The organism is Methanocellales archaeon (assembly GCA_028715985.1).
In the GTDB taxonomy this organism is placed as follows: domain Archaea; phylum Halobacteriota; class UBA148; order UBA148; family UBA148; genus UBA148.
Genome location: JAQUQR010000003.1, coordinates 1 through 57,671, shown reverse-complemented (window position 1 = coordinate 57,671; position 57,671 = coordinate 1). Strand labels below are relative to the sequence as shown.

At 43.4% G+C, this 57,671-nt stretch carries 51 protein-coding genes and 1 tRNA gene (1 of these 52 running past the window's edge); 27 read left to right on the top strand and 25 right to left on the bottom strand.

Annotated features, from left to right (window positions below; genetic code table 11):
- Positions 1-80 carry the 5' portion of a hypothetical protein gene (locus PHI74_04145; GenBank protein MDD5485202.1) on the bottom strand. Its footprint begins 1,057 nt before the window's first position, so only the first 80 of its 1,137 coding nucleotides appear in the window; it begins with the start codon at positions 78-80; the stop codon falls past the left edge of the window.
- Positions 81-555: 475 nt separating this feature from the next.
- On the opposite strand from PHI74_04145, the gene PHI74_04140 reads away from it, so the two are divergent.
- The 3 genes from PHI74_04140 to PHI74_04130 all read left to right on the top strand — a co-directional run bounded on the left by PHI74_04140 (position 556) and on the right by PHI74_04130 (position 2,889).
- The gene (locus PHI74_04140; GenBank protein MDD5485201.1) at positions 556-1,521 is read left to right on the top strand and encodes a hypothetical protein; all 966 of its coding nucleotides are present in this window, start codon (positions 556-558) and stop codon (positions 1,519-1,521) included.
- 212 nt (positions 1,522-1,733) lie between these two features.
- Positions 1,734-2,240: a hypothetical protein gene (locus tag PHI74_04135; protein ID MDD5485200.1), complete on the top strand. Its 507-nt coding sequence runs from the start codon at positions 1,734-1,736 to the stop codon at positions 2,238-2,240.
- A 43-nt stretch (positions 2,241-2,283) separates the two neighbouring features.
- Entirely contained in the window at positions 2,284-2,889 is a 606-nt protein-coding gene (locus PHI74_04130) for a rhomboid family intramembrane serine protease (GenBank protein ID MDD5485199.1), read from the top strand.
- 47 nt (positions 2,890-2,936) lie between these two features.
- On the opposite strand, the gene gltA is transcribed toward PHI74_04130, so the two are convergent.
- Both gltA and PHI74_04120 read right to left on the bottom strand, forming a co-directional pair.
- On the bottom strand, positions 2,937-4,310 hold the full coding sequence (gene gltA, locus PHI74_04125) for an NADPH-dependent glutamate synthase (protein MDD5485198.1): 1,374 nt from the start codon (positions 4,308-4,310) through the stop codon (positions 2,937-2,939).
- 6 nt (positions 4,311-4,316) lie between these two features.
- Positions 4,317-5,192, bottom strand: coding sequence for a sulfide/dihydroorotate dehydrogenase-like FAD/NAD-binding protein (locus PHI74_04120; GenBank protein MDD5485197.1), 876 nt, complete (start codon positions 5,190-5,192; stop codon positions 4,317-4,319).
- Between the two features lie 62 nt (positions 5,193-5,254).
- Here PHI74_04120 and PHI74_04115 point away from each other — a divergent pair, with 62 nt between their 5' ends.
- A complete protein-coding gene (locus tag PHI74_04115; protein MDD5485196.1) occupies positions 5,255-5,899 on the top strand; it encodes a DUF116 domain-containing protein in 645 nt (214 codons plus the stop codon).
- Here PHI74_04115 and PHI74_04110 read toward each other — a convergent pair.
- Entirely contained in the window at positions 5,877-6,845 is a 969-nt protein-coding gene (locus PHI74_04110) for an MBL fold metallo-hydrolase (GenBank protein MDD5485195.1), read from the bottom strand. The two genes, PHI74_04115 and PHI74_04110, sit on opposite strands and share 23 nt — an antisense overlap.
- A 74-nt stretch (positions 6,846-6,919) precedes the next feature.
- Here PHI74_04110 and PHI74_04105 point away from each other — a divergent pair.
- Together PHI74_04105 and PHI74_04100 are read left to right on the top strand one after the other, a co-directional pair.
- A tRNA-Glu gene (locus PHI74_04105) sits at positions 6,920-7,017 on the top strand.
- A gap of 189 nt (positions 7,018-7,206) precedes the next feature.
- On the top strand, positions 7,207-8,295 hold the full coding sequence (locus PHI74_04100) for a hypothetical protein (GenBank protein MDD5485194.1): 1,089 nt from the start codon (positions 7,207-7,209) through the stop codon (positions 8,293-8,295).
- A gap of 238 nt (positions 8,296-8,533) precedes the next feature.
- Here PHI74_04100 and PHI74_04095 read toward each other — a convergent pair whose 3' ends face one another.
- Complete coding sequence (locus PHI74_04095) at positions 8,534-11,689, bottom strand: N-6 DNA methylase (GenBank protein ID MDD5485193.1); 3,156 nt, start codon at positions 11,687-11,689, stop codon at positions 8,534-8,536.
- 151 nt (positions 11,690-11,840) lie between these two features.
- On the opposite strand from PHI74_04095, the gene PHI74_04090 reads away from it, so the two are divergent.
- Positions 11,841-13,463, top strand: a complete 1,623-nt coding sequence (locus tag PHI74_04090; protein MDD5485192.1) for a hypothetical protein — start codon at positions 11,841-11,843, stop codon at positions 13,461-13,463.
- Here the strand turns inward: PHI74_04090 and PHI74_04085 are convergent.
- Genes PHI74_04085 through hypC form a run of 5 tightly spaced genes read right to left on the bottom strand, consistent with a single transcriptional unit; the run spans position 13,449 to position 16,265 of the window.
- On the bottom strand, positions 13,449-13,907 hold the full coding sequence (locus PHI74_04085; protein ID MDD5485191.1) for a hydrogenase maturation protease: 459 nt from the start codon (positions 13,905-13,907) through the stop codon (positions 13,449-13,451). The two genes, PHI74_04090 and PHI74_04085, sit on opposite strands and share 15 nt — an antisense overlap.
- Positions 13,908-14,942, bottom strand: coding sequence for a hydrogenase expression/formation protein HypE (hypE, locus tag PHI74_04080; GenBank protein MDD5485190.1), 1,035 nt, complete (start codon positions 14,940-14,942; stop codon positions 13,908-13,910).
- The gene (gene hypB / locus PHI74_04075) at positions 14,929-15,591 is read right to left on the bottom strand and encodes a hydrogenase nickel incorporation protein HypB (GenBank protein ID MDD5485189.1); all 663 of its coding nucleotides are present in this window, start codon (positions 15,589-15,591) and stop codon (positions 14,929-14,931) included. The genes hypE and hypB overlap by 14 nt, the downstream gene beginning before the upstream one ends.
- Positions 15,592-15,593: 2 nt before the next feature.
- On the bottom strand, positions 15,594-15,971 hold the full coding sequence (hypA, locus tag PHI74_04070) for a hydrogenase maturation nickel metallochaperone HypA (GenBank protein ID MDD5485188.1): 378 nt from the start codon (positions 15,969-15,971) through the stop codon (positions 15,594-15,596).
- 12 nt (positions 15,972-15,983) lie between these two features.
- A complete protein-coding gene (gene hypC, locus PHI74_04065) occupies positions 15,984-16,265 on the bottom strand; it encodes a HypC/HybG/HupF family hydrogenase formation chaperone (GenBank protein ID MDD5485187.1) in 282 nt (93 codons plus the stop codon).
- A 75-nt stretch (positions 16,266-16,340) separates the two neighbouring features.
- On the opposite strand from hypC, the gene hypF reads away from it, so the two are divergent.
- The 11 genes from hypF (at position 16,341) to PHI74_04010 (ending at position 30,569) form a co-directional block, all read left to right on the top strand.
- Positions 16,341-18,650 carry a carbamoyltransferase HypF gene (hypF, locus tag PHI74_04060; GenBank protein ID MDD5485186.1) on the top strand — a complete coding sequence of 770 codons (2,310 nt, stop codon included), beginning with the start codon at positions 16,341-16,343 and terminating at the stop codon, positions 18,648-18,650.
- 230 nt (positions 18,651-18,880) lie between these two features.
- Positions 18,881-19,204, top strand: coding sequence for a hypothetical protein (locus tag PHI74_04055; protein ID MDD5485185.1), 324 nt, complete (start codon positions 18,881-18,883; stop codon positions 19,202-19,204).
- 866 nt (positions 19,205-20,070) lie between these two features.
- Complete coding sequence (locus tag PHI74_04050; GenBank protein MDD5485184.1) at positions 20,071-22,050, top strand: transglutaminase-like domain-containing protein; 1,980 nt, start codon at positions 20,071-20,073, stop codon at positions 22,048-22,050.
- A gap of 327 nt (positions 22,051-22,377) precedes the next feature.
- Entirely contained in the window at positions 22,378-23,286 is a 909-nt protein-coding gene (gene moaA, locus PHI74_04045; GenBank protein MDD5485183.1) for a GTP 3',8-cyclase MoaA, read from the top strand.
- A 9-nt stretch (positions 23,287-23,295) separates the two neighbouring features.
- A complete protein-coding gene (locus PHI74_04040; GenBank protein ID MDD5485182.1) occupies positions 23,296-23,649 on the top strand; it encodes a molybdenum cofactor biosynthesis protein MoaE in 354 nt (117 codons plus the stop codon).
- Positions 23,649-24,149: a molybdenum cofactor biosynthesis protein MoaB gene (locus PHI74_04035; protein MDD5485181.1), complete on the top strand. Its 501-nt coding sequence runs from the start codon at positions 23,649-23,651 to the stop codon at positions 24,147-24,149. The genes PHI74_04040 and PHI74_04035 overlap by 1 nt, the downstream gene beginning before the upstream one ends.
- Positions 24,146-25,354 carry a molybdopterin-binding protein gene (locus PHI74_04030; GenBank protein MDD5485180.1) on the top strand — a complete coding sequence of 403 codons (1,209 nt, stop codon included), beginning with the start codon at positions 24,146-24,148 and terminating at the stop codon, positions 25,352-25,354. The genes PHI74_04035 and PHI74_04030 overlap by 4 nt, the downstream gene beginning before the upstream one ends.
- 14 nt (positions 25,355-25,368) lie before the next feature.
- The gene (mobB, locus tag PHI74_04025) at positions 25,369-26,061 is read left to right on the top strand and encodes a molybdopterin-guanine dinucleotide biosynthesis protein B (protein MDD5485179.1); all 693 of its coding nucleotides are present in this window, start codon (positions 25,369-25,371) and stop codon (positions 26,059-26,061) included.
- A 373-nt stretch (positions 26,062-26,434) separates the two neighbouring features.
- Positions 26,435-28,621 (top strand): tungstate ABC transporter substrate-binding protein WtpA, encoded by a 2,187-nt coding sequence (wtpA, locus tag PHI74_04020; GenBank protein MDD5485178.1) that lies wholly within the window; start codon positions 26,435-26,437, stop codon positions 28,619-28,621.
- Positions 28,622-28,813: 192 nt separating this feature from the next.
- Positions 28,814-29,500, top strand: coding sequence for an ABC transporter permease (locus PHI74_04015; GenBank protein ID MDD5485177.1), 687 nt, complete (start codon positions 28,814-28,816; stop codon positions 29,498-29,500).
- 7 nt (positions 29,501-29,507) lie between these two features.
- Positions 29,508-30,569 (top strand): ABC transporter ATP-binding protein, encoded by a 1,062-nt coding sequence (locus PHI74_04010; protein MDD5485176.1) that lies wholly within the window; start codon positions 29,508-29,510, stop codon positions 30,567-30,569.
- Between the two features lie 36 nt (positions 30,570-30,605).
- Here PHI74_04010 and PHI74_04005 read toward each other — a convergent pair whose 3' ends face one another.
- Positions 30,606-31,715, bottom strand: a complete 1,110-nt coding sequence (locus PHI74_04005; protein ID MDD5485175.1) for a putative sulfate/molybdate transporter — start codon at positions 31,713-31,715, stop codon at positions 30,606-30,608.
- Positions 31,716-31,817: 102 nt separating this feature from the next.
- On the opposite strand from PHI74_04005, the gene PHI74_04000 reads away from it, so the two are divergent.
- Complete coding sequence (locus tag PHI74_04000) at positions 31,818-32,051, top strand: hypothetical protein (protein ID MDD5485174.1); 234 nt, start codon at positions 31,818-31,820, stop codon at positions 32,049-32,051.
- A 48-nt stretch (positions 32,052-32,099) separates the two neighbouring features.
- Complete coding sequence (locus PHI74_03995) at positions 32,100-32,456, top strand: hypothetical protein (protein ID MDD5485173.1); 357 nt, start codon at positions 32,100-32,102, stop codon at positions 32,454-32,456.
- Between the two features lie 28 nt (positions 32,457-32,484).
- On the opposite strand, the gene PHI74_03990 is transcribed toward PHI74_03995, so the two are convergent.
- The gene (locus PHI74_03990; protein ID MDD5485172.1) at positions 32,485-33,294 is read right to left on the bottom strand and encodes a uridylate kinase; all 810 of its coding nucleotides are present in this window, start codon (positions 33,292-33,294) and stop codon (positions 32,485-32,487) included.
- A 215-nt stretch (positions 33,295-33,509) separates the two neighbouring features.
- Here PHI74_03990 and PHI74_03985 point away from each other — a divergent pair, with 215 nt between their 5' ends.
- The 6 genes from PHI74_03985 to PHI74_03960 all read left to right on the top strand — a co-directional run bounded on the left by PHI74_03985 (position 33,510) and on the right by PHI74_03960 (position 39,858).
- A complete protein-coding gene (locus tag PHI74_03985) occupies positions 33,510-34,322 on the top strand; it encodes an ABC transporter permease (protein ID MDD5485171.1) in 813 nt (270 codons plus the stop codon).
- Positions 34,319-35,374, top strand: a complete 1,056-nt coding sequence (wtpC, locus tag PHI74_03980; GenBank protein ID MDD5485170.1) for a tungstate ABC transporter ATP-binding protein WtpC — start codon at positions 34,319-34,321, stop codon at positions 35,372-35,374. The genes PHI74_03985 and wtpC (PHI74_03980) overlap by 4 nt, the downstream gene beginning before the upstream one ends.
- Before the next feature lie 199 nt (positions 35,375-35,573).
- Entirely contained in the window at positions 35,574-37,628 is a 2,055-nt protein-coding gene (gene wtpA, locus PHI74_03975; GenBank protein ID MDD5485169.1) for a tungstate ABC transporter substrate-binding protein WtpA, read from the top strand.
- A 29-nt stretch (positions 37,629-37,657) separates the two neighbouring features.
- Complete coding sequence (locus PHI74_03970; protein ID MDD5485168.1) at positions 37,658-38,458, top strand: ABC transporter permease; 801 nt, start codon at positions 37,658-37,660, stop codon at positions 38,456-38,458.
- Positions 38,459-38,482: 24 nt separating this feature from the next.
- Complete coding sequence (gene wtpC, locus PHI74_03965) at positions 38,483-39,541, top strand: tungstate ABC transporter ATP-binding protein WtpC (protein ID MDD5485167.1); 1,059 nt, start codon at positions 38,483-38,485, stop codon at positions 39,539-39,541.
- A complete protein-coding gene (locus tag PHI74_03960; protein MDD5485166.1) occupies positions 39,538-39,858 on the top strand; it encodes a LysR family transcriptional regulator in 321 nt (106 codons plus the stop codon). The genes wtpC (PHI74_03965) and PHI74_03960 overlap by 4 nt, the downstream gene beginning before the upstream one ends.
- Positions 39,859-40,048: 190 nt before the next feature.
- Here the strand turns inward: PHI74_03960 and PHI74_03955 are convergent, their stop codons facing one another.
- The 11 genes from PHI74_03955 to PHI74_03905 all read right to left on the bottom strand — a co-directional run bounded on the left by PHI74_03955 (position 40,049) and on the right by PHI74_03905 (position 54,994).
- Entirely contained in the window at positions 40,049-40,795 is a 747-nt protein-coding gene (locus tag PHI74_03955) for a hypothetical protein (protein MDD5485165.1), read from the bottom strand.
- 177 nt (positions 40,796-40,972) lie between these two features.
- Positions 40,973-41,098: a hypothetical protein gene (locus PHI74_03950; GenBank protein MDD5485164.1), complete on the bottom strand. Its 126-nt coding sequence runs from the start codon at positions 41,096-41,098 to the stop codon at positions 40,973-40,975.
- A gap of 113 nt (positions 41,099-41,211) precedes the next feature.
- Positions 41,212-41,808 carry a molybdenum cofactor guanylyltransferase gene (locus PHI74_03945; GenBank protein MDD5485163.1) on the bottom strand — a complete coding sequence of 199 codons (597 nt, stop codon included), beginning with the start codon at positions 41,806-41,808 and terminating at the stop codon, positions 41,212-41,214.
- Positions 41,809-41,908: 100 nt separating this feature from the next.
- Entirely contained in the window at positions 41,909-42,907 is a 999-nt protein-coding gene (locus PHI74_03940; protein MDD5485162.1) for a hypothetical protein, read from the bottom strand.
- Between the two features lie 77 nt (positions 42,908-42,984).
- Entirely contained in the window at positions 42,985-43,524 is a 540-nt protein-coding gene (locus PHI74_03935; GenBank protein ID MDD5485161.1) for a 4Fe-4S dicluster domain-containing protein, read from the bottom strand.
- 12 nt (positions 43,525-43,536) lie between these two features.
- A complete protein-coding gene (locus PHI74_03930) occupies positions 43,537-46,269 on the bottom strand; it encodes a formate dehydrogenase subunit alpha (GenBank protein ID MDD5485160.1) in 2,733 nt (910 codons plus the stop codon).
- A gap of 80 nt (positions 46,270-46,349) precedes the next feature.
- On the bottom strand, positions 46,350-46,934 hold the full coding sequence (locus PHI74_03925; GenBank protein ID MDD5485159.1) for a molecular chaperone TorD family protein: 585 nt from the start codon (positions 46,932-46,934) through the stop codon (positions 46,350-46,352).
- A 56-nt stretch (positions 46,935-46,990) separates the two neighbouring features.
- Entirely contained in the window at positions 46,991-49,054 is a 2,064-nt protein-coding gene (locus tag PHI74_03920; protein MDD5485158.1) for a 4Fe-4S binding protein, read from the bottom strand.
- Positions 49,055-49,142: 88 nt separating this feature from the next.
- Positions 49,143-49,871 carry a hypothetical protein gene (locus tag PHI74_03915; GenBank protein MDD5485157.1) on the bottom strand — a complete coding sequence of 243 codons (729 nt, stop codon included), beginning with the start codon at positions 49,869-49,871 and terminating at the stop codon, positions 49,143-49,145.
- A gap of 176 nt (positions 49,872-50,047) precedes the next feature.
- Entirely contained in the window at positions 50,048-53,377 is a 3,330-nt protein-coding gene (locus PHI74_03910) for a DNA polymerase II large subunit (protein MDD5485156.1), read from the bottom strand.
- Positions 53,378-53,593: 216 nt separating this feature from the next.
- Complete coding sequence (locus tag PHI74_03905) at positions 53,594-54,994, bottom strand: DNA-directed DNA polymerase II small subunit (GenBank protein ID MDD5485155.1); 1,401 nt, start codon at positions 54,992-54,994, stop codon at positions 53,594-53,596.
- Positions 54,995-55,065: 71 nt separating this feature from the next.
- Between PHI74_03905 and PHI74_03900 the strand changes: the two genes are divergently transcribed.
- The gene (locus tag PHI74_03900) at positions 55,066-55,635 is read left to right on the top strand and encodes a signal peptidase I (protein MDD5485154.1); all 570 of its coding nucleotides are present in this window, start codon (positions 55,066-55,068) and stop codon (positions 55,633-55,635) included.
- On the opposite strand, the gene PHI74_03895 is transcribed toward PHI74_03900, so the two are convergent.
- Positions 55,594-56,829: an ORC1-type DNA replication protein gene (locus PHI74_03895; protein ID MDD5485153.1), complete on the bottom strand. Its 1,236-nt coding sequence runs from the start codon at positions 56,827-56,829 to the stop codon at positions 55,594-55,596. The genes PHI74_03900 and PHI74_03895 overlap by 42 nt on opposite strands.
- A gap of 402 nt (positions 56,830-57,231) precedes the next feature.
- Positions 57,232-57,498 carry a UPF0147 family protein gene (locus PHI74_03890; GenBank protein ID MDD5485152.1) on the bottom strand — a complete coding sequence of 89 codons (267 nt, stop codon included), beginning with the start codon at positions 57,496-57,498 and terminating at the stop codon, positions 57,232-57,234.
- Positions 57,499-57,671 lie beyond the last annotated feature (173 nt).

The following is a 57,671-nucleotide window of genomic DNA, read 5'->3' as shown; positions in this document are numbered from 1 at the left end:
ATACTAAAGGCTTTAAACATTGATCCTAGAACAGCTAAAAACCAAAGAACTCGTAACAAAAACTGTAATAATTCGTTCATGGTTTTCTCCTCATCTATAAGGTAGGTCTACCTTTAGTTTACTCTTATTTTAGTTTCATCTAATCTTTCTTAAGTATAGTGTATATAGTGCTAAGACATTATTTCTAGTTAAACAAAGATAATTCTGCTCATTTTCTTACTTTTGATGTAAGTTTCTTAATTTACATTCAAAGATGTACCATAGCGAAATTTAAAGTGAATTAATTGATTTTGAAATGAGTTCAAAAAGAAATTGTAAAAATAAGGATAAGAAAGCCTGATAGACCAAGCGATAAAATTGGAAAAATAAGATAAGACCAAAGAACGAAATTTATATACAGTTAACTAAAAAGACGCCTTTAAGTTTTTAAAGGTATTAATGATATCAGATGCTAAAGCAGAAGATTGGAGTTTATTATCGATATTATAGATATCAGCAGAAAGCCCAGAAGATAAATAATAGTGAGATTGATGATAAATTGGTGAGGACAAAATAATGGATGTCGATTGCTCTGGATGCGGATATTGCTGCTTCTCCCCGATTAATGAAATTGTAGTAAGCCATATAAGGGATACTAAAACAAGAGAGCTCCTGAATAACGAATTAATGAGGTGCAGAGACATCGGCGTAATTACGAAAGATATCGTAAGGTCGGGATTGGTCGTTTCTAAACAAGAAATTCAGGAATTGCTAAAAGCTGGTCTTTCACACGCCTTAGCACCTTATCGTACATTTGTGCCACCAAGTGCCCATCTGGATATATTTCTGGAAAAAATGGATCTTACACACCTTAGAGACCTCTTTGAACACCAGAAAGTTTTGGTATCAATATTTAGATTTCGGCATATCGTAATGCTCTACGAGACTGATGATGGGTTCAATATACCGGTTTTCGCCTGCGTATTTTTTGAGCCGAAGGAGAAGAAATGCGAAATTTTTGGTAAAAGCTATAGACCCACGCAATGTAAGGCTTTTCCATTTAGCGCGATATGCACTTCCCAGACAGAGAGTGAAAGGAAGCCCGCTATAACGCGCCCCATGTGCGACCCTTGGAGACTTAAGGGAGAATTAACTTCCCAACAAAAAAAGGAGGCAACACAATTTGAAAACATAAGAATGAATTTTATAAACTGTAGCTACATTCCAATTACAGAAAAGGATATGGAAACGATTGGGGCCTCACTCAATAATTTGCACTTTGTAATGGATCACTGGAGGGACTTAACAATCTTAACTAATAAAGTATTTTTGAGATCTTACGGACCAGAATATGTTAATCCAAATTTAAACGAAGAGGAATCCAGATTTAGTGAATATATACATCAAAAAATAGCCTCTGGCCTCGAATGGTGGGAAAACCTTAAGCTTGAAAAAAGGGAAGTATTTGAAATTTCAGCAAGGATGGAAGAGATCTTCTTCAGCAGGATTCTGAATAAAAAAATCAATAGGACTTTTTTCTAAAAAAAGTGGTAGAAAGAGAGCTTTCAAGATGAAAAACGGCTATTTTTCAAGTTCTTATTTACTAAAAAAGACATATAGATGGATTATCTGGTCAAAATAATGGATAGTAGCGTATGGACTTGAGGGAAATGGTAAAAACGTTGAAATCCAAATAAATAACTAACTAAAACCAAAAGAAAATAAAACATTTTATCAGATTAGTTAGAAAAGATATGGCAAATAAAAAAGGTGGCCTAAAAATGGAAAACGATTGCAATTGCCCAATATTGGATAAACGGGATTGGGACCTTAAGAAACATGATTGGGATCAAAGAGCCTTCTATAGAACAAAGCATTTCTTGTTTCTTCACATGCCGATTGGCATTAGTAAAGCAATCAAAAAGGGCATGGATAGAATCGAAGAAAATGGATATAGGGTCAAACCACCCTACATGATGCTCGATGATGAAACCGGATTCTTTTCTGCAAACATGTTGATTGCCATAGAAGAAATTCCAGAAAATGATCCTGATGTGGAAGTGTGGGGCCCTACAGCTCTTTATTCAAAATATTATCACGGCCCATTCAAGGGTTTGAAAAAAGAGATAACCGAACTCATAGATTTTGTTGAAAATAAGGAGCGAAAGAAGCCAGTCAGGATCTACTCCTGGGTCACGAATTGTCCGAAATGCTGGGAAAAACAAGGCGGACCCACAACAATAATGTTTGCCAGAGTTTAATATAGGATAAACTAAAAAGCAGGAAGTTAGAGAGGTATGATTAGTGAGAGTTCTTGGTTATGATACGAGTGTGATAGAGAAATTAATAATAGCCAACGCAGTGATGTTCATCATCACATTGATAAATCCGGATTTGATAATAAATAATCTGGGTCTTCAGCCTTCTTTAGCCTTTGAAAGGCCCTGGACATTGGTTACCTCCATGTTCCTGCATGGTGGCCTTTGGCACTTATTTGCCAACATGTTTACGCTGTTTTTCTTCGGCAATTACCTCCAAGGTCTAATAGGTGGAAGAGATTTGCTAAAACTATATTTCGTTGGCGGCATACTCGGCAATATTCTCGTTGTTTTTTTGGCAGCCCCAGATTCGATCGCAGTTGGCGCCTCTGGTGCAATATTCGCGCTAGGAGGTACGCTATCCGTGTTAAGACCTAATCTAAGGGTGTTCATTATCCCCCTTCCCATCCCAATACCACTCTGGATTGCAGTGATTGGCGGTTTCTTAGTACTGTCATTAATGCCCTCTATTTCATGGCAAGCACATTTGGGTGGGCTGGTTGCAGGACTTGTGTTTGGCTATTATTTCAAGAAAAATGGCGTTGGACGGGAGGGCGTATACAGATTCTACAACTATGGGCATAGATACTGAAAAATGTCCTTATCCTTAATATTTTTAGTTTAAGAAAGAGACCCATGCTATTTTTTGGATACGTACTCATGAATCGCTCTGGCAGCTAGCTTGCCTGCCCCCATGGATTCGATCACAGTGGCAGCACCAGAAACGATGTCACCACCGGCAAATACCCCCTCTTTGGACGTCATGCCATTCTCATCGACCACCAAGGTGCCCCTCTCAGTAACTTGTAGACCTTCTGTCGTTCTTGATATCAGGGGATTGGGACTTTGTCCGATGGCTATTATCACGGTATCGACGTCAATCGTAAACTCAGAATTTTTTATTAGGATGGGCTTTCTTCGACCAGATTCGTCCGGCTCTCCCAGCTCCATCCTAACGCATTCGATTTTTTTCACCCAACCCTTCTCGTCGCCCAAGATTTTCGTCGGGAGGGTTAAAAACTTGAATTTGATTCCCTCTTCCCTGGCGTGCTCTATTTCCTCCTGCCTTGCAGTCATTTCCTTTTCCGTTCTCCTGTATAAGATGAACACTTCATCGGCCCCCAAGCGCAGAGCTGCTCTGGCAGAGTCCATGGCTACATTGCCCCCTCCAACCACTGCCACTTTTTTGCCTTCCCTGATGGGCGTGTCGTACTCCGGAAACAAATATGCACCCATCAAATTAATTCTCGTCAAAAACTCGTTTGCAGAGTAGACCCCACATAGGTCCTCACCGGGTATGTCCATCCAGCGCGGTAAGCCGGCACCACTTCCTATGAACACCGCATCGAATTCTTCCAGAAGCTCATCTACGCTGATGGTTTTTCCTATGACAACATCTGTTTTAATGGAAACTCCAAATTTTTTTATGTAATCGATCTCTGCTCTCACTATTTCCTTCGGCAACCTGAACTCAGGGATACCGTAAATGAGCACTCCACCGGGAGCATGAAGAGCTTCAAAAAGAGTTACATCATGCCCAAGCTTTGCTAGATCCGCAGAAACGGTTATTCCCGCTGGACCGGAGCCCACAACTGCCACTTTTTTGCCCGTAGGCTTGGGCTTGTTTGAAATTCCAAATCCCTTTTGGCGCTCGTAATCAGCAACGAACCTTTCAAGTTTACCGATGGCAACTGGCTCTCCTTTCCTGCCCAACAAGCAGAATTTTTCACATTGGTTCTCGTGAGGACAAACGCGTCCACAAATCGCAGGCAGGTGGTTCTTTTTCCTCACTATCTTAATGGCCTCATCAAAATTGCCCTCTTTGATGCACCGGATAAAATCAGGTATGTCAACCCCCACAGGACAACCTTTTATGCAGCCTGGCTCAGAGCACTGCAAGCATCTTTTGGCTTCGGAAACGGCTTGATCTGCGCTGTAACCCAGGGCCACTTCCCCAAAATTTTGAATTCTCTTTAGGGGGTCTTGCTCCGGCATCGGTATTCTAAGCGTCATCTTTACTTAACCCATCCCTGCCCTCTCCAAGGACAACTTTTCTTCTGTCAGGTATCTTTGCAGTCTGGTCATCAAATGATCGAAATCAATCCTATGGGCATCAAATTCCGGCCCATCCACACAGGTAAACTTAGTCTCGCCATCTACCCTCACTCTACAAGAGCCACACATTCCCGTTCCATCCACCATAATCGGATTTAGACTCGCCATCGTCCTTATGTTGTGTGGTCTCGTAACATTGGCCACTGCCTTCATCATTATGACCGGTCCGACGGTTATCACCAGATCGATATTTTTTCGCTCATCGATCAGCTTTTTCAGAATGTCTGTAACGAAACCATGATGTCCTTTGGAGCCGTCATCCGTCGTTATGTAAAGTTCATCGCTTGTTTTCTGCAGTTCTTCTTCTAATATCAACAATTCTTTGGTTCTGGCTCCGATGATGGAGATGACCTCATTTCCGGCTTCTCCTAATGCCTTGGCCTTAAGGGGGAGAGAAGCCGCGCCAACCCCACCGCCGATACAGACAACTCTCCCGTATTTTTCGATCTTTGTGGGATTTCCCAAGGGACCCATAAAATCCGAGATGCGGTCACCCTCTTTTAGAAGCCCTAATAGTTTGGTGGTCTTTCCAACTTCTTGAAATATGATGGTGATCGTCCCTTTTTGAGCATCAAAATCAGCAATGGTCAATGGTATTCTCTCTCCTTTTTCACCTATTCGCAAGATTATAAATTGTCCTGGCTTAGCTTTCCTGGCAACCAGTGGAGCGAATACCTCAAATAATTTGATGGTTGGAGCTAGCTCTTTTTTTGTAACGATCGTATTTATTTTATTTTGGATATTGACCTCCCCCTCCTGTTCGTGCAAAGACCTATCCAAGCAGTGGTATTATTAAGTTATGTTTGCTTATAACGATATGCATGTTAGATTCCCTTTACTCGGTGATTGGACGAATCATCGTCTATTTCCTCTTAATAACCGTAGTAACGACAGTATTCATCGCGATATTTGTGATATATTCATTCAGGACTGGTACTTTCCCTTTCCCAAATGTGGTGCTATCAGGCATATTGGCTTTGGAGGGGTCTGTCAAGGCACTCTTCCGATTGTTCAAGGTGGATGACTCTATAGTGGATGATGTCGTCATTCGAGTGAGAAACAAGGTCTCATTGAAAAGGTTTGAGAGTCTTCCCTTTGAAAAGAAGGCGATATTCCTGCCCCAGTGTCTTCGCTCAGTGGACTGCCCGGCGAAGCTCTCACCCGAGGGCATCCAATGCATCAACTGCGGTCGGTGTAACATCGGGGGGGCGAAAAAGAAATTAGAGTCCATGGGTTACATAGTTTTCGTCGTCCCGGGATCAAGCTTCATCAAGCGAATGATGTTAAAATATAAACCAGAGGCGATCTTGGGTGTTGGTTGCATTTCAGAAGTGAAAGATGGACAGGACTTATGTCATAGATTTGGGGTACCGGCCATTGGCATTCAATTGGAAACGGATGGGTGTATTTCCACTGCTTTAGATTGGGATATTCTTTATAAAACGGCAAAAGTAGATAAAATCGTTAGTGAATCATCACATTCGTGATTGCATCTATTGAAATAGCTGTAAATCCATTCTCGTTAAGGTATTGGGCGAGTTTTGACGGCCTGCTTCCAAGAGGATGATAGAGGATCGTAACCTCGGGTTTACAATCGCGCACCATCTTTATCAGGCCATTGAAATCGAGATGATCGCTTATCTTGATTCGCTGATGCGAACAACTTCGCCCGGTTAATACAAATTTATCCAGATGATCTGGTAAGCGATGCAAATCCCGTGGTGGAACGATGCTCATCTTGCCATTTTCTTCCAAGCTTACCAGCGACCCCATGTGTTCCATCAATTCCCTGGTCAATTCCAAGGATTTACTGTCCATGCCGATCTCGTCCTTGTACCCCAGGCTACGAAGTAGTTTGACCGCCCTTTGGGCCTTACCAAATGAATAGGCACCGAATGCAACGTTCTCTCTAATGGCATCCTTGAAGGCATCTATATCGTCCTTAAACCTGCATTGTGGATCATAAGGGTCCCCGTAGGTCGCTTCCGTAACGAGAACATCGCATCTTGGAAGATGGGATGCATCCTTGACGTCTCCAGTTACCAGAATGGTGGTCCCGACCTCGTTTTCCCAAGAAAAGGCTGTGGCACCTATGGTGTGTCCTGTCGGATGCGTTCGAATCCTAACACCATCCATATCCACACAATCACCCACGTTAAAGGTCGTCCCAACAAATCTTCTTCCATATAGGATCTCAAGCGCTTTCGCGGTTTTTTCAGATGCTACAGAGCTTGGGGAGAGCATCGCAGAGCCACCGTGATGATCCGAATGCGCATGGGTTATCAAAAGGGCTTGGGAATCTTCGTGAGGCGTGGTATCGATTCCAAATGCATGTAGCTTTTCTGACCTGAATGAGATCAACAGATGTGGGGTATATCCTTTAGAGCTCCTACTGCGTATTGGCAATACACCCAGATCGACCAGCTTCTTCAAAAGGCACCCATCCCCTATGAATGGAAGTTACAGCTTAAGATATATATAGGTGTTAGTTCTACTTGAAAGTTAACGCTCCGGTAGTGTAGTCCGGCCAAATTCAGCCAGAACTGAAGGTCATTCATGCAGGACTCTCACTCCTGCGACTGGGGTTCAAATCCCCACCGGAGCATATAGATGATCGGAAGATGTTCGTAAGCCGATAAGACTTGGTCACTCTTGGCCAGATGAGATTTGGAGGGGTGTTTCGTATGATGATTTTGTCACTAACACCTATTTGATAGAACGATTGACTGAGATGATGGCAAGTTAGTATATTTGAGATTCTACTTAATCGGAGCTTTTATTGCTTTCGCCAAATATGGTATTGTGTAAAACTATGTCACAATCTGGTATAACGGAAAAAGAGCTTAGTGAAAAAGAGCTTAGAAATGTTATTAAAGTATTAACGACGGAAATGCCTAAATTCTTTTCGAATCTCTTGGGAAAGGATTTGCGTAAGGGTAAAGTGCTTGATAAAAAGCTTGAAGATGAACTATACGAAAAATCAAGGAACTTTTTGGAAGGTTTAAAAGAGATAGATATATTAGAATCTGCCCAGATATCTCAAACAGAAAAAATCTCTCGCACTTATTGTCTCATTGATAAACTGTTACGCATAGCGATCCCAGAAATCCCTCAAGAAATACATGCAGTAGAGGATGGCATCGAGTTTTTGAGACCCAAAATTCCATCTGGCTTAGAATATTTAAAAAATACGAGATATCTTGAATATATATCGCTCATTGAAAAATTATCACTAGAACTTAAGGCAAAAGGAAAAACATACCTTGTGCGTGATTTTTTAGATGACGTTAGCGAAAGCGATGATGCATATATTATCGCTCATACCTTGTGTGATCCCCTAGTTGGTCATTATAAATACTTACAAAAAGAGCATAGATATATACGAAAACAACAGATTAAGAAATATATAGAAATATATTCAGAATTGTCAGGGTGTTACGAAAAACAATTGCGGGTGATTGTAGGACTGCTGAAAATATTAGAGAAAGACGAAAAACCAGACTATGAAAATATAAGGAAAAAAGATCTATACAAAAACATTCAAAAAGTGGAAAAAGAAAAACATTATAAAATATTAACGGAAGGCTTTAATAGGAAAGTTAGAAACGCTATTTCTCACAGAACGTATAAAATTGATATTTTAGACAAAAGAATTGATTTTATTGATCGTAACAATAAAGTTCTACTATCGTACTTTGAATTTATAAATTTAGTCAAAGAAACGAGTGCATTGGTTTTCGCAGTTCTCCAACTTCAAAATATATTTACGTATCATCTGTTTGTCATGTTTAGAGACTTGGTAATGAATCAAAAAGAGAAAGATGAAGAGACTAAATCAACAGCAGATCGCAAAGTAAAAATCCAACCAGAAATTTTTGACTAAATGATTTTCAATTCCCATTTCACCGTAACTAGATAATACTTGCTGTGCTTTCATTAGTTCCTAAAGTAAAAATTGATTTTCAATCTTGTGATCACAAGCGAGATGCGATAAAATATGTGGGGGGGTAGTTTAATCGCCCTATGTCTTTTGCAGATGTTTGGATTAATCATTCATTTCTATAATCACTTCACTCGTAACCAGATAAGAATTGGTGTTTTTAGGCTTTTGATTGGACATTTTAAGCAGAGGCTTCAACGATTTTAATTTCTTCTTCGGTTAGACTATACAACTCATAAACCATTTGATCGATCGTTTTATCCGTCTCTTCGATTTCCTTCTCTATTTTCTCCTTCCGTTCTGATGCAGGCAAGAACGAACCCATGATTTCATCGATGACTTGCTGATTCTTGACATCGCTCTTGTTATCAAAAATCGGTATGTTTTCCATCTTCAAAATTCGGTCCAAGATATTTCCCTCGCCGATGCTCTTGCCATAATCCAGTATGCAATGCTTGATAAATTTAGTGAAGGTTAGATTTTCAAATCGGCATTTTAAGACATCAAAATCTTCAACCGACTTCTTGTTCTCATCCCCATAATCCACAGAAACGATAAGCCATTCGCCTTCTTCTCTTGCTTTGACCTTCTTGATTTTACCTTTTAGGCCATTGGCATTGTTCAGCACTTTTTTGTCGTTCATTTTAAGCAGGTTGAAGTAATAGCCGAGGTTGGTATCCTTCAACTTGGGGCGCAGATCGACATAATCAAAGAAGTTGGTGTTAATATTTGGAAGCTCTTTGTGGAGGAAGAGCATTTTGTCGACGAGTTTTATTATTGGCTCCTGCTCGGATTTAGATGCTTTTTTCACAGGAATTTTCTGATAGGAATTTATCGACTGCGTCACTGTTTTATAGCGCTGTCCATACCAATAATTCAGAAGTTTAGAGTTCAAAAGTCCCAATATATATCTGAGATCGTACTGCGGATCTTTTTTATTCACTATGAAGGTTGAGCCAATTGTATAATATCCATCGTAGTCTATCGCAGCGGTTATAGAGCCTGCTCCTTCACGTTTTATGATAAGTTTTTCCGTTTCAAATCTGGCCGATTCGCCTGGTCTCGCAGTGTCTTTATGCTTTCGCATGACATCTGGAACATACCAGACATATTCGCCACTCCAAGATATTCTATAACGTTTAACGTTTCCCCCGCGAAGCACTTGTTTATCTTCTGTCGGATGTTGTTTTTCAGAATATGTGAATTTGGAGTCATCGCCAGTCATTATGCCAAACGACAAATCAACTACATTTTTCAGCTCTTCAGTTGCAATGGCAAATTTCTTATCCATCTTTCTATGGGATGGGGTCCAATCCAAGATAAAGAGATTTTCTTTGTTTTCAAGGTAGATATTCTGCGGTATCAAGTGCTTGTTATTGATAGATATATCCTTAGCGAATCGGCAAACGGTTATTTGATTTTTGTCTCTTATTTCTTTCGAGTTTGTTTTTTGAAGAATAATTATTACGGTCTGAACTGCGGCATCTTTGAAAGTATCTTCCGGCGTTAAAATAATTTGTCTTATGGCACATTCATCAAGAATTAATTTTCTGAGTTTGCTGAAACTATGTTGGGAAAACCACGATGAAGAAACAATAAATCCAAGAAATCCTCTTTCTTTTAGATTTTGAATCCCTCTTTCTATGAAGAATGAGAAAATATCGCACTTTTGGACTGCCGACTTGTATTTCGAGAAAAGATATTCCCGTTCATCTTCGTTCAGGTTGTCAAATCGAATATAAGGCGGATTTCCCATCACAACATCAAACCCACCCTTATCAAAAATATCTTTAAATTCTTCTTCCCAATCAAAAGGTCGCTTTTCTTCCCAGTCATCCCCGAAATATTTTCTCAATTCCTCTTCTGTGCCAGAAATCAGGCTGTTACCGCATGCGATGTTATTTTCCAGTTTGTTCAGAGGGGTGTCTTTCTGGATGCTTCTGAGCCACAAATTGATCTTTGTCAGCTCTACCGATTCAGGATTGAGGTCTACACCATGTATGTTTCGCGCTAAAATTTGATTGATGCTTTTTGACTCTATCTTCGGCAGCTCTTCCTCCTGCCATTTTTTGAAATCCTCTTCCGATATGTTGTGTTTTTTCTTCGTTGCTATTCGCTTTACATGCTCATGATTTAGAAGTTTTAACTTGTCATAGGCTTTTATCAGAAAGGCGCCAGAGCCACAGGAAGGGTCCAGTATTTTGGAGTCTCTGGTGATCCCAACATTATCGATGATGTAGTCGACAACGTACTGCGGAGTGTAGTATTGTCCGAATCTCTTTCGTTCTTTGCTATCGATAACCCACTTCAAGCCTTTTTCCAGTTCCTGCAGGGTGTTGCCGAGATAATTTTCGTAGATTCTGCCTAATATGTCAGCATCGATCGTTGCGAAATCGTATTGGTATAATCCGTCCACCAGCATTTCATAGACACTGTTATCCACGATGAATTCTTCACAAAAATGCGGACCGAACATTTCGCCATCATAGATTCTATTGAACCAGTCATAGTACGACTTTAATCCAATTACGAAAGATTGACTGGATTTATCCTCTCGGAATATATCAAAAGTTTTCTTGATCCTGCCATAATCCAAGATGTCTCTATCCTCACAAATCTTGTAAAACACCAACCTGTCCAAAATGCGATGTATACCCTCTCTTAATTGGTCGGTGGTGTATTTGCCCTCGTTATTTTTAATTACGGATTCCGTTAAGGCTCTTCGGCATTCAAGCAGGAAGGCTACAACCTCTTCATCAACAGGATTTCTGAAAGGCCTCTCTTTGAAATACTCGTCTAATTTTCCAGCTACAACATATTCCTTGGCAAGAAGCTTGATTTTGTCAAAATTGTTGTCCTTTAGGAAATCCTCGATTTCGAGATCGAAAGCAATTCTGTCCCTGTGAGTCCCTTTCCAATAGGCATTGAATAATATCCATCGTTTTCCGTTTGTGAGTAGCGCCCAGCTTACGCCACTGTTATAAGCGTAGTTGATGGTTTGTTCAATGTATGTCCTCTTTCCCTCGCCGGGTGTCTTATCGAATCCTTTTTCCAAGTCTTTGTCGAGACTTTTTGCTTCGATGTAAATTTTTGTTTTCCCGCCAACTTTTAGGGCGTAATCCGCCTTTTTTCTGCCCTCGGTTTTTTGCTCTTTTTTGACCTCTAAGGTATCGCCTAAATCCCAACCCAAAATATCGATAAACCTGTCGATAATACTCGATTTAACGTCTTCTTCATCTACCAGTTTATCAGAAACAGCATGAAAATGTCGAATAAGCAAATCGATTCTTTCGTAGATATTTCTTTCATAGGTTTTTAAGTCTAAATCACTCTTCACAGGCCATCATGAACATATTACTTCTTATCTTTCTTAAATATACATTGCCAAAATTTTGCCTATAAGTGAATTTTTTTACAAAAAAAACAGCAAGTCTTATCTTTTCATAAATCAAACATGAACTCAAAAATTTGGATTTAGGGGCTTATTCTTGGAACTTGTTAAAATACCCGGTATAGGACCAAAAAAAGAAAAAGAGCTTGGTAGCATAGGGGTTTTTACGGTAGAGGATCTGGCGAAGCGAAGTTATTGGGATGACCAGGGAGAGTCTTATTTTGGGCGTAACTGGTGGGGGCGCTTGGTTAGAGGAGCTAGGATGTCCATAGGGTGGAACATCATAATGGACGTTGAAAAGATATCCCAGGATGAAATCATAATAGAAACAAACAAAACCTATTCTGATGAAGAATTGATAAAAAAATCAATTGCCAGCCTCCTGCATTCGCACGATTACTGGTTCTTGACATCCATTGAGGAGAGGGTGAATTCGTACAAGGTCACCGTCTTACCGGTTGAGAACAGCAAGCATTATTTCATAAAATACATCGTGCCAAATGCTGAAAGCGTGCTGGAGCAGATAAGGAAAGGGAGAAGCAGTGAAGAGGCAAAAGACTTAACAGAAAAAGAAACTGCAAGAGACATGGAAGACTCCCTAATGAACTATTTAAAAGGCTTGATCTCCAGGGAAGAAGAGGTCAAGAACTTCGCCAAGTCCATGCAACTTAATTCTCTCTGTGAGTACTTTGAAGAATATGGAGGTCTGGCATCCGTAGATGTTTTATTGTCCTGGGCTCAGCTTTTCGGGATTGCAGACGTAGAGGTGCTGAAGCCTAATGGCGAGAAGTTGACCACTACCGGCTTTCATCTGGCATACTTCGGTGATGTTGGAACCGGGAAGACATATTCAAGCATCGATTTCGTTATGGGGAACGAGAGGATTGGACTGGAACCCCATGGTATTCCCGGAAGATACAGATACTGTGGTGGCATAACTCCCTACATGTTCATTCACATGGGGCAGTACTACGAGGGGGAAAAGATGGTATTCCTCGTTCCGGAGTTCAACGACTGGTTCTTTCATGAGAAAGGAATGGTAGAGAGGCTGAAGTTAGCGATGGAGCAAAAACCCCTGAAGTATGAGTCCGCTCACGAAACCATCGGACCTTATGTTTTTACCTCCTTCTTCAATGCGAACTATAACGTCAAGATAAAGAAAAAAGGGTACAGACTCACCGTTTCAGATCCCAACTTTAACGCCATCGAAGATAGGTGCTTCTGTAGGCTCCATAAGATGACGAAGCAAAGGTTTTTAGACATCATCGAGTCCATCGAAAAGCATACACTGGGCAAGCACAGGGAAATGGAGATCAGCCCTGACCAGATAAGGGACCATGCAACCCTGATCTACTCGATCAATACCGGCATAATCAAGGATTATAAGCCCTCAAAGGTCCAGTTCTCAGAGGGGCAAATAAGCACCATCACGTCGGCGATCAGAATCTTCGCAGAGGAATATATGGGGGAGGACAAGCTCATACAGGCATCGCCTCGATCCATCTATAAATGCCTCCAACTCGCATCTACATTGACATTGCCGTTTTATTTCACTGCCAAGGCCACAGAAACTCCCAGCCACCGCATACTCTTGGTCGATGATAGGGCATTGAATATGGCCATTGAGATCATGATTGAAGAGCTGACTGTGAGGATGCTAAAGGATTCCTCTCCGGAGGAGGTAAGAGAGAGCATTCTTCCGAGGTTATTCGATAGATAGCTCGTCCAATACCATTTCCACCACTTTTGGCACTGCTTCATTCACTTTCGGTGTCAGCCCAACGGTGATTTGGTTTGATCTCTCAATTTCAACCCCTATGATGAGGATGTCATCTGGCATCGACATGACTTTTTCTCCGATCTTTAGCACGTCAACTAAGCCAAGCTCATGCAATGAGAAGTGCATCGAAGCAGGATCTGGAAGGTCTTTGTAGGTGAACCTATGTATCTTACCAATCTCCCCTCCTGAACTCAGGGCATCGATGATGATTACCCTGTCGACATGTTCCAGAAAACTGAGAATGCCAAGACCGCCAGTACCAGCATCTATCAGCTCCACAGGCAGGTCCTTACTCCTAAGCTTCTCTAAGATGTAAAAACCAACCCCATCATCACCCATCAAGGGATTCCCACAGCATAAGACAACGGTTCTCAGAAGTACCACCTAGCAGACCCTTGGAATTGGTTCCCCCAGAGGCGTTTCAACGTATCTCTTTCCACCAAGTCCTGTTTCCAATACTACCTTTTTCTTGTGCTCTTCGGTGACTTCCCCTATTATTCTCGCTTCTCGACCATATTTTGTCTTTTGGATGGCTTCTAGAACGAGATCGGCATTATCGGGCTTCACACCGATTATGGCTTTGCCTTCATTCGCCACCTCTAAAGGATCAATGCCAAGCATCTCTGATGCTGCCCGAACTGCATCTCTAAAGGGAATCTGATCCTCCCTAATTAATATCCCAACGCAGCTTTTCTTTGCCATCTCATTTAAAGCAGAAGCTAACCCACCCCTTGTGGGATCTTTCATCGCAGTGACTCCTCCAACATCCAATGCTGCCTTGATCGTGCCCCACAAGGGCGCTGCATCGGACTCCAACTCAGTCTCAAAGGAGAATCCTTCTCTGAACGCTAAGAGCGATATGCCATGGTCACCGATCGTTCCCGTGACGATAACCTTATCGCCAACATTTAGACCGGAGTCACGTATTACTTCATTGGCAACCCCGATACCAGAGGTGTTGAGTACCAAATTGTCCAGTGCACCCTTTTCCATGACCTTGGTGTCGCCGGTGATGATCGCTACATCTGCCTCATTGGCAATTTCATTCATGGACCGGACGATCCGTTCCAGTTTTGCAATGGAGAAACCCTCCTCTACGATAATGCTACTGGTTAAAGCAATGGGACGGGCACCCATGACTGCCAGATCGTTTATGGTTCCACAAACTGCAATTTTACCAATATCGCCGCCAGGAAAGAATAATGGCTTGATAACGTGACTGTCTGTGGTGAGCACAACCTCCCTATCACCTATGAAAACGGTTGCACCATCATCAAGATCAGATAAGCCAACGCTGCCAACACTGTGGGGCGATATGTTCTTGAGGACTTGGGATATCAACTCCTGCATGAGGACCCCGCCAGCACCATGCGCAAGGGTGATGGTTTTTTCAGAGAGGTCTGCTTCACCCGTATGCATCTACGCTCTCCTCAATGAACTCGATCCAACCGTCGATGCTTTCTCCGACCTTCTTGCTCGTTTTCAGGACCTTGATGGACGGATTTAACCTGAGGGCATCAGAGACCATCTTATCTGCATCAGCTCCTACAGCCTCAGAGATGTCCACCTTGTTCACGATAGCTAAGTCGCAAGTCCTGAATATCATCGGATGTTTTTCCACTATGTCGTCGCCTTCGCTGACGCTGACGATAACGACCCTTTTAGACTCTCCGAGCGAATAGTCCGCAGGACAGATCAGGTTGCCAACGTTCTCTATTAACAAAATGTCCAAATCCTCCAAGGGCAACTGATCCAAAGCATTTTTAACCAAAAGAGCGTCCAGATGGCACTCTTTTCCTGTATTCATAGCGATGACCGGCACACCATACCGCTTAAAACGGTTTGCATCAATGTCTGCCACTATGTCCCCTGCAATCACGCCTATGCGATACCTGCAGCCAAGCCTCTCGATCGCCAATTCTATCAAGGTCGTTTTTCCAGAACCTATAGCGCCCATGATGTTAAAAGCAATGATGCCAAAACCATTTAATAAATGACGATTTCGCAAGGCGAGTTCTTCGTTTGCCTCTAAAACATCATGCCCCACTTCAACTTCGATCTCACACATAATCAATCATCCAGTTCAATTTTGATGTTTCTAACGTTTATCCCTTTGCCCGAAATGATATTTGGAACGGGATTTCCACATTCCGGACAGGCCAGATTAAATGCCAAATCAGATATCATGGGAGGTCTATCAGTAGACAAAACACCTTCATAACCACAATCACATTTTATCTTTGAGGGGGTGCTCACGATATTCAGCTTGGCACCCTCCATCAGGCCCCCCTTGGCCAGAATTTCAAGGCAAAAGGTCAGCTGGTCTGGATTTATATGAGTTAGCTCGCCCAAATCTATATCTATCGAAGTTACTTTTTTAGCAGCATTATTCCTAGCTGTTTCCAAGACAACCTCACATATTTCCATCGCTACGCTGTACTCGTGCATTCTTATATTACCCTAACCAAGACCTTTTTTCCTAAGTGCAAGTTGCTCAGCTAGGATATCCTTTTCCACCGCATCGGCGTACTCACGAAATAATCCGAGGGTCTCCTCACCCTGTTCAGGTGACATGATCTGGATGACATAGCCGACATGCACTAATGCGTAATGGCCTATATGGCTCTCATTTACGTCAACAAGGTCCAACCTCACTTCCTGTTTAAGGCCCCCAAAATCAACTATTGCGACCTTTTGGGCCTCATCGATCTTCACAATTTTTCCCGGAACTGCAAGGCACATTGCATGACCTCAATTAATTAATTGAATAAGTGTTTATTTTATTTAGTTAGTTAATAAACAATACTATTGACAAATATGAGCAAAAAAATTCACGTTTATGGGATCGTTCAAGGTGTAGGATTTCGCCCTTTTGTGTATAGAATTGCCCATGAACATGGATTGAGAGGGTACGTACTTAATTTCGGAAATGGCGTTGAGATCTGGATCGAAGGTGACGATGAAAAGATGGACGAATTCCTTCACGACCTGAAGACAGAGAGTCCTCCCCTTTCAAAAATCGACAAGATGGTCATTGAAAATGCACCTGAGAAGGGTTTTGAGGATTTCACGATAAAAAAGAGCAAAAAAAGCAGCAGCATCAAATCTTCAATAATCCCCCCGGATGTCGACATTTGCGATGATTGCCTCAGCGAGATGTTCAATCCGAGCGACCGCAGATATCATTACCCCTTCACCGTTTGCATGGACTGCGGTCCCAGGTATACCACCGTCTCTTGTTTGCCCTATGACAGGCAAAATACGACGATGGTCGATTTTCCTCTTTGTAAAAGATGCAATGAAGAGTATACCTCGCCCAGGGATAGAAGGCATCATGCACAATCGATATGTTGCAGTGATTGCGGTCCGAGGATGATGTTATATGATGATAAAAGAGAGCTGGTCCTAGAAAACCATAGTAACGAAGCCATCCTCAAAACTGCAAAACTTCTGGATGATGGAAGTATAGTTGCAATCAAAGGAATCGGTGGAGTGCACATAGCTGCAAAAGCCACTGATGACGAGCCATTACTACGCCTAAGGAAAAATCTTGGGAGGCTTGAGCAGCCTTTTGCGGTCATGACCAGAGATGTGGAAACTGCAAGGAACTTCACTTTGATGAAGCCCATCGAAGAAGAGCTTCTGACCAGCTACAGAAAGCCGATAGTGGTTTTAGAAAAGAGCGGGGTGTACCATCTTTCCCAATATGTCGCCCCTGGGCTACACAACATCGCCGTTTTTTTACCCTATGCAGGCCTGCATCATCTGCTATTCAGAGCTCTCGAGGAGCCGACATGTGTGATGACCAGTGCAAACCTGCCAAGGAGGCCGATGATAACGAGCAATGCAGAGGCTTTTGAGAAATTGGATGGGATCGCAGATTACTACCTGCTTCACAACAGAAGGATAGCAAACCGAGCCGATGACTCCGTTGTTAGGGTGATAGGAGATAAAACGAGTTTCATCAGGAGATCGAGGGGGTATGTTCCAGAGCCGATCACCATGCCTTTTACCTTTGAGACAGATACGCTGGGTGTCGGCCCTGAAATAAATAACACAGTGACCGTCTTGAGGGGGGATCAAGCATATGTATCCCAGTATATCGGAGATACAAAAAAGATAGAGACGCTGCGATACCACAATGAAGTCGTGGACCATCTAAAACAATTGACCGGAATAAACCCCCTTATATGGGGCTGCGACCTTCACCCCAGCTTTAATACAACTCACTATGCCTTGGAAAATGCAGAAAAAACGATGAAGGTGCAACATCATCATGCACATCTGGTCTCACTCATGGCTGATGCTATGCTTCCTAGAGATGTAAAGATCATAGGAATCGCTGCTGATGGAGCTGGTTATGGAACAGACGGAACTATCTGGGGGGGAGAAATCCTGGAAGTCGGTTATGATGATTTCAGGCGATGTGCGAGCCTGGAAACCCAACCAATGCCGGGCGGAGACGCTGCTGCATATTATCCCTCACGCATGGTTCTTGGAATCCTGAGCAAAGTCTTGAGCGATGATGAATTGGCGAAGATTAAACTGCGATTTAAACATTACGAAGAGGGGGGAATCGTCATCGAGCAACTAAGGCGGAATGTCAATGTAATACCCACAACAAGCACTGGCCGAGTGCTGGATGCGATATCCTCGCTTCTGGGCATAACACACCATAGGAGCTATGAGGGAGAGCCTGCAATGAAATTGGAAAGCATGGCCAGAAAGGGTAAGAGCGTGGAAATACCCTTGAGATTCAAGACAGAACGACTGGGGTCTGAAAATAGAGTGGTGCTCGATACGACCCAAATCGTATTGGATATTTATGAAAACTTAGATGTCCATTCCAGGTCAGATCTGGCATTTTCTGCAGAGGATGCCATTGCAACCGGCCTGGCAGAACTTGCCATAAATGCTGCTGAAAAAGGAGGCATTGGGACGATCGGCCTCAGTGGAGGTGTTGCATATAACGAACACATAACCACAAGAGTGAAAGAAATCGTGGAAGCGAGTGACTTCACGTTCATCAGACAAGACAAGATACCAACCGGAGATGGGGGGGTATCCCTGGGACAAGCGATTATAGCCAGCTTGATGGCTGATAATAATGTAATGGTTAGCATTTAAAAGTATCAATTAAATTGTTCCTAACTAAACTAAACCAATATCCAAAAAGGTTCTCTGTTAGTAGTGTTCATGAAATCATCTAGTTATCTTGTATATTTTTTAAACACTCATTTATATTCACATAGATTCTTTTTTATTCTCGTTTTCACAGCTAGAATGGTGTATATAGAGGTAGCACTGGAAAAAGGCACGAAAAACTTTATATTATATGTTTGCATAAAATAAGATCCATGAAGATGGGGAGACGCAAGTTTCTCAAGTCTATCGCATTTGCAGGGGCCATAGCAACTATGGGTTTTTCTGGATGTGTGTCAACTCCAGAGTTCACACCAACTCCGACACCAACACCAACGCCCAAATCAACACCAACATCAAAGCAGGCAACTAAAAAATTTTTTGATGTGGGTACAGAAGAGAAAAACTGTCCAGTATGTAGCGGCTTCATGAGACTTCAAGACCAGTCTGGTGTACTGATGTGGGTCTGTAGTACATGTGGACATGCTGAGAGAGTAACTGAGCCAGATATTTTGAAAAAGTATGGCTATACAAGCTAAACAAATCAACTTAAAGTTACTAATGAAAGCAATACCATGTTAACCAATACTGGAGATACCCTACTTCACTTCAGTAGCAGGGTTAGCATGGTCTAGAAAACTTAAGAAATTTTTTAACCCTGCGGGCATATCGCATTTATCACTATGATATCCCAAAGTGTGTTTCTGTGCTGTTGATTGATACACGTGTTGAGGTGGATAATGGTGGTTGCCTTAACCACTCCTGCCCTATGTTAAATTACATAACATAAATGTCAAAAGACCCCATAGATTATTTTTCCAACCTCATTTTTAAAGGTCACATGTCGGGAAGTTGGTGTTGATAAGGGTATTTTTACAGGTACATAATCGATGAGGTCATGTCACCAGAGTGATCGGGATGGAAATTTTCTCACCTCAGTCCCAATAAAGCCAATAACAGGGATTACCATTAAAATTACAATCAAAGTAGCAAGAATTTCTTTCCGCAGGATTTATCTTTTCAGTCAATTTTGCTTCAAAAATCTAATCTCATATATAATCACTTAGATTCCCAACTCAAACAAAAAAATAATAAGAAATGAAACAAAAATTTCGAAACTAAGCCAAGCAATCGCTACAAGCTTAGGCAACAGAAAGCTGTGAGACCTATCGTTATTTTTTTGGACAAAATATTTATGATATGACGATTGAAATTTAAACATTTAACTTAACATTAGCATCTGAGTGTTTAACATCAAAACTTCCACAAAGGAAGGATAAAGAAAGATAAGAAATGAATTCATATCGATGCGATGAAATGGGGCAATAGACTAAATCAAACCATAAGTTGGGTCTTTTGTTGAAAAGCAAGTGCGATAGCGATAAAAAATAGAGGAGCAACATAGGTGTCTAGTATTCGAAGGGGGTTGATAAAGGAAACGATCGCTATTACTTTAGTATTGAACTTATTAGTTGTATCTTCTTTAGGATGCGTAAAATTAGATTCAGGTCCCGCCACAACACCCATTCCGACTCTGACGTCAACTGAAACGACAACGCCAACAATAGAGGAGGATGAACTCACCCTTGAACTGAAAAATTTGCCAGAGCTGGATTGGGCATTGAAGAGGATTTTTAAACCCTCGGCATTCGTAGAGGACAGGGATTACATCAGGATGGTATTAGACATCTACAAATCAAACCCCAGAATGAGCAACCTCTCAGGAGAGCCCCTACTCTATGCTATTTTATGGCTAGGCATCGAAGATGGTCAGCGAAGTGATTTCGCTCACCACGTGGATGTTGAATACTTGGAAAGTGATATAATCCCCTTAGCAAAGGGAATCACGACCATGTCCAGTAACGACACTCAGGCCGTGAAAGCAATTCAGGAGTGGCAAAAAAATGCCATAAAATACGCTCCAACACAACGTCCGACGCTCAAGAATACACTCGAAAATGAAGAGGGTGGGTGTGTTGAGAAGTCCAAGTTAATTGTTACACTTTGCAGATCAGTGGGGATACCTGCAAGGTTGGTTTGGTCCAAGCAAATCAATCATGCCTGGGCACAAGCATACGTTGAGGGGAGTTGGGTAGATGTCGCTTCCTCAGGCCTGCTAGATCATGATGAGGATGGTTTCATAACATATTCGGACCTTAGAGAGCTTAACTTAACAAATATGGCCGATGTGTTTGTTGAACCGCCCTACTATGCCTTCGAGGGATACGGTTACGACCGATTAGACCTAACACTCGGATACAATAGATGTGTCATCGAACAAATGATTACTGAGGCACAAGATACAATAGGATCTGCACGGGATTTAGAGGAAAACGTAAGTCAGGCAAAAGAATTACTTTTTCAGTGGGAGAATGAAAAATCATCAGTGGAGCGAAATAGGATCGGCAGACAAATTATGGAATCCTTATTAAGCGCCACCATGAGCATTGAGGAGGACGTTAGCACCCAGGACGTTCTCGTGGTCTTCCTCGAGGATCTTCCACGATTTCTCGTAGAAGCACCTGACGGCGAGTTGGTATACACTCCCAGACAATATATCGAGCCGTTTGAAGATGTGCCCAATGCCATTGTCTCTTGGAGGCGTTTAGAGGGGTCGCTGCTTAATTCAGATCCAAAGGTTCTTTGTATTTTCGACACCGTTCCCAGTGAAAACCTAGGAAAGGAGATGTATTTAGAACAAGCAGAGACACCTCCGATACTTGATTTGTTTGCTGTGCTTTCAATAAAACAACTAATCGAAAAATACGACCTTGACGTAAAAACCAATATCGTAATCGGCATATCTAATGTTACTGAGTTCGAGGTCTGGGGCAGACCTGAGATCGACTCCCTTGCCCTGCTCTTTGACACGTATTATAGGGATGCTCCTGCCCTTATGCTAGAATTCGTTCAGGCTATAAACAGAGCTCAAAATCAGTCCGAGATGGTAGAGTTTTGGCTTCCTCCCACATTAGGTGAAAATTACTCCTATCGCATATCAGCCGCTGGTCCTGTGATCAGCGAAAATGGCGATTTTATCGGTTACTCCCTCATGTTTAGAGTTTGGCTAAGCACAACCATCGGTAGGTTGACAGTGGATGTAGGATCAGGGCATTTGGGGGAGTATCTGAAATATGAGTACACCAATCTTGTGTTTATTGATGAAATCGGGAGAGTTTACGGACCAGAGGAAAAGGATGGTAAATACTACTATAAAGCGGGTCCGTCGATATTATTTCCTCTCCGGTATATCGATTGTTCCAATAAAGACGATAGATATTATTTCCAGACCTGCCCCTCAATACTTAATTTACAGGGGGGGTCTCACCTTAAGATTCAGCGACAAGATGGGCTCATCCTAATTAACACTAAGTCATTTAGCTAGATACGCGAGAAGTCTTCAGATAAAAATATTCTTTCGTTTTTTATGACACTCGGGTTACGCATTCCAAAAAGTTCGAGCTCTTTCTGGAGTGCATCTCCTTTTCAAAATCCAGCTTGGTTCTTCACTTGCCATGCTGCATGCTTCAACTACAACGCCAGTACAGCATAGTATAAATAAATTAAATAAAGATCAAAGCCATATCTGCGATCTCCGGCCGTTAGGTTAGCAATGACACCGCATACGATAACAAAAAGAGCCCGAGGGGTGTAACATTGAAGCTTGCCTAACAGAAAAGTTTAACCATTATACATACCATTGCATATCACCATGCAGGATAGATTTGGGAGAGAGACCAAAGGTATTCGCATATCAGTTACGCAAAGGTGCAACCTAGATTGCTTTTACTGCCATAAAGAGGGACAGAATCCTTCAAAAAAGGAGATGACACCATCTGAGATCGAGAGGATCGTCTTCATCGGAAAGAAAATTGGGATCAAACAACTGAAGATAACGGGCGGCGAACCATTGGTTAGGAGGGATATCTGCGAGATAGTTCAGCGTGCATCCAATCATATGAAGAATATATCGATGACCACCAATGGCATCCTGTTAGAAAAATACGCAGCAGATCTAAAGAGTGCTGGTCTGCGCAGAGTCAACATCAGCTTTGACACGCTGGATGCTGAGAAGTATAAGATTATCACCGGCACAGACTGCCTATCCAAAGTAGTTGACGGACTAAACGCTGCAATCGCCAATGATTTAACACCAATCAAATTAAACATGGTCATCATGAAGGGGATCAACGAGGATGAGATCGAGGAGATGATTCGCTTTGCTAGTGAAAAAAGGGTGATATTGCAACTAATCGAGCTTGAGATGTTCAACAAAGAATTCTATGACAAATATCACTATGACATTGGTCCAATCGTGGCCGAGTTAGAGGAAAGGTCTGTCCGAGTAGAGGAAAGGGAGATGCATCATCGCCGCAAATATTTTATCGAAATCGATGGCAATATTAGTGAGGTAGAGGTCGTCAAGCCCATGCATAACACCACTTTTTGTAGTAATTGTACCAGAATGAGGGTTACGGCTGACGGAAAACTGAAGCCTTGCCTTCTCAGAAGCAATAACCTAGTTGATTTAATAGGGCTCATTCGAAAAAACGCATCAGATGAGGAATTGATAAAAACGTTCAAAAAAGCGATTTTACTACGAGAGCCATTCTGGAGGTGAGAGTAGAGTATGAGGACCATTCACGATTTGATAGAAGAGGTAAAATCCAACCCAAAAATAGACAGAGCAGGGATGATTCTATGTCACAATGGAATTGTTCGTGGCTTCTCAAGAGGTGGAGAGGAGGTCTCAAAGTTAAGGGTCAAAGCAGACAGAAAAGCACTGGAAAAAATTATAGATGAGATGAAGAAAAAGCCAGGCATAGTTGATCTCAAGGTTCACATAAATGAAGGAGTGCTTGGCGTCGGGGATGATGTCCTGTTGGTCGTGGTGGCAGGCGATATCCGCGAGAACACCTTCCCTGTTTTGAAAGAGGTGGTAGATACGATCAAAAGATCGATCCTGGAGAAGGAGGATATCTGATGCGATCGCATGAGGAGCATAAAAGTCATGTGAGGAGTGTGAGATGTGCAGTTCTGACTTTCAGCGATTCCAGAACTGAGGAGAGCGACGATTCAGGCAAGCTGATCAAAGAGTTGCTGGTAAAGAGCGGTCATGAGATAGTAGCGTACCAAGTCATGAAAGATGACCTAAAGGCAATTCAAAAAGCAGTGCAAGATCTAATCGATTCCGACGTACAGGTCATAATCACCAATGGGGGCACAGGCATCTCGAAAAAAGATGTCACCATAGAGGCCATATCGGAACTGCTTGATAAAAAATTGGACGGCTTTGGGGATATATTCCGGTTCCTAAGTTATGAGCACATGGGAAGCGCAGCAATGATGAGCCGCGCTATAGCCGGAACGATAAAAAATAAAATCGTAATATGCATGCCCGGATCCGTAGATGCCGTCGAGCTGGGCATGAAAAAGTTGATCCTGCCGGAACTCGGACATATGGTGTGGGAGACGAACAAATGAAGCCATTTAAATCGCTGATTCCGCTGGAAAAGGCATTGAAAATCATGGAAAAGGCCTTGAAGCCAATTGATCGGACTGAGTCAATCTCCATCAAAAAATCTCTTGGCAGGGTTTTGTCTGGGGACGTAATAGCAGAAATAGATGTCCCCCCATTCGATAGAGCTGCCATGGACGGATATGCTCTCAGGGCAGAGGACACATATGGTGCCAATAACTTTGAGCCTAAGATTTTGAGAAAAATTGATGAGATATATGCAGGAGAGGTTAGCGATAAAATCGTGCACAGAGGGGAGTGCATTCAAATTTCAACAGGATGCAAAATGCCCTCGGGGTCAGATGCGGTAATGATGGTTGAGAGCACTGATCAAATTGGAGCGGAGGTGAAGATGTTTAAGCCCGTATACCCCAAAGAGAACGTTTCTCCCATGGGTGAGGACATAGCGGCGGGTAGCATCGTACTAAAGCCGGGGGAAGTGCTAAATCCGAGCAAGATCGGTGCTTTGGCAGCACTTGGAATTCAAAAAATAAATGTTTATGAAAAGCCAAGGGTGGCGATTATCCCAACCGGCGATGAGATCGCAGACCTTGGTAGCGAGCTAAAAGAGGGTCAAGTCTATGACATAAATTCATACACTCTCTCATCCATCGTAGAAGAGAACGGTGGAGCACCTATTAAGTTTGAGATAGTTCCAGATACAAACGAGAGCATTCGAGCTGCGGTGAAAAACTCATTGGAATACGATTTGATTTCCTTCTCAGGGGGTAGCTCCGTAGGTGAAAGGGATATTCTCCACAATGTGATTGAAGAGGTTGGCACTATTTTGTTCCATGGCGTCCAGATAAAACCAGGTAAACCCACTTTATGTGGTATCGTTGACAAAAAGCTCGTTTTCGGGATACCCGGATATCCCACATCTTGTTTGAGTAATGGATACCGCTTCTTGCTTCCAGCCGTTAGAAAAATTGCGAGATTACCCCCAAAGAGGTTTACAATCGTCAAAGCGAGAATATCGAGGCGTGTGGTCTCCTCGCTTGGAAGGAGCCAGTTCCTAACGGTGAGGTTGGAGGGACAAGTTGCCCACCCAGTATTCAAGGAATCCGGAGCTATAACGAGCATGGCAGATGCAGATGGCTACGTGGACATACCAGCTGATGTGGATCTCATCGAGGCTGGTGATGAGGTCGAAGTCATATTGTTGATGTAAGGTAAGGTGATCGAATGATACTTGGCGTTTATGGCTATTCAAAATCAGGAAAAACCACCTTCATAGAAAAGCTTTTAAAGATACTGGTTGCGGATGGATATGATATTGCTACGATAAAGCACATCCCGCATGAGGGTTTTTCGATTGACACTGAAAAAAAGGATACGTGGAGATACAGAAATGCGGGCGTAAACACTGTGGTAGCTAGTTCTCCCGGTGAGACTGTGTTTATGATAAACGAGGGGATGCAACTCAACTTAATCCTCCAAATGATCCAGACGATTTCAAAACCAGATTTGATTTTGGTCGAGGGTTATAAAAACGAGAGCATACCAAAAATTGCTTTGGGACAAATCGAGGAGAGGCCCAACACCATTTTTAGATATGAGGATAATCTGGAAGAAATCCTGCAATACATCAAACGAGAGCTGGATATAGAAAGAATCCTAAGGCAGTTACCAGGTATTGATTGCAAGAAATGTGGCTTTGATTGCAGGAAAATGGCAGAGCTCATATATGCCCAAGAGAGAGTATTGGAGGATTGCCGCTCATTTTCACAGCTACCGGTCTTCTTAGAGGCAGATGGAAAAAGCATTCCTTTAGGTGGTTTTACCAGAGATATGATTGCGAATATAATCAATGGCATGATTTCGTCTTTGAAGGGCACAGAGGGCGCGAGAGAGTTCAAGATAATCCTGAGAAGGTGATGGATATAATATAAATAAATCAAAACTTTTTTAGACCGATAGCTTTTTATACCATTATGTTAATTATAACATATCGATGTTAGAAATGAAGTACGTTTAAAGATTATAAAATTTGTAGAAAGTAGGTTAATTCAGAGCGCTCCTAATGCCGCTATTGTTCCTCCATTTCTTTTTTCTGTGGGGCGCTCTACAAATCCTACGCTCTAAAATGTCTTGGGACCTTTATCGTAATTCCGATGGCTTTTATATGCCGAAGTTGCAATCATCAGCTAGAATTTAAAGCGTACTTCTCCAACCGCCACCCAAACCGAAACTGTTTTATATCGAGTGATAAAACGTTAATAAGAGTAGTAAAAACTTTCATATCGAAGGGATGAAAATGGAAAAAAGAAAATTAAGGATATTAGGGGTGGTTATCGCACTACTTCTGGGTACATTGGTAGTGCCTTGCATACCAGCAAGAGCACAGGGAACCCAAATAATAAGGGTCTTCCATGCAGGGAGCTTAGCAGTGCCTTTGGAAGAGGCGGCTATACAATTTGAAGCATTGCACCCAGGAGTGGATGTGCAACGCCAGTCACATGGCAGTGTTGAGGCCATAAGACAGATAACTGAGGTTGGGAAGATAGCAGAAGTGCTCGCATCCGCAGATTACTCACTCATACCAAGCATGATGTACCCAGATTTTGCCGATTGGGACGTTAGATTCGCGACTAATGACCTTGTGCTTGCGTACAATCCTGAAAAGAGCAGTTATGCAAAAGAAATAACTCCAGAAAACTGGTACGAGATCCTGCGTCGAGATGGAGTGGTATTCGGCTTCTCGAATCCGAACCTCGACCCTTGCGGGTATCGTACAGTAATGGTCTTTCAACTAGCGGAGTTGCACTACGGTGATGGCCAGATATTCGATGATTTAATCCTTAACAAAACTGCAATTACGATCAGTGAGGAGGCGGATGGAACATACCTTATAAAGACGCCGGAAGACATGAAACCAGACACCAGTAAGGTGGACATACGACCTAAATCGGTAGAGCTCGTGGCCTTTGTGGAGGAGGGGGGGCTTGACTATGCATTTGAGTACCGGAGCGTAGCCGTGCAGCACGGTCTCTCCTTCGTCGATTTGCCTGTGCAGATAGATCTAAGCAGTGTGGATCATGCCGATGGTTACAAAAAGGTCAAATTGCAAACATCGGATGGGAATATAAATATAGGATCGCCGGTGGTATACGGCATCACCGTGCCGAAGAATGCAGATAACGCAGATCTTGGTCTGGAATTCGTGAAATTTATCATCAGCAAGCCTGGACAGAAGATCTTTTCAGATATGGGACAACCTGCCATTGTGCCTGCTGTTGGGAATGGGAGTATACCAGAGGATCTGAAACCCTATTTAGCTGAGGTATCTGCAGCACCAACGCCAATGCCTGTACCAATATCCACTGGACCAAAGCAAACTTTGATGCTGGCAACGACTACGAGTCTCTACGATACCGGGCTGCTCGATGCATTGAAGCCTGTCTTTGACGAGAAATACAATGCAGACCTACGCATGGTTTATGCTGGAACCGGAAAGGCACTAGAATTCGGACAACGGGGAGATGTGGATGTATTAACCATACATGACAGAGCAAGAGAAGATCAGTTCGTGGCAGAAGGACACGGGATAAACCGAAGATGCTTCGCCTACAACTATTTCGTCATCGTGGGTCCTGAAAGCGATCCGGCAGGAGTCAAGGGGATGAAGCCTGAGGATGCGTTCAAAACGATAATGGAAAAGGGGAAAGCCAACCCACAAATCCAGTTCGTTTCACGAGGCGATAACTCTGGCACACACGCCAAGGAGAAGGCTGTGTGGGCAAATGCTGGTTTTGACTATGAAGAGATCAGAAAATCCGGAAATTGGTATGTTGAAGCTGGAAGTGGCATGGGACCCACGCTGATCATGGCAAATGAAAAGTCTGCGTACACACTGTCAGATATTGGCACATTCCTCGCATTTAAGGGTGATATAGATCTCGTGCCGATTGTTGATAAGGGGGATATCCTACTCAACGTCTATGGTGTGATCGCAATAAATCCAGAAACCCACCCCTATACCAACATCACCATGGCTAACAATTTCGTTAACTTCTTGATATCTGAAGAGGCTCAGAAGATCATTGCCGAGTACGGTGTTGATACGTATGGAAGCCCGCTCTTCTATCCGCTTTCGGGTGGGGCGTGTAAAGAATTATTCGGCTGCCCAACATGGGAGGAGTGTGCGATGCCAGCAACGTATCCTGTAACAACGCCTGCACCAACGCCAGCACCAACTCCTGCTCCAACGCCTACACCTACACCCAAACCAACACCAGCACCCACTCCTGCTCCAACGCCAGCGCCAACTCCAGCACCTACACCGAAACCCACACCAATGCCAACAGTCAGACCAATACTAACCCCAGCACCAGCTCCAACGCCTGCACCAAGTATACCCGGATTTGAAGCAGCCTTCGCAATCGTTGGACTCCTAGCGGTAGCATATCTGATATCGGGAAGGAAAAATAACCCATAAGAAAAAAGCAGAACCAAGGGGGAGGTGTTTCTTCCCCCATTTCTAATTTTTTTCCAAAAAAATAGTGGAACCTTAAAAATCTGCCTTTTGTTTTGCAGTGCAGCCTTAATGTGCATAGGGTTTATAACAGAATATATAGTATATCCGAGGGTGCAATAATCAAAGATTACAATTTTTCATTGAGGTTTTGACATGAACGAGATTATAAACGGCTTAATAAAAGCAATCGAACTCATTGTCACACTTGATCCAGAGGTTATGGATATAACGCTCCTAACGTTACGTATTTCAATAGCTTCTATGATCATAACATCTCTAATATTCATCCCAACCGGGAGTTTTATCCATTTTCATGAATTTCGGGGAAAGCGATGGTTAATAAATATCATCCAAACGCTTTTTGCACTTCCAACAGTAGTCATTGGGCTTCTGGTCTTCTTATTACTTTCACGAGCAGGCCCTCTTGGATTTCTTGGATTCTTCTTTACACCTACAGGTATGGTTATCGGACAGGTCATATTAATAGCCCCCATCATGACTGGATTAACCATCTCCGCCCTGAGTGGAGTTGACAAAACGATCAGAGATACGATCGTTTCTCTGGGCGCAACAGAATTTCAGGCCATCCGAGCAACCATAAAAGAGGCACGTTATGCAATTTTAGCTGCCGTTATCACAGGATATAGCCGTGCAATATCCGAGGTGGGTGCTGCAATGATGATTGGTGGAAATATAAGGGGCTACACAAGGGTGCTGACGACCGCGATCGCACTCGAAACCTCGATGGGTAATATCGAGTTCTCACTGGCCCTTGGCATTATTCTCATGTCCTTAGCGTTCGTTATAAATATAATTCTGAACCGGGTTCAACAGAGGTAGATCGATCATGATAGAAGTAAAGCGGTTATCCAAGAGATACGGTGAAAAAGAAATTTTAAAGGATATTAACCTAACGATAGAAAAAGGCGAGATATTTACCATCATTGGACCCACCGGTTCTGGTAAGACGACGCTTTTACGTCTTATTGACCTTCTGGATATGCCTACATCAGGGGAGATATTTTTTAACGGCGCCAATGCATCTTCAAAAAGAAGAAGAGAAATACGCAGAAAGATGTCGATGCTGTTCCAAAAACCTGCCCTCTTCAAAACTAGTGTATATGACAACGTCACGTATGGGTTGAAGTTCCGAGGCATTGGGCGATATAGCATCGATAAAAAGGTTAAACACGCCTTGGATACAGTTGGACTATTGGACTACGCAAAGAGGATTGCGCCGACGCTGTCAGGGGGCGAGGCCCAGCGAGTGGCACTGGCAAGGGCAATCGTAACAGAGCCTGAAGTGTTGTTGCTGGATGAGCCAACTGCGAATCTCGACCCCATCGCCACGGAAAAGATAGAAGAATTGATCGCACATATCAATCGAGAATATAAGACCACGATCATTATATCTACGCACGACAGACTGCAGGGTCAACGCCTCGCAGATCGAATCGCGGTGATGATGAAAGGGGAGATTAGTCAAGTTGGGCAGCCACATGAGATATTTTATTCGCCTAAAAATGGAGAGATTGCGAGATTCGTCGGTGTGGAGAACATCGTACCGAGCGTCGTGGAGTCGAATGAGGGCGGGGTAACGGTTGTCGATATCGGGGGATTTAAAGTAACCTGCGTATCTCCCTTCCCTGCCGGAGAAGCTGTTCTGTTCTGCCTCAGAGCGGAAAGTATCATTCTCTCAAAGGAGCTCGGAAAAAGCAGTCTGCGGAATGTGTTGCCTTCGACGATTTTGAAGATCACACCAGTTGGACCGTTGGTTCGGGTAAAACTCGAGAATACGCTCGTAGCACTGATTACAAAACAGGCAGCAGAAGAGCTCAAACTCGCGGTAGATGACCAGGTCTATGCAAGCTTTAAGGCAACCTCGGTGCATGTGGTAAAAAATCAGTAATAATTAATGCCTTAAGGCGCAATCGCATACGGGATTTTAAAAACTCTTTTTGAGATATTTTGTACTTACCACGCAGAGCGCCAACCCGGCAAAAAAGCCGATTCCAAGGTTTGTTAAGAGGGAAATTACACCAACCGTTACGGCTATGATCATGTCATATGTCTTACCAAGCGTCCGCATAAATTTCCCCAGTTCCAGCGCGGCGAAAAAGAGCATCACGCCGATTATTGATAAGGGGAAGGCACCAAAGATCGTTGAAACTGATTCTGCCAGGAAAAAGGCTAAAATAATTTCTAAGATGCCTTCCATCAGCATAGCCCCACCTGTTCGAGCACCAAAAAAGTATTGGGCGGCGAATCCACCTGCGCCATGACACATTGGGATGCCCCCAAAAAAGGGGAATATCGTGTTCATCCATCCTATATTCTTGGCTAAATTCTCCTCTCCAATCCTGTTACCCGGGAATTTGTTATTGACCGCGAGGCTGGTAGCTAAGACCGCATTTGACAGGGTTAAAACCACCTGTGCTATACCCACGGTCAGAAGACCTCTCCCCATATCGTAAAGAGAAGGCACATAAATTTTGGGTAGATATAATCCAAATTCCAACGTGATATCTGGGGTGGAGATAAAGACAACAGCCAGACCTAATAAAAAAATAGCAAGTCCTGCAGGGAGTTTTTTATTTTTAATCAGTAACATAACGAGAATGAGTGCCATAGCAGCTAGAAAAATATTGGTCCAAATAAGTTCAAGTGATTCCTTCAGCAAGGTTAAAGCGAGGCCAAACTGCACACCCACGATGACACAGAGAGGGATCACTTTTGCAATTTTCCCGATCGATTTTGAGAAGGCTAAAAATAACCAAATTAGACCCATCCCTATGCCTGTTCCGTATACCAAGGAAGGGCTCCAGTGTTCGTTTAAAGCCACTACACCGACTGCCTTCTGAGGTTCTACGGGTAACGGTAATTTGTAAATTAGACCGACAATTAGATTTGTCACACCCATCGCAATGAGAATCCCGGAAGGATCTAACCCTAAAACTGCAATGTAGCCTATGATAAATGGGTTCAGTGGACCGAAATCTCCGAGTGCCCCCGCCAATTCCACTAAACTAAATTCAAAATCCTTTATTCGGACCATCGAGGTATAACTGGTTCGTACTATAAAGAAAAATCTTTTTGTCCATCAAAAGCGTAAGTTTTTATATACCAACTGTTATAACAACTGTTAAGAGGTGAAAAAATGGCCAGCAAAATCTATGTTCGAGGAAGAATGAAAGTAGGAAGTGGCGTCAGGCAGCCAATGTTCAGGGTTGTAGCGGTAACTCATAACACAGGCGATGACACACACCTGAAGATTGAGGGGAGACACTTCAGAAAGACCGAGATCGAACAGATCGCAAAGGATGTCGGTGCTAAGGTCGTATATCTCCATGCAGTGCCTGAAGAGGAACGAGGCACCATGAAAGAAGAGTGATGGGGGGGTAAAACCCCATCCTTTTTTTACAATAAATGGTGAACATGAATGGAGCCATTTAGCCAAGCGGATATTTTTGAGGCAGCTGTAAAGATCATGCTCAGTGTTGACAAGTGCATTACAATCCATTTTACCGATGGCTCAATCGCAATAAGATTCCCCACTACAAGAAAACTGGCAGAATATCTCGAAGTGCCGCACTACTATATACTCCCCTATTTCGCCATGATGGAGAAGGATGGCTTGATTACCCGCGTTGAAAGAGTGGGGATCTCGACAACTCTGAAAGGTACCCTCAAATTAATCAAAAAAATGGCGACCGAATATAGAGAACAGACAGAAGAACTTCTTGGAAGCGAGCTCTTCACTGAACTCCAGAAGAGAATTGAATTGGTAGATTCATAAATGACGAATTTTACAAATTTTATAAGAATTAACCAGACCTGATGGTGGTGCCTACCTTTTCCCCCAGAAGGACCTTTGTAAGCATGCCACTTTTATGGCCATTGACTATTTTCACTTCATGAATATTATTCGCATCCCGGAGAAGTTCAACAACCTTTCGCTCAAGAACGAGGTCCTCCATATCCATCTCAATGAGCTCCTGTGCGGTGATATCCTCTATCAATTCTGCATCGGGATTTTTAAAAGGATCTTCGGTATAAAGCCCATCAACGTTCTTCAACAGTATGCAATTCTTTGCTCCTAACACCTCTGCTATAAGGAACGTACCCGTATCGGTCCGGTGAGGTGGAATCATCCCGATCTCTGGAGGATATTCGTACAGTCCATAGGGAGGAGTTCCATGCATGACCGGTAGAATGCCCATCGCAAGTAGCATGGTTATCTCTAAAAGATCAGAAACATGAATTCTCAATGCAGTGTACTTTGAGAGAAGGACCGCCATCATTATCGCATTCTGTTCACTGATCTTGCCCGCAAGCTCTGCCAGCACACCGGTCGGCATTCCAAGGTCGAGACCGATGTCAAGGATGTGACGGACACGCACACCACCCCCCGTGACAACGAGAAGCTGATGATTCTTCGAGAGTTCGCCGATCTCCTCTACAAGAGGTAGTACTACGGGCGCGCCATAATCAATGATGCCATGACCCCCAATCTTGACGACATTGAGATTGGGTGCAATCCTCACTTGTTCACGGTTTTCGTATCGTCTCAGCAGCCCTTTTCTGACAAGGGATTCTCCTTTAAGTTTTGATTTCAGTTCATACCTGCCTTTCATAATAAATAACCCATTAGTTGTCTATTTAAACGCTATAAAATGGATATGTAATAAATAAATACTTCACCTCTTTTGGAATAAATATGTTTATATGGCCGTCATTTGTTTATATAGCTATCGAGTGGTAAAATATTACATATAGATAATGCAATAGAAACAAATATCCCATATCGATAAAATTGTAGAAAGGATATAAAGTATGGGAAATGAATACAATGAAAAAAATTTCGAAATTATCATTTGAGAGGATAAAGCAGGAGAGGGTTTTTACCATTTTCCTTTTTTTAGGACTAGTGCTTGTTGCCTTTGTTTTTATTACGCTTGGAAACATGTTTTACAAACAAGCGGAAGATTTTTCGGGTTTAACTGCCGCTGCAACCGACCCTGTCGTTTTAAAGTCAATCGGTATCAGCATATCCATGGCTCTGATCGCTACCTTAGTCGCTTTCTTTTTCGGTGTCCCTTTAGCTTATTTTCTTGCAAGAAAGGAGTTCGCGGGTAAGAGCATAATAGAGGGTTTGGTGGATGTTCCTTTGATGATCCCGCATGTCGTCGCCGGAATTGCATTATATGGTGTGTTCATGCGGCATGGATTGATCGGTGCACCGCTTCGAAAGTTGAGTATTGTAGTTACAGATGCTTATTCAGGAATTGTGATTGCCATGCTCTTCATGAGCCTTCCCTATTTAGTGGATACTGCGACAGAGGGTTTTAAAGAGGTTGATCCGCGTTTAGAGAATGTAGCTCGCTCATTAGGCGCATCCCAATGGAGAACATTTCGGGAAATAACGTTCCCACTTGCTTTTCCTTCCATACTGAGCGGAGCGATCCTAAGCTGGGGACGTGCAATAAGCGAGTTCTCAGCCGTTTTGATCCTTGCATACCATCCCATATCAGCGCCGATTTTGATATTTGAGAAATTTACCTCTTTTGGACTTCGCGCATCAAGACCCATATCAGTTTTGCTGATTCTGATTTGCCTAGTGATATTCATATTATTGCGCATGCCCCAACGGAGAAAGAAATGATAGAAGTAAGAGACTTATGCAAGGATTGGAAAGAGTTCTCCCTTAAGGATATAACACTAGATGTAAAAAAAGGAGAATATTTCGTTATTTTAGGGCCCACAGGCGCAGGTAAAACGTTACTTCTTGAGACCATTGCTGGATTCCACATCCCTGATAAAGGAGATGTCTGGATTGAGGGGCGCGATGTAACGCTTATTCCCCCAGAAAAGAGGAAAATTGGCTTCATTTATCAAGATTATTCCCTATTCCCCCATTTGACAGTTGAGCAAAACATAGCATTCGGTTTGAAATTAAAGAGGACATCAAAATCGAATACGAATAGTGCAAGATTGAAGGATATAATGAACTGGCTGAAGATTTCGCACCTCGCGCATCGTTATCCAAGCACGCTCAGTGGCGGAGAGCAACAGAAGGTGGCTATTGCAAGGGCCATTGCCATCGAACCCCCCATATTACTTTTGGATGAACCGTTATCTGCCTTAGATCCCAGAACGAAAGACTACCTAAGAGACGAGCTGAAGCTAGTGAAGAAAGAATTCGGTATCACCATGGTTCACGTCACACATGATCAGACGGAGGCGTTGGTGCTCGCTGATAGGATAGCGGTATTGATGAACGGCCGATTGATGCAAGTAGGCACACCCTATGAGATATTTAACAAACCACTGAACGAAGAATTAGCCGACTTTGTTGGTGTAGAAAATATACTCTATGGTAATGTTCGCAATAAGGAGAATGGTATTGCTGAAATAGAGATTAATTCTGGCATGACTATATTCGCTGTTACAGAATATTGTGATGGAGCTGTGAGAGTGTTCGTTAGACCCGAAGACATTACCATATCAAAAAGCAAAGGAGACAGCAGTGCTAGGAACGTTATGAGTGGTAAAATAAGAGAACTACAGAGCATAGGCGCTTTAACCCGGGTGAAACTAGATATCAATCTTGTTGCGCTTATTACCAAGCAATCACGTGAGATTCTTGGACTGCAAAATGGTGATGACGTCTACGCAACCTTCAAAGCAACTTCGGTGCACGTTGTGAGTGGATGAGTGTAAAGTAACTCTAAATCATTTTTTCTCTCAAAGTAAGTGTTTGTTGAACAAGCCATATTGTTGAACAAGCCATATAAAAACCGTTCATTTATAACGAATTACATAATGATTCGGATATCCGAAACCTTTATGCCCAATGGCGCAAAATTTGCTTTGCTCATTGAATAGTAAAAACTTTCATATCGAAGGGATGAAAATGGAAAAAAGAAAATTAAGGATATTAGGGGTGGTTATCGCACTACTTCTGGGTACATTGGTAGTGCCTTGCATACCAGCAAGAGCACAGGGAACCCAAATAATAAGGGTCTTCCATGCAGGGAGCTTAGCAGTGCCTTTGGAAGAGGCGGCTATACAATTTGAAGCATTGCACCCAGGAGTGGATGTGCAACGCCAGTCACATGGCAGTGTTGAGGCCATAAGACAGATAACTGAGGTTGGGAAGATAGCAGAAGTGCTCGCATCCGCAGATTACTCACTCATACCAAGCATGATGTACCCAGATTTTGCCGATTGGGACGTTAGATTCGCGACTAATGACCTTGTGCTTGCGTACAATCCTGAAAAGAGCAGTTATGCAAAAGAAATAACTCCAGAAAACTGGTACGAGATCCTGCGTCGAGATGGAGTGGTATTCGGCTTCTCGAATCCGAACCTCGACCCTTGCGGGTATCGTACAGTAATGGTCTTTCAACTAGCGGAGTTGCACTACGGTGATGGCCAGATATTCGATGATTTAATCCTTAACAAAACTGCAATTACGATCAGTGAGGAGGCGGATGGAACATACCTTATAAAGACGCCGGAAGACATGAAACCAGACACCAGTAAGGTGGACATACGACCTAAATCGGTAGAGCTCGTGGCCTTTGTGGAGGAGGGGGGGCTTGACTATGCATTTGAGTACCGGAGCGTAGCCGTGCAGCACGGTCTCTCCTTCGTCGATTTGCCTGTGCAGATAGATCTAAGCAGTGTGGATCATGCCGATGGTTACAAAAAGGTCAAATTGCAAACATCGGATGGGAATATAAATATAGGATCGCCGGTGGTATACGGCATCACCGTGCCGAAGAATGCAGATAACGCAGATCTTGGTCTGGAATTCGTGAAATTTATCATCAGCAAGCCTGGACAGAAGATCTTTTCAGATATGGGACAACCTGCCATTGTGCCTGCTGTTGGGAATGGGAGTATACCAGAGGATCTGAAACCCTATGTGACCGGGGCAGCTGCAGCCATTCCTGAAGAAACTGCTACATCACTCATGGTATATTGCGGCGCCGGGATGCGAAAGCCGATGGACGAGATTGGAAGCATTTTTTATGAGAAACATGGAGTGAAAATAGAGTATAACTATGCTGGCTCCAATGCACTGCTCAGCCAGATGGAGCTGACGAAGGCGGGCGACTGCTATATGCCTGGGGAGACCATGTACATCGAAATCGCGGCCGAGAAGGGGTTCATCGATTACCAGCAGATGGTCTGCTACCATATACCGGTAATTACGGTGCCCAAGGGCAATCCCGCGAATATTATGTGTCTGGAAGACCTTGCCAGGAAAGGTGTAAAACTCGTGTGGGGCGATCCTCAGGTTGCGGCAACGGGTAAGACCGGCGTGGACATATTGAAGAAAAACAACCTCTACGAAAAGGTCTGGCCGAATGTGATCGCGACCGTGCCTACCATGAACGAGGTGATGGTGATGATCGCAATGGGCCAAGCTGATGCATCAATCAACTGGTGGGATACAGTAAAATTTGTCAAAGAGATTGATGTCATAGAGATACCCAGAGAACAAAATGAGATCCAAATCGTACCTATGGGCACAACGACTTTCACCAAGTACCCAAATACGGCGAAAAAGTTCGTCGATTTCGTAGCCTCGGAGGAGGGCAAAGCCATCTTTGAGAAGCACGGCTTTACCGCCTATCCAAATCCAGAATACGAAGAGGCTATTTCAGTGTCAACACCTACGCCAACGCTAATAGCAGCACCCACGCCAACACCATCATACCCAGGGCACCCACAAGAGACACCAGAACCTACGCCAACGCCAACAACCAAGCCAACGCCAGCACCTACTCCTGCACCAGCACCGACACCCAAACCAACACCAGTACCTACAGTTAGACCAATACTAACCCCAGCACCAGCACTAACAGAGCCAAGCGTACCGGGATTTGAAGCAGCCTTCGCAATCGTTGGACTCCTAGCGGTAGCATATCTGATATCGGGAAGGAAAAATAACCCATAAGAAAAAGCAGAACTAAAAATAGAGAGAATATGTTAGAAGAGTTGAAGGAGTCCAAAATTAAAATCAGCACGATTGCGGCAAGTTTAATTCTTACCGCCTTTATTTTGGCGGTAATTATCTGCTTGGTCACGCACACTACGGTATCGGCGTTAATGGACAGCATGCTTACAGAGGAAATACGATTCGCCATAAAATTGAGCTTGCTGACCTCAGGGGTATCCACCGTTCTATGTATTGCCATCTCAATACCAGTGGCATACGCACTAGCTAGATACGAGTTCTCGGGCAAGATTTTGGTTAACACCTTCTTGGATGCCCCCCTAGCTTTACCGCCTTTGGTCGCTGGAGTGGCATTGTTGATCCTATTCGGCACGACTGACTTCGGAAAATCGCTTGCTGAAATGGGGCTGGTATTTGTTTTCATGCCTGCAGGGATCATTATTGCCCAGTTTTTTGTCAACGTACCATATATGTTTAGGATACTTCGAGGGACTTTTCAAGGAATCAATCCGCGTTATGAGCGCGTCGCTAAGACGCTCGGCTGCACGGAAAGTCAAGCATTTTGGCGGGTGACGCTACCAATGGCCAAGGATGGACTCTTAGCAGGTTCGGTTATAACATGGTCGAAGGGGATAGGAGAGTTTGGCGCTGCACTTATGGTCGCTGGTGCAACACGATTGAAAACAGAGACTTTACCCATCTCATTATACTTGAATATGTCGTGTGGTGAGCTTAATTTAGCTATTGCGTCTGCAACGATTCTCATCATAATATCGCTTGTCTCACTCTTCATTTTTGAACGGTATGGAGGATTTACTCATGCATTTTAATCTTAACGCTTATATGTGGTGAAAATGATACAAATAGAGGGCGTCTCAAAGGATCTTGGTGAGTTCTTTTTACGTGACGTTGATCTTGAGATTTACGATAACGAGTATTTTGTTATTTTGGGACCCACAGGCGCAGGTAAATCTGTACTGTTGGAGACTTTAGCAGGCATTTATCGCCCAGAGAAGGGCAGAATATTCATCGACGATCAAAACATTACATATATACCGCCACGGAAGCGCAACATAGGTATGGTCTATCAAGATTACACTCTTTTTCCGTTTCTGACGGTCGAGGAGAACATTGCTTTTGGTCTCAAGCTGCGCAAAATGAACAAAATCAAGATTAAACGTAAGGTAGAGGAGCTTGAAGAGTTGTTGCATATTTCGCACCTTGCAAATCGGTATCCAGATACGCTCAGTGGCGGAGAGCAGCAGAAGGTTGCTATTGCAAGAGCCATTGCCATCGAACCCCCGATATTACTTTTGGATGAACCGTTATCTGCCTTAGACACACGAACAAGAAAGTATCTTCGAGAAGAGCTGAAGCGAATAAAGAAAGAATTGGATATCACCATGGTTCACGTCACACATGATCAGACGGAGGCAATGTTTCTGGCAGATAGAATTGGCATCATGATGGATGGCGAGATTGTACAAGTTGGCACACCTAGAGAAATATTCAATGAGCCGATAAACGAAAGAGTGGCTGAATTTGTTGGAGTGGAGAATATCCTAGAAGGAGTGATTGAGTCAAACGAAGACGGAATTACCATTGTCAGCATTAAAGGTCATAGAATAGAGGCTGTATCCAACTATTCGGTCGGCGATAAGGTACGTTTGTGCCTCAGACCAGAAGATATCACACTTGTGCTCTCTAGAGACAAGAGCAGCGCAAGAAATTCTTTCAAAGGAATGATAACCCAAATAGTGCCTTTGGGCGCTCTTATACAAGTGAATGTTAATTGTAGCTTTCCCATAATTGCGCTGGTCACAAAACGATCCCTAGAAGATATCGGACTTAAAGAAGGAGACGAAGTTATCGTTTCCTTTAAGGCTACTGCCATCCATATACTAAAACAATGACCGAATTAAAAGCAAAAGTATGGCTGGAAAAGGATGGATTGCCCGTATTGGGTGAGGGTCGAGCAAGATTGTTAGAAGCAATAGACGAAGAGCATTCAATCATTAAGGCTGCAGAAAAACTTGGAATGTCATACAGACATGCATGGGGCCTCGTCCAAAAGATGAAGGAGTCGTTAGGAGAGGGTGTCGTAATTTCAATGCGTGGCGGAAACGAGGGGGGCAGTACCGAGCTGAACGAGAGGGGACGTAGATTGCTAAAAGAATACTATGATAAGGTCCATAAACTGGAGAGCGCTCTGAAGGAAGCTCGCCTTTAGATAATTTAAGTAATTAAATACATAAATAGTCAAAACCTATTCCATCGAGTAGCTTGAGGATACCATTTAGTTTAAGGAATTTTATATTGCTATGAGGCTAACCATTTCACCCAGCAATGAATTCGGGTGCATCCACGACGTTGATTGGGCTTTGCAACGAAATATCCGCCTTTTATTTGATTATTCTACTTTAACCAAAAGAAATTAAAAATTGTCTTGCCAAATCTTTCATTTGAGGGGGTTTTTCAATCATAATTTTTACTTCTTCTGGATCGCTTGTATCTTTCAAACCATGTGCAGCATCCTGCCTAATTTTGCAGAGTTCTTTTATTTCTTTCTCTTTTCTTTCCCCAAGATATTTTTCAAAGCAATCACAGATTTTATCCTTTGTATCCCCACCCTTTTGACCATATTTAGTAGCGATCACTTCGATGGAGTCCCAAAAATCAAGGAATGCTCCTCTGGGGTTTCCATCAGACTCGGCATTTAGACCATTTCTATAGTGGCTTAATGATTTTTCAAAAATTCGCTTTTTATCTTCATCTCGTATATTCGATCTTAACTTAGCAGCCTTGCTTAAAGTACCTTCATCAATTGGGTGCATCACTTTTATTGTTATCTGTGCCATACTGCCTCCAAGCCGTCTGCTCGTCCCTCCGATAGGGTTACTAACCTGACTGGCCCTTATTCCACTTGTTTCAATTCGTATGGATGCGCCCCCCTCTAACGCTATTTTATCAAGTGCTCTGTTTACACGCTTTATGGCTTTAGCTATCACGTTACCAAAAGAGCCTTCTACAACAGTTTTAGCTACAAGATCGTCTTCGGCGAGATGAAACTCAACTTTATCCACTACTGCTCCATCATGTTGTATAGATATCAATCCTTTGATAGGTATCTTCACTTCCCATAAACTTACACTCATGTCTCTTTTCATAATTTTTCTAACCGACAATTTGCATATGTTTTATTCTTTAATAGCTATTTCATTATCAGAAACAACCAAAACATCACCCAAAAAGCCGCTCTCCACCACGTAATAAATTGCGAGGCATTAATTTAATACTAGGCGATTAAGCCACGTTTTTGTAATTACAGCCAAAGATTTGTTTGACTAAAAGGCTTGTAATTCTTTAATCTTTTTAAGTAATTGCGACTCTTCACAATACAGATTTTCGACTATTATCACTTCGTTTTTCTTTAGGTATTCCAAACCCTTCTTCGCGATCTCAGTTACCATGTGTCCACCTTATATCCACAGCGCTGACTAAATCTAAGTCACATATAATAATATGATGTAAAAGAATGTTGCAAGGTTTTTATAGATTTGTATTTTATAGACTTCACACGCTTTTACTTAGATGTCCTCTCCAGATCTTCCATGGTGTTCACGTTGATGAACGTCCTTAGGTCAGGATCGATCTTTTTTATCTTCTCGATTGATACATATCTAACCCTTGACAAAGCTTTTAACGGCGATATGATCCTGCGATCGTCCTTCTGTATGGCGCCTTCACAGGCCTTGATCGTGCTTTTCCTCTTGTAAACGGCATGCAACGGCTCTATATTGCCATCTGGCCATCTTGGCACCACTGCATCATACCCCTTTGCCAAAGAAAATAGAAAATCGACGACATCTGGATTGACGAACGGCATATCACAAGCAACTACCATTACATAGTCGCCTTTTGCGCATTGCAGTCCAGCCAAGATGCCTGCCACCGGACCATAATCTAGGATGGAATCATAGGTTAGCCTCGCTCTACAGATCACTGGGGAAATTTTTTCTCTCTGAGCTACGTCACCGACAACAACGAGCACCTCATCCACAATCCCAGAAACATTATCAAGCACATGCTCGATCATCTTCTTCTTTCCGATCTGAGCCATGGACTTGTTCGTATTAATTCTAGTGCTTTTGCCACCGGCCAGTATGATGGCTGATCTCATAACTTGTCCTATTTATTTATTGCCTCGATAAGATTTAAAAACGACCCATAAATACAGTTATTCAAAAAAATAAAAATAAGATAGATAGAGAGCAAGTTAACTACTTACCCTCTCTCCTCAGTTTCTCGTACCACTCCGGGTGATGTTCTTTCACATACTCTTCAGATGCCTTAGTGGTTAGCATGGACTTGAAAAGTGGCCATGATGGAGGTATCACAGCAGCAGTGAGGATATGCACGATCAGGAGAAGCAGTATCAGGATAGCCACTATGAGATGAAGTTTGGTCGCAATATGTACGAGGGTGGGGGATAGTTCCCGCGTATATCTGAGTGTCTTGACGATTCCTGTGAGTATGATTGCGCCCACGAGAATCGCCCAAGCCGGAGTTTCCACCCTTTCAATAGGAAGCCATTTCCCTGCATGGGGTGGTTCCTTAACACCTATCTTTGCAAGCAGATTGGCCAGAGGTCTCTTGAGTTTCTCGGGCAAATACAACCCCCTAATTCCGAAGAAGGCTCCATCCCCAATAACACCCATAATAGCCATGGTCTCTGCTATTGAGTCCTTAAAATCGCTTATAACTGGTAGGATCTCTCTGTCACCGGCGATTATGTGATTCACTATGTAGAAAAGACTGGCGAAGACCAAGATGCCTGCACCGATGAAGTGCAGCTTGTATGCCATCAAAAATGGTGAGAATGTCTTTAGCCACCCAAACCTGGTTCCAAGTAACAAAAAAACCGCGGTTATGATGCACATGATGCATCCTATCGTGTGAGTCCAATGCTCGAACAATATGCTGAATGGGTGCCGCTTTACTTTCCCATTTGCAATGACTGGAACCATGGGTTTTTTTCTTGCGCTCCTACCTCGGAGAAGACCCAATATGACGCCAAGAACTATTACAACTGGTAAAGCCTGAGCGAAGAGATCTTTGGCCGCATTCAAACTTTGTGCCTCTGCCTCCCAATCTGGTCGCATTATGTTACTCAATATCTCGCTAACATCAGCGGCATTTGCACTGATTGCACTGAACATTGCTATTATGGCAAGTAAGCCTATGGTGACCGTGATCTTTCTACCAGTACCTTTTTTCACCCCATTTCCTCCCTGTAATTGAAAAGGTGGTAGATAGAAGGTGTTGTCTCCCCTTTATCATATCTATTTTGTCCTATCTACAGTAGGGTCCCTGGCTTTAGCCTCGCTGCAACTCTCTCCCGATAGATTGCACTGATTTCTTCTGCATCTCCGACGAGTAGGGCTTTGGTTGAACAGAAAGCCGAACATCTTGGATTGGGCTCTCTCTCAATTCTATCACCATTCTCATCCTTCTGCTCGAAGGGCGTCACGCATAAAGTGCATTTATCCATCTTGCCCCTGGTAGTGAAGGGCAATCCTCCAAGGAACTGTGGAGCTCCGAATGGGCAGGCCCAAGAACAGTAGCCGCAACCAATGCACTTGTCCTTGTCAACTAAGACGATGCCATCCTCTCGCTTGGATATTGCTCTCGCGGGGCATGCAGCCATACACGGAGGGTCTGCACAGTGCATGCACGATAATGGCACGTTCATCTCGTTAGGTGTTCCCTCATTGAGAGTTATACCTCTAATGCGACGTATGCCCATTGGAACGTCGTTCTGCTGCTTGCATGCTACCTCACAGCCCCCACATTTTATGCATCGCTCTATGATAGGTAAGACCTTGTATGTTGTCATCTTTCATTCCTCCTATGCCTTATAGACATTGCAGAGACAGACTTTCGTCTCCTGCATCTGTGTTACCCTGTCGTATCCATCGACTGTGATGATGTTGCACGAGTCTCCGAGTGCCATTTCGGCGGTATCTTTGGGGTATCTGTCCTCATAGGATTCTCCCTCAAAAATCCCTGCCCAGTGATATGGCATGAAAACCAGCTTCCTCTTCTCGTCATAGGGCACTCTCTCAGTAACGTATGCTCTCACTTTGCACCTTCCTCTCAACGTCTCAACCCACACCATATCCCAGTGTTTGACCCCTAGGTCTGCTGCCAGGGCAGGATTGATCTCCACATACATCTCTGGTTGAAGTTCTACTAGATAAGGACAGGATCTTGTCTCTGCCCCGCCACCCATGTGCTCAACTTGTCTTCCCGTAGTCAGGACAATTGGGTATCTTTCAACCAAATTCCTCCTGGACTGCTGGAAGGTTTTGTATTCTGTCATGACCCTGAAGAATTTTGGGGCATCCGCATAAGTTGGATACTTATCTACGAGATCTGGTCTTGGGCTTTCTATTGGCTCCCTGTGTATTGGAACTGGGTCTGGCAGGTTCCATGCCCAGATTCTGGCTCTGCCCCTTCCAGTAGGTGGATTGCCTGCAGCGAGATATTTGTTTATCTCGGTACCAGTAAGGTCATAGGCATATCCAGATTGGGGTACTGGATTGTCTCCTCGAAGTAGGCTTTCTCCGACGTGCTTGTTATGAGCGTTCTCAGGTACTGCTACACCCCACCTAACTCTGAAGTCATGCCCTCCATCACTCACAGGCTTGCTTGAATCGTAAAGTATGGGCGTTCCGCAGTGTGTATCGGTCCAACATGGCCATGGTAGACCCCAATACTCTCCCTTACAAGGGCCACCTTCAGCACGCAGAGTGTCTCTATTGGTGAAAGTGGCTGAATTCTCCATCTGCCTCTTTACTCTCTCGGGGGTCTGTCCAATCATGCCGATTGATCTCATCCCATTGTTCATCTCTCTCAGGACGTCCTCCGGGTACTGGCGGAAGTTCTTCGTGTACTCGGCGCCAAAGCCCAGTTTGTTTGCCAACTCCAGCAGGATTTCCATGTCTGGTCTGCTGTCGTATCTTGGCTCAACTAGTTTGAATCTCCACTGTACCTGCCTTCCGGTAGTTGTAACGCTCCCCGCCTTCTCAAATACCGTAGATGCTGGAAGTGCTATGATGCCGTCTGGTCTGTCTGCCAAGGACGTAGCAATGGTCGAATGTGGGTCAACGCTGACGATTAGATCGATCTTCTCCATAGCCTCTTTCATCTTCTTCATCTGAGTAATGGAGTTCAACGAGTGTCCCCAGACGAAGACCACCTTGAGATTGCGTGGCTGATCGATTTCAGCTTCTGGCTTCAGAACGCCCTCGTACCATCTTGAGACAGTAAAGCCATTCTTTTCCATCAGTTCCTTGTTCTCGAACCTGCCCAGCATCCAGTCATAATCAACACCCCAAACTGCACACCAGTGCTTCCATGCAGCTTCTGTCAGACCATAATAGGCTGGCAGATTGTCTGCCAGAATGCATGCGTCGGTAGAGCCCTGCACGTTGTCATGCCCCCTAAATGGCTGACATCCACCTCCTGATTGGGCGGAATGACCGAGGATCAGATTTAGGATTCCCGACATGTGGATATTATTCGTTCCTACGGTGTGCTGCGTCTGTCCCATCGCCCAGACGATTGCCGAGGGTTTGTTCTCGTAAAGCATTCGTGCCATTTCCCGTATCTGATCAGCCGGAGCCCAGGTGATATCCTCTACGACCTCAGGAGTATATTCTCTACAAACCTCCCAGAAGTCATCGAATCCTATCGTCCTGTTATCTATGAACTTCTTATCGTGCCAGTTGTTGTTGATTATAACGTTACATATTCCCATCAGCAGTGGAACGGTGGTTCCAGAACGGAACCTCACAAATAGATCTGCCTTTGCAGCAGTTCTCGTGAATCTCGGATCAGCGACGATAATCCTTGCACCCCGGTCCTTTGCCTCAAGGATGTGCTGCATGCTCACCGGATGTGCCTCTGCCGCATTGGAGCCGCAGAAGAATATGCATTTCGAGTGCCGCATATCGTTCACATTATTCGTCTGAGCGCCAAAGCCCCACGTGTTAGCCAATCCAGCCACTGTAGTGGAGTGACATATTCTCGCCTGGTGATCAACGTTGTTCGTCCCCCAGAATGCAGCGAGTTTTCTGAAAAGATAACATTCCTCGTTGGTCATCTTCGCAGAGCCCATCCACATCACTGAGTCTGGTCCATACCTGCTTCTAACGTCTTTTAGTTTATTTGCTATCTCCGTCAATGCCTCGTCCCAAGATATGCGCCCCCATTTTCCATCTTTCTTTTTCATGGGGTACCTAAGACGACGTTCTGAATTTACCATCTCTGCTATGGATGTTCCTTTAGAGCACATTCCACCCGCATTTATCGGATGATCTGTCCAAGGTTCCATTCGAACTAATTCGCCATCCTCTACTCTTCCGAGCACACCACAACCCACTGCACAGTGAGAACAGATGGTTTTAACCAGATTTGTCGTAGGTGCTGCTGCAGCTTTTTCAAATAGTTTGCCTGTAAACTTCTTGGAAGTTGCGTATCCTCCAAGAGTTGCAGCCGCACCAAGTGCAGTCAATTTGGCGAAGGTGCGTCTGCTCATCTTGAGTTCACTGAGGATAGATTTTGATTTTGCCGCCATTATTTTCCTCCTAATTTAAAACTCATAGTATTATACGACTAATCCTATTAAACAGTTACGTTTATTAATTAATTAAAATACTAAAAAACCCCCTCACATTCATCTATCCAATCCTTATCCATAAGTATGAAGCCCTTCGTGATCTTTGCAATGCTCTTGTAGAAATCAGAATGCTCACTTTTGTACAGGTCGTCGCAGAAATCCGGCACCCATTTAATCAGATGCTCGTCCATGAACTCCTTTTGTAGCTCCCAGTATTTCCCCATGCGCTCCCCCTTTTTTAGCGCTTCTTCACATAGATGGTACATGAATTTTAGCTCGAATGCGATGTAATCCTCTGGTTCTGGATATTCTTTGGACTTTGCGATTCCCGCTTTCCTATAATCCTTTTTAAGCCTTAACAGAGACGGCCCCCCCATAGTTCCACCTACATACATGGATTCATAGGGGGGAACTGGAGGACTGCCGGGCCCTAGGAAAAGGCGGGTGTACTCATCCGTCAACCTTTCATGAACCTCATCCACCTCTTTGCTCGCTTTCATGAACTCCCTCAACTTCTCAAAGCCCTCGGCCATATCCTCGTTCAAGGGCTTCAGGTCTGGAATCGTAACCGTATTATTAACCAGGTCTTCAGCAAGCTCACGTGGTGGCTCCTCTACGTACATTCGGTATAAAAACGCATATAGATCTTCTCTCAATTTCAAAAATTCTTCGATCTCTGTCACTTTATTTTCTCCAAAACCTTTCCTAACGCCCTCACGGCCCTGCAATCCTCGCAATATTTGAGCAGCCCCAAACGCTCTTCCGTACTGAGTTCATCGGTTCCCTCTAACCCGCGTATCAAATTTGATGTGCGATTCAATGCTGCCCTAGTTATAAACGCTTTACCACATGCCTCGCACCTAACAAGCTCCGACTCAGCTAGAGTGATCTCTTTTAGATCGCTTAGTTTGGCAAAATCGAGCACTTTGTTCAATCTAAGTGCCCCTTCTGGACATGCTTTTTCGCACAACCCGCATGAGATGCAATACCCATAGATGAAATTGACCTTATTCTCTTTTCTTATTATCGCATTCATGGGGCACATGTTCATGCATGCGTTGCATAGGGTGCACTTTTCTGAGATGTGGATGTCTGCAAAAGGAAATCTCGTATCTTCCTCAACGAAGTTTGGCGATATCCCTGTCTTAACCGAGAGACCATGAACCAAACCCAATATGACGTCTCTCTTTGCTGTTTTGTCCAATTTGATTGGTTTCTTCTCTTTAATGGGAGATGGACTCAAACCTTGTACGAAAGACATTACAGCACTCACGAAAGTGCCTGGTTCATCTGCATTGACTTGGATACGCTTTACTCGCTCGCCCAGACCAAATGCGCCCAGAGCCATATTGGCAAATTTTACTGCCAATTCTCCTGCCACAGCATCATGCGGGCAGTCTTCACATTCCAGCAGTAGAACCCCATCTGCACCCATATCGAAGGCTCGAAGAATGTGTGCCTCTGAAACAGAGTCAACACACGAAACGAACAATGGGAGAACAGGGTGATATTGAAGTCGTTTTCTACCGACAAAATCCAGAGTTTTCTCGCATTCCAAGCAGGCAAACATTAGCACTTTGAGACTTGTGTCTTTTTTTGTTTTGCCTAGCAAGACCTCTATCTGCGAATAGATGGCGTCTTCTGGGCATTCCCTCAGTTGAGGGAGTGAGATTGGACAGACAGCAGAGCAGACTCCACAAGCCCTGCATGCAACCTCGTCAAACGAGATTCTATCTCCAGCACGTGTTATCGCACCATAGGGACATGCAATCTCACAGAGTTCACAGCCCACCATTTCGCTTTTCCCTGCGGCACAGTTTTCTAGGTTCAGGCTCAAAACCTTTCGTTTTTTAATTTTTCCGAGATTTGAAACGATTTCCAATACCGCAGAGGATGGATCGTCTCCGCACAAGTAAATGCCGTCTCGCACAGGATATTTCCAATCTCCGATTACCAAGAGCTGGCCGGCTTTTAGTGTTTCATTTTTATAACTTAGATCGATGGCACCGGTGGGGCATACATCAGTACAGTCGCCACATTCATTGCATAAATCATTTATTGAATACACTAAACCAGATTGAATTGCATTTTTCGGGCATATATTCTCGCACAATCCACAAATGATGCATCTTTCTGGATCGATTTTTCCTTTCACTATTTCTACATCTACAGAAAAATTGCCCATTGTTCCTTTCACGTCTTTTACAGATCCAATATGAACCAACACATCCTCTAAAGAGGTGAGTCCTGAGGCAGAGTTCATCAAAAGTTGTACATTAGCCAACTTTGAGAGGTTTTTTGCGAGCGTTACCCCGAGGGATGAGTTTCCTATCACCAATACATCGTATCCCACATCGATGACAAAGCTCTCAACCTTAGGTCTTGTCTTTATACGATCGATGGCTGCCAGAAGCAAACGCTTTGCCTTTTCAGTAGCACCCTTTTCATCATGAACCCATCCACAATGCTCTCTGAGATTTAACAGGCTGATGTCGTCGCCTTTGAATCCCATTCCTTCAACCAGCTCTTTGAAAATTCGTTTTTTGAATGTACAGCCTATGATGACCGAGTCGAGTTCCTTTCGTCTAATGTCATCTATGATATATGCAAGCCCGTCTTCCTGACACAATAGGTCGTGAACCTCGACGATCTCCACTTCTTTTCCGATGCTCCGCTTGACTTCCCTGAAATCGATGCTTGACGTATTGTTGCAGGTGCAAAGAAAAATACCAATACCCATCATAACTTTATATGGCACTAATAGAACATAATACTTGTTATGCTCAATAATTTCAGGGGTTAAAACTTAGAGGTGGGGGCACTTTCAAACATTAAAGTATCTTTTTTATTTCTTCTTTAACTTTATTTTTATTAACTCCGATAAATTTACCATTCTTGAATATTTTTATTTTGCCTTCTTTATATATACCTCTACCTTCATTGCCTATATCAACAAGGATCACAAGAACTTTAATTTTGGGGTCGATTCCAGTAAGAGATCGTTTAATAACATCAGAGTATCCTTCATATTTACTTCTATTTTTGGATCGCCTTATACCTCTTGATTTACAAATATTTCTTTGAATATGAATTACATAACCTTTTTTTCTTGCTTTTTTTGTTTTCTTAATATCGCTATTCAAATGTTTCTTAAAAATGTCTTCACTTCTAGCAGCTTTTTCAGTTCCGAATTCGAAAATATAATCAGGTTCTATCCATCTTTCATTGACTTTTAAATTAAGTGGATCATCGATTTTTTCAATCTCTTTGGGATTAAGAATTACAATATCGCTTCTTGCCCTAGGTAAATCATGATGTCCATATTCTTTATGGACTGCCATTGTTTTGTATTTATTTTCTGAGGGTTTTCCTTGTTTATTCAAACCAATTGTTAAATTTGTAGAATGTAGCGAATCATAACTTAATTCTGGAATTTTCATTAATTCTCCCATTACTAAAAAATGTATGTCCGTCTCTGAAACAAAGATAAGTGGATTTTGACAAATACGATCTAATATTTTGGATAATATTTCGTCAATCTTTTCGTCTGTAGCTGCCATCTCATTCCTTCTTAAAAAATTCTTATTATCTTTAATTTCCCTTCCTTCTTCATAAACTGCTACTGTTCATGTTTTTGAATACTTTCTTGGTCATTTTTAGTAGCCCATTATCGCTATTCGGCTATTCGCTATGATAGACCTATCAGAAGACAAAATCATTTGGGTTTACATAAGGTTCACATAAAATCTACCAATTCTGCCTGTTTGACTTTGTCAGAAGCGAAAAGCGAGTTGATTTCAAGTTCTATCAAACGAAGCCGCTGTTTTGTGTAGTTGGAGATATCATATTCTTCTGCTGTTTTCAGCGAGATGTCCAGATATTTCCTGATAGATCCTTCATGCACTGTCAGTATCACCTTACCACCACATTTGGGGCATGTGCCCCTAAGTGGAGGTCTCCGAATCCTCGCGTTGCATTTAACACATCGCATTTTTTGTTTTGAGAATGCACGTAAATTGCCGATCAAATCTGGTAAGAAATGTGAGACTATGACGCGTTCAGCCACATCCCTTGCATCGACAGCCCTAATCTTCTTTGCTAATGTTAGTTGCGCCTCCATTTTATCGATCATGGTTCCCAATGTCTTATATGCACTATTCATCGGGCCCGCCGCAATATCAGAGGTGTCGTGTGTGAAGTAAAAGCCCTCGTATTGCGTTGAAGATCCCAACCTTGCTCCGATTGTATCCATTTTTACCTCTATGTCCTTTGGGTCGGCATGTTTCAGAGATGCTTCGTAGAATTCCAGTGGATACCTCCTCAGTAGATCTATGTTATGCACCTCGCTATCGATCTCGCTCGGGTTTATGCGCGTGGTAAGCACGATCGGTGCGTCCATCTTGCCCCCGCGTTTATCCGGCAGATATGAAAGGGAAAAGTTGAGCAGTCCGTCCATCAGAAGCATTATGCAGTCCTCATCACCATCGCAATTACGACGCTTCGCTGCATGGAAAAACGGATGGGCATAGCATACGGATGCGCTGGTGAAGCCAACTATTCGCCCCAGAACTCCCGCAGATGTGTGGGGCGCAAGCCCGATGACCAATTTTCCTATCAAGTCATCCACCGATTGGATGTTATAATAGGCGTCCATACCATAGTATTTCACCAATAACTCATCCAAAAAATTTGCAACAAGCAACAAATAATCTCCAGCACCTTTTGAGAGGATCACGTCCTGGGGCTTTAGTTCAACCACTTGACTTTCATCTTTGAGGGCTTTGCCATCCATATCCAGGCAATATCCAAGCTCACTGAGCCGATCTAATGATATACCAATCTCCCTTGGCCGGAAGTGGGTGAGCGGCAAATCCGTTATATCATATCTGATGGTTCCGTCCTTGAATACATATGTTCCATTCTTGGCTCTCAGAATTCCTTTTTCAAGTGGTTCTGGGGTCTGATTTTTGGAGGTTAGGCCTAGCACGCCTTTGAATTCTTCGGGCGCACGTTCACCTAATCGTTCCAGCGACCGAGCATAAAGGGCACTAAAATCGATGGCTTGCTTTCTAACGGAAGAGGTCTTCCTGCCACAACGGGGGCAAAGCTCCTTTTCCCCGGAGGAAATGCCACAGCTTACGCAGAACATGACTGGAAAGGTACGACCACCACAATCACATAGATTTTTGAACGTGGTGATGCCGCAATTGGGACATTTTTTGATTCCTAACTCGATTTCAATTTCGCCCTTCTTACCATTTAATGAGCGGTTTCTGCTTCCTTCGCCGCCTGTTGGGAACAAGACATGTACTGGAGGGTGCATTTTCCTTTTTTCTGACTTCTCCGGTCTCCCCATTCTACCACCAATTCGGATCGGTGCACGCTCTCGAATTCGTACACCAGCCATTGCTGATACTGCTTCAATCGTTTTTTCATAGGATGTGGGTGTGTCCCCTTTATGCCGGTCTTGGTCCAGCCCAAGGCATCGAATAAGCGGAAGCGCATGATCGACAATTATGTTGTCCCCACGAACCTTATGAGGAATCAATAGCGTTTCTAGGATCTCTTTCACTCTTGGATCAACTGGAATGGTGAGAGTTTCACCATATTTCCCTTTTTCAGAGATGTGATTTGCCAACAAATCTAGCTCTGAGATGGTGATGTCATGCCACAGGTAGGTATATTTAGGGTGCAACGGCACATCAAATTGCTCTGATAACTCAAACGCCCTCTCTGGCGTGATGTCCTTTAGATCTTCTCGGATGGAATTTTTCTCTTCAAGCTCCTGGATCCACCACTCATAACAATAGGAGGCTGGAACGAGGGGGTGAGCATTCTCCAGAAAATCACCATAGTTTATCAGGATTTCCCCAACATCGATTATCTCTGCAACGCTCGGACGTAATTCATGGGCTTGCTCTACTGAATCTATACGCAAAACATCTCCATTAACCAAGCGAACGGTCGGCCCTTCTATTGTGTCCACCGGCGTGATGCCAACCGCTTTTCCAGGCAGCTCAACTTTCATTTGCGTGCCAGTGGCGATAAAATCATCAAGCAGGTTCATCGTAGCGGGATGGATCCCAGCAGTTGCATAACACGAATTGCGCGAGCGCCCATATCGCAATCTAAATCCCCCTTTGGCAGAGGGATGCGAGAAAACAGGCCTCCCCGCTATAATGCCCTCAAGGAACTTTTCCTTTCGCCCCGATACCCTCTCACCCACATGTTTTTTAATTATCAGATTATCCAACCACTCCCAGCCATCTAAACCCAGTTGTTCCACGTAGGTCTTGACCTTCGGCGCCTTTAATGCAAGTCCTTCTGCCAGCACAAGCACCATTCCGCCCCTAACCCGGTTAGTCTCTATGCGATCTAAGTTTCTGTACGCAGAAACCTCTTCCTCCTCGGTAGGTTCGCCATCTATGCAAATGGGACAATTATTAACTATCAGGCGAATTTCTTCATTGGAGGGAGTGTATTGAAGATTCGTTATCCTCTTATAAAGAAGGACCTCCTCAGCATAGCGCTCAACTTCCTCTATTCTAGGCTTATATTCCGATATGCCAACTTTTCTGCGCACATAGTCGGCCACTAAGACGGACAATGCCTGGGCGGTTCCTCCTGCACTCCTGATGGGCCCGGAATAATATATTTTCAGGTAGTCGCTTCCATCATCGTTTTTCCCCACGCCTACGCGGGCGATGCCTTCAATTGGGGCAGCCACGATTCCTTCGGTTAGTATCGCCACTGCAGTCCTGATTGCGCCATCTACCAAATCGAGTCCTGATTTGCTACCTATTTTGCCTTCAGCGAAGTCCAGCCCTATATGCAAAGCTACTTCCTCTCTGGATACCTCAGACTCCAACTCGCGAATTCTTTGGGCGACTCCTTTGATGCCCACTAGGCTTTCTACCCTGCCAGCAAGATCCTTGGCCAGCAGAATCTCCGGGTCTGGACTGGGGTCTTCGCCGCGCATTTTAGCCTCTTTCGCTATTTTGATACAGCGCTCTAGTTCGGCTTCCAGTGAATTAAAATAGGATTGGATTTGCTCAGAGCTCATCATATGATATAAGGAATGCTAATTAAATTAATATATCATCATTGTCCTATCTTATAACAGGAGTTTTCTTGAGCGGTTTAGTATACATACTTAAGACCTGTTTGGGTGCTCTCTGCGCGAGAACTGTGAAAACCCCCAGGTTCATTAAGGGCTGTCTCAAGTGAACTGGTGGGCGCCAATAGAATAAATAGGGAGATAGCGTCATCCCCTACGTTGGCATCACGCAAATTTCAAGATCGAGGATTCCATCGTACTTAAATCGATGATTGGAACATGAGCTGGGACTGGCTCTAGGTTTATCCTTTTCTGGAAATCGGTCTGTGCTTGCCATGTACCAGAATTCACCAAAGTAACGCCACGATACCTTGATAGCCCGATGGTGTGCACATGGCCGCAATGTAATATGTCAGGAATGCTATCGATCACAAAATGGTCTTTCTTCTCAGGTGCTATGGAAACGCGTTCACCATATATCGGAAACAAATGTCTTCTTCTGAGCATTTCAACCATGATTCTGTCTGGCGCTTTATAGGATAGCCCTGGTAGTGCTGCAACAAAATCATCCAGAGAGCGTCCATGGTAGATAAGTGCTTTAATGCCATCCAACTCTATCAACGAGGGGTTGCCCAAGAACATCACATTTAGATCGCAAAACATATCGGTTATTTTCTTTGGCAAAGCTGGCTGTGGCTCTGCCTGTCGAACAGCATCATGATTCCCTGGCAAGATTATGATCTTGATGTGCGTTGGTACTTCCCTAAGATACTCTGCAGCCTTTTGATATTGCTCGTAAATATCCGGGATTAGTAGGTCTTTTTCTTGGTCAGGGTAGACTCCGATCCCATCCACCAAATCGCCCGCAATTACTATGTATTTTACTTTTTCGGCCAGCGTTCTTTGATCATCGTCTCCGAGATCGCCATTTAACCATTTGATGAACTTAAGCCATGCTCCCTCTAAGAACGTCTTACTCCCAACATGTATGTCAGATGTCAGCACCGCAAAAACTTTTTCAAATGCTCTTCTGGACTCGTTTTTTACAGGTATGTCCGGCCACAATATATTACTTGCTATCAAAAGCTTACCGTCTTTTGTCAGATTTCCGGTAACGCCAATAACCTCATCCAAGATGACATAATTGGATACTTCAAGTAAGCCCTTATTCTTTTGGAGAAGGACTGGGAACGTCCCGGTTGGGTCTTCCAGCTCTATCAATTTATGTCCGTTTGAAGTATTCCTAATATCAGATACCATTCCAATAACAGCAGTATCCCCTCTGACTTTGTTGAGGCTTTCAATGGGTCTTGCATTTACCCTTCCTCGGATCATATCGCTTAGTTTGGCATATCTATCACGAAAATACAAAACGAACTCGTCATAACCGCCAAAACACGTCGATTCGCTGGTAATGTCACTTAAAACTCGAACCCCTGCTGACGGCCTTGAGAGGGCTTTTCTAACATGTTCCGGAGTGACCACCAACACGGAGTCATCCAAAGACGTCAGTATGTCTTGCATCAGCGCCTCAATGGAGCCTTCGTGCTTTTGTATCATTGCAACCGCATCTGGATGTATTTGATGCCCTGCCTCTGCAAAACGTTGGATAGTGTCTTCTACCATAAAATCAACAAGGATATTAATAGTGTAGTAGGGTATAAATTATACGTTAGAGTGTATTAAGGGGTTTACAAATGAATGATAATTTTTGGATTGAATTGGCAACGGATTTGGTCTTTGCAACAACCGTGGTGTTCCTAGGCATAGGTATTGTATATCTCCTCGCAGGAACCTGGCCTTTTATGGTTGGAATCACATCGGGTAGTATGATGCCAAACATGTATAAGGGGGATCTAATATTCCTTCAGGGTATTAGTCGCACCACCATCAAAACATATCAAGTTGGTGCAGAGACAGGCTACACCTCTTTTGGTGGGTATGGTGACGTGGTAGTATACAGACCCAATGGAGATCCTGAGGTGATCCCAATAATTCATAGGGTCATGTATTGGGTTGATGCAGGAGAGCCGATGCCCAATGGCGAGCCTGCGCCCCATGCAGGATTTATCACTAAAGGAGACAACAATGATGGTTATGATCAACCTGTCTTGACGGATCCGGTAAAACCAGACTGGATCGTGGGTGTTGTTAGAGTTAGAGTGCCGTATTTAGGATATTTAGGCATTAGATTAATTTTTAGCATGACTTACCCAATCCAAGACTTAACCATACAATCGGGTCTGGGTATCAGGTATGCTAACTGACTTTAGACGGACCCCCCCGAGTGACTTAAGCCGATAGTCTTCAAGCAGTACATACTTTATCTGATCTATTGGAATACTAACCGATATTTCCTTTGTTCGCCCATATCGGCCCTTGCTAACCACAGTGGCACTGACGATCCCTAACATATCGAGCTCTGATATCAAATCAGTCACGCGACGTTGTGTTAGATCAGCCATGTCAGTCTTGTGGCAGAGGTCTTTGTAGACCTTATAGACTTCGCCCGTAGTCAGGCTCTTTCTATTAAGCAAGACCATACTGTACAAAACCAGCTTAGATTGCGTTGGGAGGGTACGCACGACCTCAACGATCCTGTCCAGTTCAATTTTATCCTGCGCCCATCGAACGTGCTCTTCCATAACGATGTTATTTTGGGCGCGCTCGGCCAGTTCGGCAGAGACGCGTAGTAGGTCAAGCGCTCGCCTCGCATCACCATGCTCTTGGGCGGCAAAAGCCGCACAGAGGGGGATTACCTCTGGGCTAAGTGCATCTGACTTGAACGCCATACTCGCCCTTTGCTCCAAAATATCCCTCAGCTGGTCTGCATTATATGGTGGAAATATGATTTCCTCCTCCCCCAGAGACGAACGGACCCTGGGGTCCAAGAACTCTATGAATTTTAGATCGTTGGATATGCCAATTATACTAACTTTGGCATGATTTAATTCAGAATTGATTCTTGACAGGTTATACAATATTTCATCGCCCTTTTTAACCAATTTGTCAACTTCGTCTAGTATGATGATGACCGCCCTATTCCCGTTATCGATTCCATTTTTAAATTCAGCATAAACTTGGTCGGTTGGCCAGCCAGTCGGCGGGATTTCCTTATCAAAATATCCTGCCAGGTGATAAAGCACCCGATATTGCGTGTCTACAACTTCACAATTGATGTACAAAACGGTGCATGGTTTTCCTTTGGATTCGCTTATCATCTCAAGCTCTCTTCCAACATTTTTTACTACGGCTGTTTTACCAGTGCCACTCTTTCCGTATATCAGGATATTTGAAGGGGTCTCTCCCCGAAGAGCGACTACAAGCGTGGCAGCCATTCTATTTATCTGTTCTCTTCTGTGGGGCAAATAATCAGGCGTATAGGATGGGCGCAAAACCTCCCTATTCACAAAGATTGGTTTGATGCTTAGTAAATCCTCGAATAGTTGTTTGAGTTCCAAACATATTCCCTCCCACAAATACTCCAATGGAAAGATGCCTAATAATGATTTTGGTAATCACCCCTTTATTTCTACTGGAGTTTACAATTCATTATGCATTAGTTCAACTTTTATCAAAAAGGATTTTATGAGCTTTTTTTAGCAAAATCTCTTTTTTTATTAGTTTTTGATTTTCTCGATGTTTTATCAAAATAGGTCGGGTGTATAAAGTTTCAGGCTCCCCTCCCCCCCTATTTCTACTGGAATTATTATAGCATATTATAGTTATATATTAGATTTACTTAACATATTGTTGTTAGATTATAATACTTTTACTATATAAACGTTGTTATCGAATAAAGAAAGTGAGAATTATAATCAACTCAGGAATACCTCCAATAGAAACAATAGGGTGAGCGTTAACTAAATATCAATAGAAACTCTCTCTAATTGACTAGCTACACTCCAAATTAACGTTCTTGCATGTAGTGGAATGTTAAGGTCATTACTAACTTCATTCAAAATCGACATTGCAGAAGCAGCTCTAATAACAGGGGGCGTATTTGTATCAAATAAGGCGGCCCGAGCCCCATCAGCCGCCCGTCTTATATTTCTTGGGATGGAACCATCCTCTATAATTTGCCCTAAAATAGCAATACATTGCTTGATAACATCTTCTTTGGACGACATTATATCCCCCCATATTACTAAGGTGAACAATCTATATTAAATCTTAGGCTCTGTAGAAAACCTTTCCTCTCAACTCTAGCTTAATGCAAACTCTTATAAAAAGTAAGTATCCCCTGAGTGATAGCAGAAGACCGACAACAGGGGATGGATGTAAGTGTCTACGAATAGGTATA

What these genes read in the sequence shown, in the direction of transcription:
- PHI74_04140 (MDD5485201.1), top strand. Translation starts at nt 556, where the DNA reads ATGGATGTCGATTGCTCTGGATGCGGATATTGCTGCTTCTCCCCGATT.
- PHI74_04135 (MDD5485200.1), top strand. Translation starts at nt 1,734, where the DNA reads ATGGCAAATAAAAAAGGTGGCCTAAAAATGGAAAACGATTGCAATTGC.
- gltA (MDD5485198.1), bottom strand. Translation starts at nt 4,310, where the DNA reads ATGACGCTTAGAATACCGATGCCGGAGCAAGACCCCCTAAAGAGAATT.
- PHI74_04100 (MDD5485194.1), top strand. Translation starts at nt 7,207, where the DNA reads ATGGTATTGTGTAAAACTATGTCACAATCTGGTATAACGGAAAAAGAG.
- hypE (MDD5485190.1), bottom strand. Translation starts at nt 14,942, where the DNA reads ATGCATACGGGTGAAGCAGACCTCTCTGAAAAAACCATCACCCTTGCG.
- hypB (MDD5485189.1), bottom strand. Translation starts at nt 15,591, where the DNA reads ATGTGTGAGATCGAAGTTGAAGTGGGGCATGATGTTTTAGAGGCAAAC.
- hypA (MDD5485188.1), bottom strand. Translation starts at nt 15,971, where the DNA reads ATGCACGAGTACAGCGTAGCGATGGAAATATGTGAGGTTGTCTTGGAA.
- hypC (MDD5485187.1), bottom strand. Translation starts at nt 16,265, where the DNA reads ATGTGCCTTGCAGTTCCGGGAAAAATTGTGAAGATCGATGAGGCCCAA.
- hypF (MDD5485186.1), top strand. Translation starts at nt 16,341, where the DNA reads ATGAGCAAAAAAATTCACGTTTATGGGATCGTTCAAGGTGTAGGATTT.
- PHI74_04055 (MDD5485185.1), top strand. Translation starts at nt 18,881, where the DNA reads ATGAAGATGGGGAGACGCAAGTTTCTCAAGTCTATCGCATTTGCAGGG.
- moaA (MDD5485183.1), top strand. Translation starts at nt 22,378, where the DNA reads ATGCAGGATAGATTTGGGAGAGAGACCAAAGGTATTCGCATATCAGTT.
- PHI74_04040 (MDD5485182.1), top strand. Translation starts at nt 23,296, where the DNA reads ATGAGGACCATTCACGATTTGATAGAAGAGGTAAAATCCAACCCAAAA.
- PHI74_04035 (MDD5485181.1), top strand. Translation starts at nt 23,649, where the DNA reads ATGCGATCGCATGAGGAGCATAAAAGTCATGTGAGGAGTGTGAGATGT.
- PHI74_04030 (MDD5485180.1), top strand. Translation starts at nt 24,146, where the DNA reads ATGAAGCCATTTAAATCGCTGATTCCGCTGGAAAAGGCATTGAAAATC.
- mobB (MDD5485179.1), top strand. Translation starts at nt 25,369, where the DNA reads ATGATACTTGGCGTTTATGGCTATTCAAAATCAGGAAAAACCACCTTC.
- wtpA (MDD5485178.1), top strand. Translation starts at nt 26,435, where the DNA reads ATGAAAATGGAAAAAAGAAAATTAAGGATATTAGGGGTGGTTATCGCA.
- PHI74_04015 (MDD5485177.1), top strand. Translation starts at nt 28,814, where the DNA reads ATGAACGAGATTATAAACGGCTTAATAAAAGCAATCGAACTCATTGTC.
- PHI74_04010 (MDD5485176.1), top strand. Translation starts at nt 29,508, where the DNA reads ATGATAGAAGTAAAGCGGTTATCCAAGAGATACGGTGAAAAAGAAATT.
- PHI74_04005 (MDD5485175.1), bottom strand. Translation starts at nt 31,715, where the DNA reads ATGGTCCGAATAAAGGATTTTGAATTTAGTTTAGTGGAATTGGCGGGG.
- PHI74_04000 (MDD5485174.1), top strand. Translation starts at nt 31,818, where the DNA reads ATGGCCAGCAAAATCTATGTTCGAGGAAGAATGAAAGTAGGAAGTGGC.
- PHI74_03995 (MDD5485173.1), top strand. Translation starts at nt 32,100, where the DNA reads ATGGAGCCATTTAGCCAAGCGGATATTTTTGAGGCAGCTGTAAAGATC.
- PHI74_03990 (MDD5485172.1), bottom strand. Translation starts at nt 33,294, where the DNA reads ATGAAAGGCAGGTATGAACTGAAATCAAAACTTAAAGGAGAATCCCTT.
- PHI74_03985 (MDD5485171.1), top strand. Translation starts at nt 33,510, where the DNA reads ATGAAAAAAATTTCGAAATTATCATTTGAGAGGATAAAGCAGGAGAGG.
- wtpC (MDD5485170.1), top strand. Translation starts at nt 34,319, where the DNA reads ATGATAGAAGTAAGAGACTTATGCAAGGATTGGAAAGAGTTCTCCCTT.
- wtpA (MDD5485169.1), top strand. Translation starts at nt 35,574, where the DNA reads ATGGAAAAAAGAAAATTAAGGATATTAGGGGTGGTTATCGCACTACTT.
- PHI74_03970 (MDD5485168.1), top strand. Translation starts at nt 37,658, where the DNA reads ATGTTAGAAGAGTTGAAGGAGTCCAAAATTAAAATCAGCACGATTGCG.
- wtpC (MDD5485167.1), top strand. Translation starts at nt 38,483, where the DNA reads ATGATACAAATAGAGGGCGTCTCAAAGGATCTTGGTGAGTTCTTTTTA.
- PHI74_03960 (MDD5485166.1), top strand. Translation starts at nt 39,538, where the DNA reads ATGACCGAATTAAAAGCAAAAGTATGGCTGGAAAAGGATGGATTGCCC.
- PHI74_03955 (MDD5485165.1), bottom strand. Translation starts at nt 40,795, where the DNA reads ATGAAAAGAGACATGAGTGTAAGTTTATGGGAAGTGAAGATACCTATC.
- PHI74_03950 (MDD5485164.1), bottom strand. Translation starts at nt 41,098, where the DNA reads ATGGTAACTGAGATCGCGAAGAAGGGTTTGGAATACCTAAAGAAAAAC.
- PHI74_03945 (MDD5485163.1), bottom strand. Translation starts at nt 41,808, where the DNA reads ATGAGATCAGCCATCATACTGGCCGGTGGCAAAAGCACTAGAATTAAT.
- PHI74_03935 (MDD5485161.1), bottom strand. Translation starts at nt 43,524, where the DNA reads ATGACAACATACAAGGTCTTACCTATCATAGAGCGATGCATAAAATGT.
- PHI74_03930 (MDD5485160.1), bottom strand. Translation starts at nt 46,269, where the DNA reads ATGGCGGCAAAATCAAAATCTATCCTCAGTGAACTCAAGATGAGCAGA.
- PHI74_03925 (MDD5485159.1), bottom strand. Translation starts at nt 46,934, where the DNA reads ATGTACGTAGAGGAGCCACCACGTGAGCTTGCTGAAGACCTGGTTAAT.
- PHI74_03920 (MDD5485158.1), bottom strand. Translation starts at nt 49,054, where the DNA reads ATGATGGGTATTGGTATTTTTCTTTGCACCTGCAACAATACGTCAAGC.
- PHI74_03915 (MDD5485157.1), bottom strand. Translation starts at nt 49,871, where the DNA reads ATGGCAGCTACAGACGAAAAGATTGACGAAATATTATCCAAAATATTA.
- PHI74_03910 (MDD5485156.1), bottom strand. Translation starts at nt 53,377, where the DNA reads ATGATGAGCTCTGAGCAAATCCAATCCTATTTTAATTCACTGGAAGCC.
- PHI74_03905 (MDD5485155.1), bottom strand. Translation starts at nt 54,994, where the DNA reads ATGGTAGAAGACACTATCCAACGTTTTGCAGAGGCAGGGCATCAAATA.
- PHI74_03900 (MDD5485154.1), top strand. Translation starts at nt 55,066, where the DNA reads ATGAATGATAATTTTTGGATTGAATTGGCAACGGATTTGGTCTTTGCA.
- PHI74_03890 (MDD5485152.1), bottom strand. Translation starts at nt 57,498, where the DNA reads ATGTCGTCCAAAGAAGATGTTATCAAGCAATGTATTGCTATTTTAGGG.